45 protein-coding genes and 1 other RNA gene (2 of these 46 only partly in view) are annotated in these 57,671 nt (G+C 59.5%); 29 read left to right on the forward strand and 17 right to left on the reverse strand.

Annotated features, from left to right (window positions below; translation table 11 throughout):
* Positions 1 to 342, reverse strand: the 5' portion of a protein-coding gene (locus GWQ29_RS09440) for an ABC transporter permease (RefSeq protein WP_271771096.1). Its footprint begins 459 nt before the window's first position; 342 of the gene's 801 nt are visible here — the first part of the coding sequence; the start codon lies at positions 340 to 342; its stop codon lies off the left edge, out of view.
* Positions 343 to 1,172: 830 nt separating this feature from the next.
* Here GWQ29_RS09440 and GWQ29_RS09445 point away from each other — a divergent pair.
* Complete coding sequence (locus GWQ29_RS09445; RefSeq protein WP_265421566.1) at positions 1,173 to 1,697, forward strand: acyloxyacyl hydrolase; 525 nt, start codon at positions 1,173 to 1,175, stop codon at positions 1,695 to 1,697.
* A 93-nt stretch (positions 1,698 to 1,790) separates the two neighbouring features.
* Here the strand turns inward: GWQ29_RS09445 and GWQ29_RS09450 are convergent, their stop codons facing one another.
* The 3 genes from GWQ29_RS09450 to GWQ29_RS09460 form a co-directional block, all read right to left on the reverse strand.
* On the reverse strand, positions 1,791 to 2,432 hold the full coding sequence (locus tag GWQ29_RS09450) for an energy-coupling factor ABC transporter permease (protein WP_275919290.1): 642 nt from the start codon (positions 2,430 to 2,432) through the stop codon (positions 1,791 to 1,793).
* A 95-nt stretch (positions 2,433 to 2,527) separates the two neighbouring features.
* Positions 2,528 to 3,313: a pyruvate formate lyase 1-activating protein gene (gene pflA / locus GWQ29_RS09455; protein ID WP_219598727.1), complete on the reverse strand. Its 786-nt coding sequence runs from the start codon at positions 3,311 to 3,313 to the stop codon at positions 2,528 to 2,530.
* Between the two features lie 65 nt (positions 3,314 to 3,378).
* A complete protein-coding gene (locus tag GWQ29_RS09460; RefSeq protein ID WP_275919291.1) occupies positions 3,379 to 6,318 on the reverse strand; it encodes an EAL domain-containing protein in 2,940 nt (979 codons plus the stop codon).
* A gap of 134 nt (positions 6,319 to 6,452) precedes the next feature.
* On the opposite strand from GWQ29_RS09460, the gene GWQ29_RS09465 reads away from it, so the two are divergent.
* The 3 genes from GWQ29_RS09465 (at position 6,453) to pbpC (ending at position 15,583) form a co-directional block, all read left to right on the forward strand.
* Positions 6,453 to 8,141, forward strand: coding sequence for an FAD-dependent oxidoreductase (locus GWQ29_RS09465; RefSeq protein WP_275919292.1), 1,689 nt, complete (start codon positions 6,453 to 6,455; stop codon positions 8,139 to 8,141).
* Positions 8,142 to 8,310: 169 nt separating this feature from the next.
* A complete protein-coding gene (locus GWQ29_RS09470) occupies positions 8,311 to 13,197 on the forward strand; it encodes an alpha-2-macroglobulin (protein WP_275919293.1) in 4,887 nt (1,628 codons plus the stop codon).
* A gap of 58 nt (positions 13,198 to 13,255) precedes the next feature.
* Positions 13,256 to 15,583: a penicillin-binding protein 1C gene (gene pbpC / locus GWQ29_RS09475; RefSeq protein WP_345893297.1), complete on the forward strand. Its 2,328-nt coding sequence runs from the start codon at positions 13,256 to 13,258 to the stop codon at positions 15,581 to 15,583.
* 404 nt (positions 15,584 to 15,987) lie between these two features.
* On the opposite strand, the gene GWQ29_RS09480 is transcribed toward pbpC, so the two are convergent.
* Entirely contained in the window at positions 15,988 to 16,953 is a 966-nt protein-coding gene (locus tag GWQ29_RS09480) for a hypothetical protein (RefSeq protein ID WP_275919295.1), read from the reverse strand.
* Between the two features lie 177 nt (positions 16,954 to 17,130).
* Here GWQ29_RS09480 and thiI point away from each other — a divergent pair, with 177 nt between their 5' ends.
* Complete coding sequence (thiI, locus tag GWQ29_RS09485; protein ID WP_275919296.1) at positions 17,131 to 18,579, forward strand: tRNA uracil 4-sulfurtransferase ThiI; 1,449 nt, start codon at positions 17,131 to 17,133, stop codon at positions 18,577 to 18,579.
* Positions 18,580 to 18,678: 99 nt separating this feature from the next.
* Here thiI and GWQ29_RS09490 read toward each other — a convergent pair whose 3' ends face one another.
* Positions 18,679 to 19,071, reverse strand: a complete 393-nt coding sequence (locus tag GWQ29_RS09490) for a hypothetical protein (RefSeq protein WP_021138553.1) — start codon at positions 19,069 to 19,071, stop codon at positions 18,679 to 18,681.
* Between the two features lie 101 nt (positions 19,072 to 19,172).
* A complete protein-coding gene (locus tag GWQ29_RS09495; protein ID WP_005310300.1) occupies positions 19,173 to 19,805 on the reverse strand; it encodes a trimeric intracellular cation channel family protein in 633 nt (210 codons plus the stop codon).
* A 401-nt stretch (positions 19,806 to 20,206) separates the two neighbouring features.
* On the opposite strand from GWQ29_RS09495, the gene flaA reads away from it, so the two are divergent.
* The 7 genes from flaA to GWQ29_RS09530 all read left to right on the forward strand — a co-directional run bounded on the left by flaA (position 20,207) and on the right by GWQ29_RS09530 (position 27,331).
* The gene (gene flaA, locus GWQ29_RS09500) at positions 20,207 to 21,118 is read left to right on the forward strand and encodes a flagellin A (RefSeq protein WP_275909372.1); all 912 of its coding nucleotides are present in this window, start codon (positions 20,207 to 20,209) and stop codon (positions 21,116 to 21,118) included.
* A gap of 582 nt (positions 21,119 to 21,700) precedes the next feature.
* A complete protein-coding gene (gene flaB, locus GWQ29_RS09505) occupies positions 21,701 to 22,606 on the forward strand; it encodes a flagellin B (protein WP_111589720.1) in 906 nt (301 codons plus the stop codon).
* A gap of 34 nt (positions 22,607 to 22,640) precedes the next feature.
* Positions 22,641 to 23,081 carry a flagellar protein FlaG gene (locus GWQ29_RS09510; protein WP_034523542.1) on the forward strand — a complete coding sequence of 147 codons (441 nt, stop codon included), beginning with the start codon at positions 22,641 to 22,643 and terminating at the stop codon, positions 23,079 to 23,081.
* A 27-nt stretch (positions 23,082 to 23,108) separates the two neighbouring features.
* Positions 23,109 to 24,500: a flagellar filament capping protein FliD gene (gene fliD / locus GWQ29_RS09515; RefSeq protein ID WP_265461316.1), complete on the forward strand. Its 1,392-nt coding sequence runs from the start codon at positions 23,109 to 23,111 to the stop codon at positions 24,498 to 24,500.
* A gap of 17 nt (positions 24,501 to 24,517) precedes the next feature.
* Positions 24,518 to 24,940, forward strand: coding sequence for a flagellar export chaperone FliS (gene fliS, locus GWQ29_RS09520; RefSeq protein ID WP_125607838.1), 423 nt, complete (start codon positions 24,518 to 24,520; stop codon positions 24,938 to 24,940).
* Positions 24,937 to 25,236: a hypothetical protein gene (locus GWQ29_RS09525; protein WP_275919297.1), complete on the forward strand. Its 300-nt coding sequence runs from the start codon at positions 24,937 to 24,939 to the stop codon at positions 25,234 to 25,236. The genes fliS and GWQ29_RS09525 overlap by 4 nt, the downstream gene beginning before the upstream one ends.
* A gap of 7 nt (positions 25,237 to 25,243) precedes the next feature.
* Positions 25,244 to 27,331: a 6-hydroxymethylpterin diphosphokinase MptE-like protein gene (locus GWQ29_RS09530; protein WP_275919298.1), complete on the forward strand. Its 2,088-nt coding sequence runs from the start codon at positions 25,244 to 25,246 to the stop codon at positions 27,329 to 27,331.
* Positions 27,332 to 27,441: 110 nt separating this feature from the next.
* Here the strand turns inward: GWQ29_RS09530 and GWQ29_RS09535 are convergent, their stop codons facing one another.
* The 5 genes from GWQ29_RS09535 to GWQ29_RS09555 form a co-directional block, all read right to left on the reverse strand.
* Positions 27,442 to 28,257: a cobalamin-binding protein gene (locus GWQ29_RS09535; protein ID WP_111589716.1), complete on the reverse strand. Its 816-nt coding sequence runs from the start codon at positions 28,255 to 28,257 to the stop codon at positions 27,442 to 27,444.
* Positions 28,250 to 29,200: a cobalamin biosynthesis protein gene (locus GWQ29_RS09540; protein ID WP_275919299.1), complete on the reverse strand. Its 951-nt coding sequence runs from the start codon at positions 29,198 to 29,200 to the stop codon at positions 28,250 to 28,252. The genes GWQ29_RS09535 and GWQ29_RS09540 overlap by 8 nt, the downstream gene beginning before the upstream one ends.
* A complete protein-coding gene (mtnN, locus tag GWQ29_RS09545; RefSeq protein ID WP_042467693.1) occupies positions 29,197 to 29,889 on the reverse strand; it encodes a 5'-methylthioadenosine/S-adenosylhomocysteine nucleosidase in 693 nt (230 codons plus the stop codon). Before mtnN ends, GWQ29_RS09540 begins: the two co-directional genes overlap by 4 nt.
* A 103-nt stretch (positions 29,890 to 29,992) precedes the next feature.
* Positions 29,993 to 30,751: a transporter substrate-binding domain-containing protein gene (locus GWQ29_RS09550; RefSeq protein WP_159166075.1), complete on the reverse strand. Its 759-nt coding sequence runs from the start codon at positions 30,749 to 30,751 to the stop codon at positions 29,993 to 29,995.
* 97 nt (positions 30,752 to 30,848) lie between these two features.
* A complete protein-coding gene (locus GWQ29_RS09555) occupies positions 30,849 to 31,781 on the reverse strand; it encodes a ZIP family metal transporter (protein WP_275919300.1) in 933 nt (310 codons plus the stop codon).
* Positions 31,782 to 32,148: 367 nt separating this feature from the next.
* On the opposite strand from GWQ29_RS09555, the gene GWQ29_RS09560 reads away from it, so the two are divergent.
* Positions 32,149 to 33,780, forward strand: a complete 1,632-nt coding sequence (locus GWQ29_RS09560; RefSeq protein ID WP_021138566.1) for a methyl-accepting chemotaxis protein — start codon at positions 32,149 to 32,151, stop codon at positions 33,778 to 33,780.
* 364 nt (positions 33,781 to 34,144) lie between these two features.
* Here GWQ29_RS09560 and suhB read toward each other — a convergent pair whose 3' ends face one another.
* Positions 34,145 to 34,948, reverse strand: a complete 804-nt coding sequence (gene suhB, locus GWQ29_RS09565; protein ID WP_005310327.1) for an inositol-1-monophosphatase — start codon at positions 34,946 to 34,948, stop codon at positions 34,145 to 34,147.
* A gap of 199 nt (positions 34,949 to 35,147) precedes the next feature.
* On the opposite strand from suhB, the gene GWQ29_RS09570 reads away from it, so the two are divergent.
* From GWQ29_RS09570 to emrD, 7 genes are all read left to right on the forward strand, one after another.
* On the forward strand, positions 35,148 to 35,603 hold the full coding sequence (locus tag GWQ29_RS09570; RefSeq protein ID WP_011898874.1) for a hypothetical protein: 456 nt from the start codon (positions 35,148 to 35,150) through the stop codon (positions 35,601 to 35,603).
* Between the two features lie 195 nt (positions 35,604 to 35,798).
* A complete protein-coding gene (locus GWQ29_RS09575) occupies positions 35,799 to 36,461 on the forward strand; it encodes a glutathione S-transferase N-terminal domain-containing protein (protein ID WP_021139807.1) in 663 nt (220 codons plus the stop codon).
* Between the two features lie 228 nt (positions 36,462 to 36,689).
* Positions 36,690 to 38,219: an ABC transporter substrate-binding protein gene (locus GWQ29_RS09580; RefSeq protein ID WP_275919301.1), complete on the forward strand. Its 1,530-nt coding sequence runs from the start codon at positions 36,690 to 36,692 to the stop codon at positions 38,217 to 38,219.
* Positions 38,216 to 39,178: an ABC transporter permease gene (locus GWQ29_RS09585; protein WP_275919302.1), complete on the forward strand. Its 963-nt coding sequence runs from the start codon at positions 38,216 to 38,218 to the stop codon at positions 39,176 to 39,178. The genes GWQ29_RS09580 and GWQ29_RS09585 overlap by 4 nt, the downstream gene beginning before the upstream one ends.
* A gap of 2 nt (positions 39,179 to 39,180) precedes the next feature.
* Positions 39,181 to 39,987, forward strand: a complete 807-nt coding sequence (locus GWQ29_RS09590) for an ABC transporter permease (protein WP_275919303.1) — start codon at positions 39,181 to 39,183, stop codon at positions 39,985 to 39,987.
* Positions 39,984 to 41,417: an ATP-binding cassette domain-containing protein gene (locus GWQ29_RS09595; protein ID WP_275919304.1), complete on the forward strand. Its 1,434-nt coding sequence runs from the start codon at positions 39,984 to 39,986 to the stop codon at positions 41,415 to 41,417. The genes GWQ29_RS09590 and GWQ29_RS09595 overlap by 4 nt, the downstream gene beginning before the upstream one ends.
* Before the next feature lie 290 nt (positions 41,418 to 41,707).
* On the forward strand, positions 41,708 to 42,907 hold the full coding sequence (gene emrD, locus GWQ29_RS09600; protein WP_275909361.1) for a multidrug efflux MFS transporter EmrD: 1,200 nt from the start codon (positions 41,708 to 41,710) through the stop codon (positions 42,905 to 42,907).
* 54 nt (positions 42,908 to 42,961) lie between these two features.
* Here emrD and GWQ29_RS09605 read toward each other — a convergent pair whose 3' ends face one another.
* Complete coding sequence (locus GWQ29_RS09605) at positions 42,962 to 43,870, reverse strand: LysR family transcriptional regulator (protein ID WP_275919305.1); 909 nt, start codon at positions 43,868 to 43,870, stop codon at positions 42,962 to 42,964.
* A 180-nt stretch (positions 43,871 to 44,050) separates the two neighbouring features.
* Here GWQ29_RS09605 and fdhD point away from each other — a divergent pair, with 180 nt between their 5' ends.
* Both fdhD and GWQ29_RS09615 read left to right on the forward strand, forming a co-directional pair.
* On the forward strand, positions 44,051 to 44,839 hold the full coding sequence (gene fdhD, locus GWQ29_RS09610; RefSeq protein ID WP_275909359.1) for a formate dehydrogenase accessory sulfurtransferase FdhD: 789 nt from the start codon (positions 44,051 to 44,053) through the stop codon (positions 44,837 to 44,839).
* Positions 44,826 to 47,117 (forward strand): FdhF/YdeP family oxidoreductase, encoded by a 2,292-nt coding sequence (locus GWQ29_RS09615; protein WP_275919306.1) that lies wholly within the window; start codon positions 44,826 to 44,828, stop codon positions 47,115 to 47,117. The genes fdhD and GWQ29_RS09615 overlap by 14 nt, the downstream gene beginning before the upstream one ends.
* An 80-nt stretch (positions 47,118 to 47,197) precedes the next feature.
* On the opposite strand, the gene ssrS is transcribed toward GWQ29_RS09615, so the two are convergent.
* A non-coding RNA gene (gene ssrS / locus GWQ29_RS09620) (6S RNA) lies at positions 47,198 to 47,380 on the reverse strand.
* Between the two features lie 16 nt (positions 47,381 to 47,396).
* Entirely contained in the window at positions 47,397 to 47,729 is a 333-nt protein-coding gene (zapA, locus tag GWQ29_RS09625; protein WP_005310350.1) for a cell division protein ZapA, read from the reverse strand.
* A gap of 173 nt (positions 47,730 to 47,902) precedes the next feature.
* Between zapA and GWQ29_RS09630 the strand changes: the two genes are divergently transcribed.
* From GWQ29_RS09630 to gcvP, 6 genes are all read left to right on the forward strand, one after another.
* Entirely contained in the window at positions 47,903 to 48,472 is a 570-nt protein-coding gene (locus tag GWQ29_RS09630) for a UPF0149 family protein (RefSeq protein WP_017411397.1), read from the forward strand.
* 228 nt (positions 48,473 to 48,700) lie between these two features.
* The gene (ubiH, locus tag GWQ29_RS09635; protein WP_265461334.1) at positions 48,701 to 49,924 is read left to right on the forward strand and encodes a 2-octaprenyl-6-methoxyphenyl hydroxylase; all 1,224 of its coding nucleotides are present in this window, start codon (positions 48,701 to 48,703) and stop codon (positions 49,922 to 49,924) included.
* 102 nt (positions 49,925 to 50,026) lie between these two features.
* Positions 50,027 to 51,271 carry an FAD-dependent 2-octaprenylphenol hydroxylase gene (locus tag GWQ29_RS09640; RefSeq protein WP_275919307.1) on the forward strand — a complete coding sequence of 415 codons (1,245 nt, stop codon included), beginning with the start codon at positions 50,027 to 50,029 and terminating at the stop codon, positions 51,269 to 51,271.
* Positions 51,272 to 51,686: 415 nt separating this feature from the next.
* Positions 51,687 to 52,784: a glycine cleavage system aminomethyltransferase GcvT gene (gcvT, locus tag GWQ29_RS09645; RefSeq protein ID WP_111589704.1), complete on the forward strand. Its 1,098-nt coding sequence runs from the start codon at positions 51,687 to 51,689 to the stop codon at positions 52,782 to 52,784.
* Between the two features lie 90 nt (positions 52,785 to 52,874).
* On the forward strand, positions 52,875 to 53,264 hold the full coding sequence (gene gcvH, locus GWQ29_RS09650; protein WP_005310365.1) for a glycine cleavage system protein GcvH: 390 nt from the start codon (positions 52,875 to 52,877) through the stop codon (positions 53,262 to 53,264).
* Between the two features lie 303 nt (positions 53,265 to 53,567).
* Positions 53,568 to 56,444, forward strand: a complete 2,877-nt coding sequence (gene gcvP, locus GWQ29_RS09655) for an aminomethyl-transferring glycine dehydrogenase (protein ID WP_275919308.1) — start codon at positions 53,568 to 53,570, stop codon at positions 56,442 to 56,444.
* A gap of 127 nt (positions 56,445 to 56,571) precedes the next feature.
* Here gcvP and GWQ29_RS09660 read toward each other — a convergent pair whose 3' ends face one another.
* Positions 56,572 to 56,817, reverse strand: coding sequence for a hypothetical protein (locus GWQ29_RS09660; protein WP_265432924.1), 246 nt, complete (start codon positions 56,815 to 56,817; stop codon positions 56,572 to 56,574).
* Between the two features lie 130 nt (positions 56,818 to 56,947).
* Here GWQ29_RS09660 and GWQ29_RS09665 point away from each other — a divergent pair, with 130 nt between their 5' ends.
* Positions 56,948 to 57,671 carry the 5' portion of an MFS transporter gene (locus GWQ29_RS09665; protein WP_169046339.1) on the forward strand. The gene runs 560 nt beyond the window's last position, so 724 of the gene's 1,284 nt are visible here — the first part of the coding sequence; its start codon is at positions 56,948 to 56,950; its stop codon lies off the right edge, out of view.

The raw sequence follows: 57,671 nt of genomic DNA on the forward strand, positions 1-57,671 counted from the left end.
CAAGGTGGAGAAAGGGGTCACCTGTCGATAACAGAACAGCCCCTTGTTGGCACTGACCGCCGATTGTAGTTGGCTAGCCATATTCTGAAACATGAGAAAAGGCAGGTAACCCGCCGCGACAAAGACAGGGGCTTCAACCCCGCCGAACCCGTTACGTTGGCGCATCCCAAAGATGAAGCAGAACAGCGCGATAGTAAGCAAGGGATCAAGTACAGCCCACGTGTAGCCCATACGGTAATTGCCGAAACGTGTCTTGAGCTCACGCATCAGCAGACCGAAGGTGACATCCTTCAGCACTGTCATGGGGGAGCGATGCTGGCTGGATAGAATTGGCTTGTTCAATGGTTGGTCTTTTCTTACAAAATGGAGTGGCGTTGTCTTGCTGACATCAAAAGAGGCGCGAGTCTACCATGTGTGTTCGATATGAACGTAATGGACCATTTCCCCATCCGGAATGACACAGGAACGATTGTTATCGCCTTGTTGGCGAGCGGTGTCTTTTTTGGTGTGTTAAAGGGGGGTTTTACCATGGCTACCGCACGGAAATGACATAGTCCCGTTCTAAAAACAATCAGCTTGTGGGCTTTAATAAAATTAATGGAAATAGGAGGGCGCTGAACAACAATGTTGTTCAGAAAATGATCCTGCTGTGCAGGTTGATTACCCCGTGCCCTCTGCGCGTCAATCTGTGACGAGCATCATGCTTTATTTTATTTGAGGCGCATCTTACTTATCAGGTGCGATTGAGTCAACACTCAATAATCAATCTGAGGAATTACGATTAATTTTTAAGTTGTTGTATTATAAGGGTTATTTAATTTGTTATTTAGGTTTAATACTTGTCGGATGAGTATCTATGGCTAAAAAGCGACTAATTCAGAATGCTCTTACATGGAGCCGTTTTTTGTGTGGTTGTTATTTGACCGACAAAACTGACCCATAGAGTAAATACGTCATCTGGTTATTTTGTGAGCTCAATAAATAGACTGTTGTGGACATTCATACTGTGCTTCAACTGAAACACCTTTCCGCGCTAGACTAATTTCCTGTAAAAATCTTGTTTTTTAGTTTTACCTGTTTTGTTGACAACTCTGCTCCCCACTGACTATTCCTGAGATGTGCCCATTTGAGTTTGAGGGGGCGCACCGGATAACAAGGACGTAGGAGGGGACATGCGCGCTAACACACTCTTGCTCTCGGGACTGCTGGCTTCGTTGATCGCCAGCACCGGAGCCATCGCCAATGACAACATTGTTGCCTTGCAACTGGGCACACCATCCGAAAACGAGAAACTCAGCATCTTCACGGCAGACGCCAAATATCACCACATGTTCTGGCGCTGGGGGGATTCCGGCTGCCAGTTTGGTCTGGGCGTGCGTGGCGGCATGCTGAAGGTGGGGGATGAGCGTACTGCCAGATTGGGCACTGGGGCGCGTGCCGAATGTCTGTGGGGGAACTGGGTGGTATGGCTCCCGGCCGAGGTGCTCTGGCTGGCGGAACATGAGTTCGGCCATCGTGGCAATGGCTTCAAGGATTACGGCGGCCCATTCCAGTTTTCCACTGGTATTGGCCTGGGGTACGCGATCACCAAGAACTGGCTGATTGGCTATCAGTATGAGCACATGTCCAACGCCAAGATGTATGAGCAAAACCCCGGCCTGGATACCCATACTTTGCATATCGAATATCGCTTCTAAGCTCTCTTCCTCTTGTTGCCCGGCCCCTGCTCGTCAGGGGCTTTTGCTGTCTATGGGCGAGTGTTGTGTCGCAGGCAAGCATGGCGCACGCGCTTAGCGCCCCAGGTATTCCCGATCGAAGAAGGTGTTGACCCAGTGGGGGCGGTAGACGGCAAGCAAAGTCATGGTCATGCCGTTGAGCAGGGCTTCGGGGAAGAGCAGCAGCGGCCAGATGGAGAGGTAGTCGGCGCTGATGGTATGCCACGGATAGGCGCCGCTCATCCCCATCAGCAGGGCGCTGGCGCTCATCTTGACCGAGATGCTCAGCGCGCCGCCAAAAAAGGCGACCACGAACAGATAGACGAACAGATGGCGGGGCATCCAGGCCCAGCTCGCCAGGAACAGCAGCCAGCTGGTAGCGACCGGCAGGGCGATGCCAATCAGTGCCTGCCAGCCGAAATCGGCGAGGGAGACAACCCCGAAGTAACCCAGAACAAGCAGTGTCAGGCAGGGAGCAAGCAGGGCCAGACGCCACCCGAGCAGCAGGGTCAGGCTGGTAAGGCCGAGAAAGTGCACTTCCAGCCCTTCATGCAGGCCGGCGCGCAAGGTCCAGAGCGGGACCAGTACGATGGCGCCGCCAAGGCAGAGGTGCTGATAGAGGGGTTGATCGAGCAGGGTACGCAGCAGGGTGCCACGCAGGCTGAATATCAGCAGCAATACCCAGAGCAGGAGGGCGGCCGCTTGTCCTTCACTCATGGCATCTCCTTGTCATGTGATGGCGTGCAGTGATGCAGTGATGCAGTGTCAATATCATCAGGGCTGGCGTATTCCTTGCCAGCCCTGATGAGGCATCAGTATTTGACGTTGTTGTGGTACTTGGCGAGTATGCCCTGAACTCTGTCCATGGTCTCCTTGCTGGGGGGCTTGATCCCGGTCAGATCATAGTTTTCACCCAGAACGTCCCACTTGTGCTTGCCCAGCTCGTGATAGGGCAGCAGTTCCACCTTCTCGACACTCTCCCCCAGCTCGGCGATGAACTGGCCCAGTCCCTCTGCGCTCTCGTCATCGTCTGACCAGGTCGGCACCACCACGTAGCGGATCCACATGGTCTTGCCTTTGGCGGCGAGATAACGGGCGAACTCCAGGGTGTACTTGTTGCTGACGTGGGTCAGGGGAATGTGTTTTTCGTCATTGATCTGTTTGATGTCGAGCAACACAAGGTCCGTGTTGTCGAGCACCTTGTCGAGCTGTTCGTCGTAGTGACGCACAAAGCCGTTGGTATCGAGGCAGGTGTGAACACCCTTCTCCTTGCAGGCGGCAAACAGTTCGGCGATGAAATTTTGTTGCAACATGGCTTCGCCACCGGAAGCGGTGACACCGCCACCCGAGGCATTCATGAAGTGGCGATAGCTGGTGATGTCGCTCATCAACTCCGGCACTGTCACTTCGCGGCCACCCTGGGTATCCCAGGTATCCCGATTGTGGCAGTACTTGCAGCGCATCAGACAGCCTTGCATGAATACGATAAACCGTATTCCGGGGCCATCAACGGTGCCGCAGGTTTCAACGGAATGGATCCGGCCAATGACACCGGATGCACTGGTTTCAACGGCAGGGATCTGATTACTGACAGACATAGACGACTCCAACGATTCGAGCAGGCCGTGATTTTATTACATAAATCCCTATAAATCCTACCTGTTTAGCCCGACTGGGCCGCGCCGAGCAGGCTCTCCAGGGCTTTTACCGTCAGCGGTCGACTGGTCAGGAAGCCTTGATAATGCTGGCATCCCAAGGTTTTGAGGATGGCGAGCTGCTCCTCATCTTCCACCCCTTCGGCGGTGACGGTAAAGCGGAAAACCTTGGCCAGATCCAGGATGGCCTTGACGATGGCCTTGTCCTGTTCGCTGTGAACCAGGGTTTGAATGAAGCTTCGGTCGAGCTTCACTTCGTCCGCCGGCAGATCCCGCAGATAGGCCAGCGACGAGTAGCCGGTGCCGAAATCATCGATGGAGAGCAGTATGCCGAGATCCTTGAGTTGCCGCATGCGGGCTATGCTCTCCAGCCGGTTTTCCAGCACCACGGATTCGGTCACTTCCAGCAGCAGGCGGGAAGGGGGCACGCCTGTGTCGCGCAGTATGTATTCCACCTGCTGCACAAAGCCTGCGGTGTGGAACTGACGGGCGCTGACGTTGACCGACAGGTGGGGAATGGCAAAGCCGCGATTGAGCCAGAAGCTGTACTGGGCACAGGCGGTCTTCATCACCCAGTAGCCTATGTCCTGGATGAGACTGGTCTCTTCGGCGATGGGAATGAACTCGGCCGGTGGCACCATGGTGCCGTCGCTGCGCTGCCAGCGCAGCAGTGCCTCTATGCCGGACAAGCTGCCATTGTCGACCCTGTATTGCGGCTGATAGTGCAGTTGCAGCTCATGGTGGCGCAGAGCATCGCGTAGCTGGTTGTTGATGGTGAGCTTGCTCTTCTCTTTCTCGGCCATGGCCTCGCTGAAGAAAACATAGTTGCCCTGACCGGCCCGCTTGGCCATGTGGGTGGCGGTGTCGGCCTGCTGCATCAGCACCAGATGATCCTGGTCTTCGCTGGAAAACAGGCTGATCCCCACAGATGCGCTGCAATGGAGTTTGTGATCCTCGATGTCGAACGGGGTGCGAAACAGCCCCATCAGCTCGCGGGCGAAGTGCTCGGCCAGGATCTTGGCAGTGACATAACCCTGACCCAGGGCGGTGAACAGCAGGGCAAATTCATCCCCCGAGATGCGGGCCAGCACTAGGTTGTCCTGAGGCAGTCCCTTGAGCCGCTCGACCACGGCTTGCAGCAGCTGATCGCCACAGGCATGGCCGAGGGAGTCGTTGATCGACTTGAAGTTGTCCAGATCCACCAGCAGCAAGGCGCCCCATTGACCGTTCGGTGCCTGCAGGGTGCACTGCATTATGTTGTTGAGGCTGCGCCTGTTGTAGAGGCCGCACAGATCGTCGTAATAGGCGAGCTGCTCTATGTGGCGGGCGGCGTCTTTTTCCTTGGTGATGTCGTAGAAGCTGCAGACGTAGTGACTGAATTCGCCGAGCTCATCCTTGACCCCGCTCACCATGAGACGCACCGGGAACAGATGCCCATCCTTGTGCAGGCAGCGCTCCTCGCCCATCCAGAACTCCTGCTCATCGATGGCCCGTCTGACATCCTCTTTCAGGTGATCGCCATAATAGGTCGGTCTAAGCCTGACAATATGCTGGCCGATCATCTCATCGTTGCCAAACCCCGTGATGCGGCCAAAGGAGTGATTGACCTTGAGAATGATCCCTTGGTGATCCATGACCAGCAGGCCGTCGTGGGTGTTGAAGGCCACTTCTGCCAGGCGCAGGGCATCGTCGGCGGCGAGCCGCTGCAACTCGATGGCGGCCCGTTCGTGTTGACTGCTGAGGGCATCGAGCAAGGGCATGGGATCGGTCAGCGGTGTGTCGAGCAGCAAGGTGAGCTGTCCCATGGGGGCGCCGCTCGGCCCGTGCAACGGCACGCCGACATAGGCTTTGGCATTGAGGGCCAGCAGTTGGGTGGCCTGTGGATAACGCAGGGGCAGGTCTTCCACATAGAGGGCCTGACCGTGCTGGAACAACTCCTGGGCGGGGCCGGGATCCAGCTGTATGGGTTTGAGGATGGAGAAGGTTTCTCCTTCTAGCACGCAGCGCGGAATGATCCAGAGCTCCTGGCCTCGCGGCTGGTATTCGCCGACCCAGCCGATGCGGGCACCACTCATGGTGACGGCCCAGTTTACCAGTGCACGGCAATAGGCGATGCCGGTCAACAGAGTCAGCTCGCCGGGCAAGGCCAGCACAGGATTGATGAGGGGTTCAGGCTCTGGCTGCCAGTGACCGAGCAATTGGGCGCTGTGGCGCACCAGTTGCAGCATCTCTTCGCTCAGCACTGTGGCGCTGAGGTACTCAAGGCTCAGCACGCCGATGAGTTTTTCCTGCTCCAGCAGGGCGCCATCGAGGCGCGAGCTCACCCCTGCATTGGCCAGATAGTAGTGCTGGCTCAACATGGGCTGGTGGGCCGCCTCGGAAAAACTCAAGGATTTGCGGGTGCGCAAGGCACGAATGTAACGACTGTCACCGCGAATGGCCGAAAGCCCCTCGGCGCCGAGGGCAAAGACAGGGGTCAGCTGTTCGCTGCCGAGGGAGCCATTGGCCTGATAGTGCCAGAGGATCAGGCGATCGGCCCCCAGGCTCTCCTTGAGGGCTTCCAGCATGGCGACGAACTGTTGCTGACTGGCCATCTGGCTCAGGCGTGGCAGCTGCAAGGCGAGATCGGCGATGGGCTCCTGGCGCTGGGTCTGCAGGCAGATGAGCCAGAAGGCATCCTGTTCATGGGAGAGGGCGATATGCCACTGCTGTCCGGCGAAGCGCAGCATCAGCTTGCCCCCCTGACCCTTGGCAAGGGCTTGCTCTATGGGCAGTCGCAGGGCATCCGGCAGTTGGGCCGGCCAGGCACTTCTCGGTTCATCCAGCCAATGAAGCGGGGTTTGCATCACATCGGTCAGGGCGACCAGCCGTTGGCTGCGCACATCCAGACGAAAGAACAGCGGTGTCTGGCTGGCAGGGGGAAGGTGACTGAGCGCGGTAGACGACATGAACTGATAACATCCTGTTGAACAACTGTCGGGTGGCAAGAATACTGCAAAATCGGTGCAAACAAAATTTCATTGAAATCTAAATTAGAAATCGCTAATTTAATGGCGATTTGTTGTTCACCGGAGTCTTGCTGATGAAACGGATCCTGATTGTAGGCGGTGTGGCTGGCGGCGCCTCTGCGGCGGCCAGAGCTCGCCGTCTGAGCGAAGAGGCCGAGATAGTGGTATTCGAGCGTGGCGAGTTTGTCAGCTTCGCCAACTGCGGTCTGCCTTACCACATAGGGGGGGACATACAGGATAGGGATGCCCTGCTGTTGCAGACGCCCCAGAGCTTCAAGCGCCGTTTCAATGTGGATGTGCGAGTCTTTCACGATGTGATCGAGATAGACAAGGCTGGCAAGACCCTGCTGGTGCGTCATCTGCAAACCGGTGAAGAGCGGCGAGAGCCTTACGATCAACTGCTGCTGAGCCCGGGGGCCGCGCCAATCCGTCCTCCGTTCCCCGGTATCGACAGCCCGCATGTTTATACCCTGCGCAATATCCCTGACATGGATCGCATCCTTGCTGCTCTGCAGCATGATCATCCGCGCCATGTCACTGTGGTCGGTGGCGGCTTTATCGGGCTGGAGATGATGGAGGCACTGCATCAGCGCAAGCTGGAGGTCACCCTGCTGGAGCTCTCCGATCAGGTGATGGCGCCGGTGGATAAAGAGATGGCCAATATGCTCCACGCCCGTATCCGGGAAGAGGGCATAGATCTGCGGCTGCGCACCGGTCTTGCTGCCATCGAAAGTCTGGATGTGCTGGCTGAGAAAACCGCCGCCGTGGCGAGCGCCACGCACAGTGGCTTGCGTCTGACCCTGAGTGATGGTTCACATCTTGAAACCGGCCTGTTGATCCTGGCCATCGGCGTCAAGCCAGAAACACTGCTCGCCGCAAAAGCAGGGCTGGAGTTGGGCCCGCGCGGCGGCATCAAGGTAGATGCCGGCATGCGCACCTCGGATCCCTTCATCCATGCGGTGGGGGATGCGGTGGAAGAGACAGATTTTGTGACCGGCGAATCCGTGCTGATCCCCCTGGCGGGGCCTGCCAACCGGCAAGGCCGCATCGCCGCCGACAACATGCTGGGGCGGGCCGAAACCTACAAGAAGACCCAGGGCACCGCCATCTGCAAGCTGTTCGATCTGGCGGTGGCCAGCACAGGCCTCAACGAGAAGCGCCTGGTGCAACTGGGCCTGCCGTTCGAGAAGGCTTATGTGCATCCGGGCAGCCACGCCGGTTACTACCCCGGGGCTCATCCGGTCAGCCTCAAGCTGCTGTTCGCCCCCGATGGCAAGATCTACGGTGCCCAGGCCATCGGCAAGGACGGGGTCGACAAGCGCATCGACGTATTGGCGGTGGCCCAGCGCGCCGGGCTGACGGTGTTTGACTTGCAGGATCTGGAGCTTACCTATGCACCGCCGTTCGGGTCGGCCAAGGATGTGATCAACATGGCGGGCTTTGTGGCGAGCAACCACTTGAAGGGGGATACCATCCTCTGCCACGCTGCCGAGGTGCAGGCTCGTCACCCCCATCAACAGGTGCTGGATGTGCGCAATGGCCCCGAACTCGACAAGCTGGGTCGCATCCCGGGTGCCCTGCACATTCCCCTCGATGAGCTGCGCGCTCGTCTGAATGAATTGCCCAGGGATAAAGAGCTGCTCATCAGTTGCCAGGTGGGCTTGCGTGGCCACGTGGCTTGCCGCCTGCTCAGCCAGCACGGCTTCAAGGTGAAGAACCTCTCCGGTGGTTTTAAAACCTGGCAGATGGCGGTGATGGACTAACCGACTCACCGCTGCCGTGAAACGCCGACCTCAGGGTCGGCTTTTTGTTATCTGTCTGGTAGCAATCGTGCTCGACATTTTGCAATGAGTTTTGTGTCAAGCGAGTCGGATGTCTTATCCTGTTGCCTATCGCGCTGCTATGGCAGCGATCCAATCCGGGATGGAACCTATGCGCCCTTTCGACCCTCGCCCTGCTGCTCACCAATGTGCTCATGCTTTCGTCTCACCACTTAGGCGCCGTTGGTCAGCCCTGTTGCTCACAGGGCTGACCGGTCTGCTCTTGGCCGGTTGCGGCCCGGACAAGCCGGCAACCGCCGATCAGGCGCCCGCTGCCCGGCAAGTTGCGGGGGCGCCAGACACTGTAGTGCAGGCCAATGCCCGCCAGTATCGGGATGCACCGGCGCTGGCGCTGGTCTTTTCCGGCCCGCTGGCGCCCAAGTCCAATTGGCAAACCTGGCTCAGTGTGAGCGAGGGGGGCAAGCAGTTGCAGGGGGAGTGGGTCCTGGCCGAGGATGGCCGCACCCTCTACTTCCCGCAGGTAGCGCCCGACAAGCGTTACAAGGTGACCCTCAAAGCAGGGCTGGGGCCCGAGGCGCAGAGCTGGACCCTCAAGACCCGGCCACTGGAGGCGGGAGCCTCCTTTGCAGCGAGCGGCATGGTGCTGCCGCTTCGTCAGGAGCTGCGCCTGCCCATCAGCGCGGTCAACGTGGATGAGGTCAATATTGATTTCTTCCGGGTCGATGCCGAGTATCTGCCACGCTTTCTGGCCGAATACAGACCCGGCGCCGGCATGGGTAACTGGGAGCTGGAGCAGATCACCAGCCGCGCCAAGCGGGTGTTCAGCGGCCGTTACGCCCTTGAGCTGGATCCCAATCGCCGCGAGACCCGCCTCATCAACGTCAAGGAACCGCAGCTGGCCGAGGCCGGCGTCTACTTTGCGGTCATGTCGCCCTTGGGCAACTACGACTGGCGCAAGGAGACCACCTATTTCGCGGTGAGCGACATGGGGCTCAGTGCCCGTCGCTATCGGGACCAGCTGGAGGTGTTTGTCAGCGCGCTCTCGAGCGCGGATCCCCTCAAGGAGGTACAACTCTCTTTGCTCGACGAGAAGGGCAATCGGCTGCAGGTGCAACAGACCGATCTGCGGGGGCATCGCCGCTTCGATCAGGTGCAGGGTGCGCGCCTGCTGCTGGCCGAGCAGGGCAAGCATCTGGCTGTGCTGCGCCTCGATGGCGCCGCGCTGGATCTCTCCGCCTTTGAATTGGGCACCCAGCCCTGGCAGGCCCAGCAGCTTTATCTGTTCAGCGGGCGGGATCTCTACCGCCCCGGCGAGCGGCTTGACAGCGAAATTTTGCTAAAAGGGCAGGATGGCCAGCTGCTGCCGGGCATGGCGGTGGAGCTGGATGTGAAACAGCCGGATGGCCAGCTGCTGGAGCAAAAACGTCTGCTGCCGGACAGCCTGGGCGCCGCCCATTATGGCCTGCGCCTGCCGGATGATGCGCCGCTCGGCCGCTGGAACATCACCCTGAAAACCGCCGCCGGCAGCCGCTTCGAGTGGCCCTTCCTGGTGGAAGAGTTCCTGCCGGAGCGGCTCAAGCTGCAACTCGGCAAGGGGCCGGATGGTGAATTGCTGAACCCGCAGGAGGCACTCACCTTGCCGTTGCAGGGGGATTATCTCTATGGCGCCCCGGCGAGTGCCACCAAGGCCAAGGCAGAGGTGAAGATAAGCCGCGCCACCATGCCCTTCACCCAGTGGCAGGAGTTTACGCTGGGGGATGTGCTGCTGACCGAGCAGGCCAGGGATCTGGAGCCTGTCACGCTCACCCTGGACCAGCAGGGGCATGGCGCATTTTCGCTGGTGGATCAACTTGCCAGCGTGGGGACCCTAGGGCCGCTGGAGGTGGCTTATCGTGTCTCTTTATCCGAGCCCGGTGGCAGGGCGGTCAATCGCAGCCGTACCCAGTACGGCTGGCCCACCGGTAGCCAGTGGCCTGCGCTCAAGGCCGATTTTGTGGCAGACAGAGTGGAGGGGGGCAAGACGCTGCCTTTCCAGATCCTCAACCTCGATGAGCAGGGCCAGCCGGTGGCGGGCGAGGTGAAGGTGCGTCTGGTCAATGAATACCGTGACTACTACTGGCACTACGCCGATGGCGAAGGGTGGAAGTACGAGTTCAACAGTCAGCCCTATCTGGAGCAGGAGCAGACACTGCAACTGGATGGCAAGGGGCCGACCACCCTCAGCTTGCCCTTGGCGGCGGGCTGGTATCGGTTGGAGGTGGAGAACAGCCAGGGCCATCAGTCCAGTCTGCGGGTCGAGATCGGCAGTTACGCCTGGGGTGGCGGTGGTGAGCAGGCGCGGCCTGACAAGATTGCCATCACCCTCGATAAACGCGCCTATCAGGCGGGTGACAAGGCGAAAGTGACGCTGGTTGCTCCCCGTGCGGGCAAGGGGCTCTTGCTGGTGGAGGATGGTGACGGCCTGCGCTGGTGGCAGCGTATCGAGCTGCGAGCCGAAGGTGGTGGATTGGCAGAGGCGCGTGGCGAGTTCGAGATCCCCGTCAGCCCTGAGTGGCAGCGTCACGATCTGCATATCTCTGCCCAGATTGCCGCCCCTGACAGCGAGTCAAAGCCGGTGAGCCAAAAGAGTGTGCAGAGCCTGCGCTCGGTCGGTTTGGTGCCGCTCGCGCTCGACCGGGAGGCACGCCGCCTGCCGCTCACCTTGAGTGCGCCGGACAAGGCGGTGCCGCTCACTCGCCTCGAGGTGGCGGTGACCTCGACACCAAACAGCCAGGGCCGGGTGGTACTGGCTGCGGTGGATCGGGGAGTGCTCAATATCAGCGACTACCAACCCCTCGATCCGTTCGAGATCTTCTTTGGCCGCAAGCGCTTCGCGCAAGACTTGTTCGACAACTACGGTCAGGTGATACCGCCGCAGGATGGCAAGCTGGCTCGCCTCAACTACGGCGGTGATGCGCCAGCCCTGAAGAAGGGAGGGGCGCTGGAGAGCCGGGTCGAGATCGCCGCGCTCTGGAGCGGTGAGGTGAGTTTTGACGAGAGTGGCAAGGCGGTGATCCCGCTTGATCTGCCCAACTTCAACGGCGAGCTGGCGCTGATGGCGCTGGCCTGGAACGAGCAGCAGGTGGGTCAGGCCGAGCGTGCCGTCAAAGTCGTGGCGCCCTTGGTGGCCGAGATAGGCTGGCCGCGTTTTGGCGCCAGAGGGGATGAGACCCGTGCCCTGGTGCAACTGCGCAACATGAGTGGCGAGGATCAAACCCTGTCGCTGACCTGGACCCTGACCGGTGGCTTGCAAGCGGGCGGCGAACTGCCCGAGACGCTGGCGCTGAAAAACGGCGAGGAGCAGTGGCTGACCCTGCCGCTCACAGTGACCGGGGCGAGCGGTGTGGCTCGCCTGCAACTGGCCGCCAGCGGCAAGGATTTTGCGGTAAACCGCGAATGGTCGCTGCCGCTGCGATCCCCCTGGCCAGCCCAGACGCGTCAGCGCTATCAGATGCTGGCACCCAACCAGCAGATGAGCTTTGCCCAGAGCGAGCTGGCCGGGCTGGATCCCGCCAATCTGCAAGGGCTGCTCAGCCTCTCCGGCACTCCTCCCTGGGATCCGGCCGGCCAGTGGCAAGCGCTTGCCCAGTACCCCTACGCCTGTCTGGAGCAGACCCTGTCTCGCGCCTGGCCTTACTTGCTGACTACGGCGGATGAGCGTGCTGCCTGGTCAAACAATCTGCCAAACGTGGACAAGCCGGTGAGCGAGGCGGACCTGCAGCGCGCCCTGCTGCAACGGTTGCAACGACTGCAATTGCCCAGCGGTGGCTTTGGTCTGTGGGATGGCCGCTCCGATGAGGAGCAGTGGCTCACCGCCTATGCGGCCGACTACCTGCTGACAAGAAAAGAGGCCGGTGATGCCGTGCCCGAGGCGATGCTCAATCAGGCCATCAACCGTTTGCAGAGCTATCTCGGCGACAGCCAGTATGGGGAGCGCTGGAGCAGTGCCCCCGAACACAGCCGGCTGGCTTATCAGGCTTACAGTGCCTTCGTGCTGGCGCGAGTAGGCAAGGCGCCGCTTTCCACCTTGCGCCTCATCTGGGAGCAGCAGGCGGATCATGCCCGCTCCGGTTTGCCGCTCTTGCACCTCTCGCTGGCGCTTTCCGCCATGGGGGATGAGCAGACGGCTGCCAAGGCTTTGACTCGGGCGCTGGCAACCCCGCGCGGCGATGACTATCTGGCCGATTACGGTTCGCCCCTGCGCGATGGGGCGTTGGAGCTAGCCCTGCTGCGCCAGCACAAGCTGGCCGAGGATCGCTGGCCCGAGCTCAGCGCCAAGGTGGCCGACACCCTGGCCCATCGCCAGTGGCTAAGCACTCAGGAGCGGCTGGCCCTGTTGCGGTTGGCACAGGTCGATCCTGCTGCTGACTGGCAGGCCAGGGTAGCGTCAATCAGTGGCGACCAGGCCGTTGCCGGTAAAAACAGTGCGCAGATCGGTGCCCCCGAGGCCCTGGCGGCCACTGGCGTCACCAACGAGGGCAAGGGATCCCTCTATGTGCAGCGCACCCTGGTAGGCTATCCCGAGCAGGCCCCCGTACGCATCAGCCAGGGCATGAGCGTGACCCGCAGCTGGTTCAATGCCGATGGTAAGCGCTTTGATCCTGCCAAGGTGAAGGTGGGCGATTTGGTGGTGGTGCGGCTCAATGTGAGCAGCGAGCAGACCGTGCCCGATGCCTTGCTGGTGGAGATGCTGCCGGCGGGATTTGAGCTGGAAAACCCGGCCCTTGGCACCAGCATCAAGCTCGAGGAGCTCAGTATCGAGGGCAAACCTGCGTGGCAGAGCGAGTGGAACGACTACCTCAAACATCAGGAGTTTAGAGACGACCGTTACACGGCCGCGCTGGATCTGAGCGAGGGGGGCAATCAGCAACTTGTCTATCTGATGCGGGCAGTGACCCCGGGCCGCTATCAGGTGCCGCCGACTCAGGTGGAAGACATGTATCGACCCGAACTGCGGGCGGTGGGCCAGGATATCCATGAGGTGACCATTTCTGAGTAATTCGCCTTTGCAGGACGAGGCGCGTCCAGCCGGTTTTTGGTCGCGCGCTCGCCAGTGGTTGCATCAGGGTTGGCTTGCTTTGCCAGGTTTACCTCGCTGGCTGCGGCTGACGGGGTTGGGAATGGGGGCTCTCATCCTGGTGTTGCTGGTGTTGGATCGCGCCTTCCCGCCGCCACCGCTGGATCCCGCCTATGCGCGGGTGGTGCTCGATATGAAGGGGCGTCCCCTGCGCGCCTTTGCCGATACCAGCGGGGTGTGGCGCTATCCGGTGACCCTGGCGCAGGTCTCTCCCCGTTACATAGAGGCATTGCTCGGCTACGAGGACCGCCATTTCTGGCGCCATCCCGGGGTCAACCCTGTGGCCATGGTGCGCGGGGTCTGGCAGTGGCTGCGTTACGGGCGGGCGGTATCGGGGGGCTCTACCCTTACCATGCAGGTGGCCCGCTTGATCGAGCCCTATCACAGGAGCGTACCCGGCAAGCTGCGCCAGATGGCGCGGGCGCTGCAACTGGAGTGGCACTACGACAAGCGCACCCTGCTCACCGTTTATCTCAACCGTGCCCCCTTTGGTGGCAATCTGGAGGGGGTACAGGCGGCCAGCTTTGCCTATCTGGGCAAGAGTGCGGCCAAGCTCACTCATGCCGAGGCCGCCCTGCTGGCGGTGCTGCCGCAGGCCCCCAGCCGTTACCGACCCGATCGCCATCCGGATCGCGCCCGCGCCGCCCGTGACAAGGTGATGCAGCGGCTGGTCAAACAGGGAGCCTGGCCAGACGCCGTGTGGCGTGAAGGGCGAATAGAACCCGTGCTGGCACGCGGTCACTTCACTCCCATGGAGGCGCCGCTGTTTGCCCGTCTCGCCGCAGACAGCCAGCCGGGCGCCCTGGTGCATACCACCATAGACGGCGATCTGCAGCGCTGGCTGGAGGCGCGAGTGGCGACTTATATCCGTCGTTTCCCGGAACAGACCTCCGCCGCCCTGCTGCTGGTGGATAACCAGACCATGGCGGTGCGCGCCTACGTGGGCAGCGCCGAGTATGGCAATCTGCGCCGTCATGGCTACCTCGACATGGTGCAGGCGATCCGCTCACCCGGCTCCACCCTCAAGCCGTTTATCTATGGTCTGGCCCTCGATGCTGGCCTGGTTCATTCGGCCTCCCTGCTCTCCGATGCCCCCAGACTGGGGTCGGACTATCGCCCCGCCAATTTTACCGGCGCCTTTCAGGGGCCTGTCACCCTGACCCGGGCGTTGCAGCAATCCCTCAACGTTCCCGCCGTGCAGGTGCTGGAAGCCCTGGGGCCCGATACTCTGGTCAATCGACTGGATAACGCCGGGGTCAGGCTGGCCCTCTCCGACAAGCCCAATCCGGCCATTGCGCTGGGGGCTGCCGGCGTCAGGCTTGAACAGCTTGTGGCGCTCTATAGCTCCCTCACCCGGCAGGGACAGGTGGCGATGCCGGTCTGGCTGGCGGGACAACAGTCGGTATCGCGCCCCTTGCTGAGCCCCGGGGCCGCCTGGATCACCTGGCAAATTTTAAGCTCGCAGGGGAGGGCTGATCAGCCCTTTGCCAGCGAGGCGACCGGCCGGGTCAACCGGCTGGCCTGGAAGACGGGCACCAGCTATGGCTATCGGGACAGCTGGGCGCTGGGAGTCTCCGGCCGCTGGACCCTGGGGGTCTGGCTGGGGCGGCCCGATGGCACCCCCTTGCCCGGTTTTTATGGCCAGAGCGCGGCTGTGCCGCTGCTGCTCTCCGTCTATTCGCGACTGGGGGACAACAGCCCCCTGCCAGCGCAACCCAATACGGTGAGCGAGGCCGAGATCTGTTGGCCACTGGGGCGGCGGGTGAGTGCCACCCTGCCTGAGGCCTGCTTGCAGCATCAGAGCGCCTGGCTGCTGGATGAGCAGGATCCCCCTACCTTGCCAGACCCCATGGATTGGCCTTCCCCCCTGCGCCAGGTTGCACTGACCAGTCAGGGCAAGCCGACCCTGACCCGTTGTGACGACGCCAGCCAATCTGTCTGGCGGGCGCTGTGGCCCTTGTCGCTGGAGCCCTGGCGCGCGCCAGGCGAGCGGCGCAAGGCGCTGCTCGCCAGCGGTTGTGAGGGAGCGGGACAGGGGGCGGATCTGCAGGCGCCGATTCGCATCGTCGCCCTGGGGGAGGGCAACCTTATCCGTAGCCAGCGCTATCGCCTGCAACCCAGGGTGCTGGGTGGTGTGGGCAAGCCATTCTGGTTTCTCAATGGCCAGCGCCTGCGCTGGGATGGGGATCAGGTATTGAGCAAGGCAGGCCGCTACCAGCTGGTGGTGGTCGATGAGGCGGGCAACAGCGACAGGGTGGAGTTTCGTGTGGTCCATCCCGATCATGATGCCAGTTTGCTTGCCCGTTGAGCCATATCGCCACCTCTATGGCGCAGGGTTATTACCATTTGAAACATATTCATGTTTGAGAAGTGAAACCTGCCAACGCATAGTGTTGGGCTCTTTCAAATCCAATCAGGAGTTCCCATTGCTACGTTCATTTTTTCCCCTGCTGGTGTTGATGCTCTCGGGCTGTGCCACGACAAATCATGGTGAGACCTCTGTTACCCCGGAGCGCACTCGTTTCTATTCGCCTTTTGAACCGGGCTCGGAGAGTTTTAGAGGCTGTCGTGATAATCCTTTTATTTGTCACCCGATGACGCAGATGCGCACTGCTGACCAATGATGGTAGTGGTGACGGGGAATATGTCGGTTGTGATGGAGGAGGCTGGGTTGGTAAGTACCACCCCGGCCTTCATTGATTGCGGGGCTTGTCAGCCAGGCTGGCGCAGATGACCGAGGCGAGTAAAAAAATGCTGACTTTTGCGCTGGTGAAAATGGCTCTTCTTGATGGGATGGAAGATGAGGTTGCTAGCCGGGTGGCTTGCCTTGAGCTGATGGATCATCGCCATGGCTGGCAATGAACAGCTGATCAGGGTGGTGAGCGGCAGGCTGTGGGTCGCGGGCCCCAGCAGCTGATTGAGCCCTTGCTGCGCCAACTCGAAACGGGTCAGGGCTGCTGGCTCGGCATAGCCGCTGCCCAGCATGGTGAGCATGGCATCGAGGGCCTGATGGAACTCGGCCAGTTGCTGGCGAAAGCCGCTGCGGGCGCGCAGTGCAATCAATTCATCGAAGGAGATTTCGCTCAGGTGAGTGGGCACTTGCAATGGTATCTCGAGGTGGAAGCAATCCTGGCCGCCCCGATTGTGGTAGCGGGATTCGAGCAGGTGCAGCAGCCTGTCCAGATAGTCGTGATCCGTGATGAGCGCCCCCTCATTGGCGAGTGCCCACTCACGGGCGAGGCGCATGGAGAGCAGATTGGCAAAGCGCCGCGCCATCTTGATCCCCCCCTCATCCTGGCTGGCAAAGCCGTGGGCGAGGCAAAAGCCGTGCAGCCGCTCAAGACCGGCCTGGGTCGGGCAGAAGCAGTCGTGATTGGCGCTTTGACGCCAGCGAGTGATGAGTTCCCTGTTGCCAAATACTTTGTGGCGGGCAAAGTCGGGCGCAACAAGACCGCCGAGCTGACTCTCCAGCTGAGGGGTGATATCTGCAAAGAAAGCTGGCTCGGGCCGCTCTGCCAGCAGGTCGGTTCGCTGCTCCAGCGCACTTAGCAAAGTGGTGAGGCCGCTTTTCTCACTGATGGTGAAGACGAAGGCGAGCCGCTCCAGATAGAGCAGGGCAAACTTGAGCCAGAGCTCGTCACGTACCTCCATGCCGGGGTAGTAGATATAAGTCTTCATCGGATCTTCTGTGTTGAAGCATCTTGCCAGGGCGCAGGTTCGGGAATATACGCAAGATTGCCGCCGGGCCGCAAACATTGAGTGGGAGAATATGGGTGAACGCTCAGCCTGTAGGCGCTGGCAACAAAGTTCTGATATAATCCGCGCCCTTAAATCAAGGCCACCCGAGTTGAAACCATGAAGTTCATTATCAAGCTGTTCCCGGAAATCACCATCAAGAGCAAGTCAGTGCGCCAGCGCTTCACCAAGATGTTGCAGGGCAACATTCGCAACGTGTTGCGCCGCTTCGACGAAGATGCCCGCGTACGGATGGATTGGGACAAGCTGGTAGTGAGCTCCCGCAATGATCAGTTTCACGCCCAGTATCTGGAGACCCTGGCCTGCATCCCGGGCATCCAGTACTTCCTCGAAGTGAAACTGAGCAACTTCACCGACCTGCATGACATCTTCGAGCAGACCCGCGCCGTCTGGGGCGATCGGCTGAAAGGCAAGACCTTCTGCGTGCGTGCTCGCCGTGTCGGCAAGCACGATTTCAGCTCGCTGGAGCTGGAACGCTATGTGGGTGGTGGCCTCAACCAGCATTGCGAAACGGCCGGTGTACGTCTGAAAAAGCCTGACATCCAGGTCAACCTGGAAGTGGAAAACGACGAGCTTTACATCATCAGCGCCGTTCACCATGGCATGGGTGGTTTCCCCATGGCGACTCAGGAAGACGTGCTGAGCCTGCTCTCCGGCGGCTTTGACTCGGGCGTGGCCTCCTACCAGTTCATCAAGCGCGGTTGCCGGGTGCACTATTGCTTCTTCAATCTCGGTGGTGCCGCCCACGAGATCGGGGTCAAGCAGGTGGCCTACTACCTGTGGAGCAAGTTTGGTGCTTCCCATAAGGTACGTTTCACCGCCATCGATTTTGAACCCGTGGTCGCCGAGATCCTGGAGAAGGTGGATAACGGCCAGATGGGGGTAGTGCTCAAGCGCATGATGATGCGTGCCGCAGGCCAGGTGGCTGACTACTTCCAGATCCCGGCCCTGGTGACAGGGGAGTGCGTGGGTCAGGTCTCCAGCCAGACCCTCACTAACCTCAACGTCATCGATCGGGTGACCGACAAGGTGATCCTGCGCCCGCTCATCACCTGGGACAAGCCGGACATCATCAGCGAAGCCCGTCGTATCGGCACCCTGGAGTTTGCCGAGACAATGCCTGAGTATTGCGGCGTCATCTCCAAGAAGCCGACCATCAAGGCTGTGCTGTCCAACATCGAGGCGGAAGAGGCCAACTTCGACTTCGCCATCCTGGACAAGGTGGTGACAGAGGCCCGTTACCTCGACATTCGCCGCATCGGTGAAGAGACCGCCGCCGAGGTTCAAGAGATAGAGACCACAGAAGTGCTGGCCGCTGACGAGGTGATCCTGGACATTCGTTCTGCCGACGAGCGCGACGAGAAACCCTTGGTGGTGGAAGGCCGTGACGTGCTGCATATCCCCTTCTTCAAGCTGGCCACCGCCTTTGGTGATCTGCCCAAAGAGCAGACTTATCTGCTCTACTGCGATCGCGGCGTGATGAGCAAGCTGCAGGCGCTCTACCTGAAAGAGAAGGGTTTTGACAACGTCAAGGTGTACCGCCCGTAATCAGAGGGTGACGTTTCGAATAAGAAATCCGGCCAATGAGCCGGATTTTTTATTTCACTGCGCATCACGCTCAGATGGTGTGTCAAGACAACGTGGGGATCAGGGGCAGGGGACAGGGGTAAAGGTTGACTCGCCCTGGCAACGCCAGCCCATCTCGGCCTGCTTCATCTGCCACAGGTTATTGCTGCGAAACAGGGTCAGGATGTAAAGCATGTCACTCTTGTTGCCATCGAGGGCAACCGACAGCACCAGATCATTATCCAGTTGTTGTGCCTGGATGCGACTGGGTATGTCGCTATGGCCGACAAAACGCAGTGCCACTTCACGATAATCATTGACCCAGGTTTGCCGGGTCGTGCTTGCCTGACGGATCTGCTGGTTGAACTGCTGCACCGGAGTAGAAGCCAGTCGTCCAAACAGTACCTGTGTATCGGCGTGCGCCGTTGCCACATTCATCAGTAGCAGGGAAGTAATGAGCCCAAGTTTTTGCATGAGGGATTCCGGCTTACAACGACTGGATCCTATGACAACAGAAAAGCCCGCTTGGTTCAACGTAACGAGGCCGGGAGTGCGACATGCCCCCAGCCCGAACATCAATGGCGTTGCAGCGAAAAGGTGGGCAGTGACAGGTGCCAGTAAATGGCAGCGACCCGCAGACCAAATACCCCCAGCATGCTGATCAGCATGGCGGTCACCCTGTCCACGTTGACCTCCAGTGCCAGGGTATAGAGGATGCCCCCCAGAATGCAGGCAGTGGCATAGATCTCCTTTTGCAGCACCATGGGCACCTCCCGTGCCAGCACATCGCGGATCATGCCGCCAGCCACACCCGTCATGGTCCCCATGATCACCGCAATCAGACCTGGGGTACCGAAGTTGAGTGCCTTCTGGGCACCGATCACGGTAAAGAGAGCCAGCCCGAAGGCATCCGCTACCGGCAACACATACCAGGGCATACGCTTGGGTAGCTTGACCATCCACATCCCCACCAGCGCCGTGGCAATTACCACCCAGATATAGAGAGGGTCACGCACCCAGAATACGGGGGTGGCACCCAATATCATGTCGCGGATGGTGCCACCGCCAATGGCGGTTACTGCCGCCAGTACCATGACGCCGAAGGCATCCATCCTGAGCCGCCCTGCTACCAGGACGCCCGAAAACGCGAATACCGCAGTACCAAACATGTCGCTGATGTAAACAATCTGCTCAACCAATGTCTGCATGGAGAACAACTCACGTCCAATTGTTGATGGGGTCGCGATTCTAGGGGGTGGACAGGCTTCTGACCAATGATGACCTGCAAAAATGAGAGCCAGACCCAGTTTTTGCAAGCGGGATGCGGGAGCGCGGAAGAGCGCTGACACCTTGCAGGTCAGGGCACTTGCTTTGCCATGGCCTTTGGCTTGTGCGGCATCCTTCTGATAAGGGGAACTTTTTGGATTTTTTCTCTTAAGTAAAACGGGAATGTGCCGATAAATAGGGTAAGCGGCGTTAATGCGATGAAGCGTTAAAAATAATGCTAAAGACATCGAAAAAGAGGCCGTTAAATAAGACGCATCGGACAGGAAAGACAATAAAGTCCGAGCAAATTAGATAGTAAATTTAATAGCTTAGGAGAATGGTTATGGCACTTTATATCAATACGAACGTTTCATCGCTTAACGCCCAGCGTAACCTGATGAACACCAACAAATCTCTGGATACTTCTTACACCCGTCTGGCATCTGGTCTGCGCATCAACAGCGCAAAAGACGATGCGGCAGGTCTGCAAATATCCAACCGTTTGACCTCCCAGATCAATGGACTGGACCAGGGTAACCGTAACGCCAACGATGGCATTTCCGTTGCCCAGACCGCAGAAGGTGCCATGGATGAAGTGACCTCCATGCTGCAACGGATGCGCACCCTTGCTCAGCAATCTGCCAACGGTTCCAACAACACCGATGACCGTACCGCTTTGCAGCAAGAGTACACTCAACTGATGACTGAAATCGACCGGGTGGCCAAAGACACCACCTTTGGTGGACAGAACTTGCTCAGTGGTGGCTATGTAGGCTCCTTCCAGGTTGGCGCTGATGCAGGTCAGACCATCACCTTCCGGATGACCACTGCCTTCACCATCTCGGGCATGGCATCAGCCACCAGTGGCAGTGCGGCGGTAACCACCACCACATCGGGTGAGCCTTACCTCATCACCAAGACAGCAGGTACGCCAGTCAGCTCCACTAGCATGTCGTCCATCCAGGCGGCCAGTTCAGCCCAGTCAGCCATGGCTAATCTGGACTACATGATCAAGGTGGTGGACAGCAAGCGTGCGGAATTGGGTGCGGTACAGAACCGGTTTGACTCGACCATCCGCAACCAGGCGAACATCTCGGAGAACGTCAGTGCAGCTCGCTCACGTATTCGTGATGCAGACTTTGCGACCGAAACGGCCAACCTGACCAAGCAAAATATTTTGCAACAGGCGGCATCCACCATACTGTCGCAGGCAAACCAGCGTCCCCAGTCTGCACTCTCGCTGCTGCAGGGCTAACAAAAGAAAACAGGGCGGTTGTTCAGGCCGCCCTGGTCAAGAGATGGAACAAAGGGGTGTTCGGTTTGCACTCTGTTCTATCGGGAGAGAATCAATTCTCTATATTAGTAATGCCAAGTGTTGTACAGCTGTTCAGTTCTGTCATCCTTGGTCATATTCTCCTGAGCGTATGCTCATTTTAGGCCGGTTTTCCGGCCTCTTTTTATTGTGCCGTCAAATTGACGCCACTCGCCCATATCAAAGCACAAACCGTGCCAAAAGCAATCAACGCCTCTATCCGGCTCCTCGGCCAACTCTAGACCCCCTGGCTACTCTCCTGTCCTCTTCCCCTTTGCCGCCTGCCGGATAAAACTTGCCGCCTTCGGCAATTATTTTCCTAAAGCTTGTGTCCCTGCGGCCGTTAAATAAAGTGAAGCAATCGAGGGGTGTTCGGAATCCAACGCTTGCACTACTGCGGGTGGCCTGTTCGTTCAAACAGACACCCGCCAGAAGACACAGGATTGTTCAACCTGTTCTTCTAACGGTGGGACGTCGCTTTGTCGGCGCAACCCGCAGTCGCATGTTCTTCGGGAGAATATTTTTATGGCCATGTACATCAACACGAATACTTCATCACTGAACGCCCAGCGTAACCTGATGAACACCAACAAGTCCCTGGATACGTCCTATACCAGACTGGCCTCCGGTCTGCGTATCAACACTGCCAAGGACGATGCCGCCGGTCTGCAGATCTCCAACCGTTTGACCTCACAAGTCAATGGTCTGGATCAGGGTAACCGCAACGCCAACGATGGTATCTCGGTTGCACAAACCGCTGAAGGCGCCATGGATGAAGTCACTTCCATGTTGCAGCGTATGCGTACCCTGGCCCAGCAATCCGCCAACGGTTCCAACAACACTGACGACCGTACTGCACTGCAGCAAGAGTTCGATCAGCTGACCACCGAAATTGACCGCATCTCCAGCGATACCACCTTTGGTGGCCAGAAGCTGCTGGATGGCTCTTACAAAGGGTCCTTCCAGGTGGGTGCCGATGCCGGTCAGACCATCACCTTCAAGATGACATCCGCGTTCACCATCAGCGGTATTGCGTCATCGACCAAGGGGAGTGCTACCGTTGCCACGAGTGCTACCGGCGAGCCCTACACTGTGACCAAGGGCACCACGGCAGTGACCTCCACCAGTGTGAGCAGCATCACCACTGCCAGTGCCGCCCAACTGGCCATGGCCAACCTTGATTTCATGATCAAGGCCGTTGATAGCAAACGGGCAGAGCTGGGTGCGGTGCAAAACCGGTTTGACTCGACCATTCGCAACCAGTCCAACGTCTCAGAGAACCTGAGTGCAGCACGTTCTCGTATTCGCGATGCGGACTTTGCGACTGAAACAGCCAACCTGACCAAGCAGAACATTCTGCAACAGGCGGCCTCCAGCATCCTGGCGCAAGCCAACCAAAGACCGCAGTCTGCCCTGTCCCTGCTGGGTTAACAGGCAGTGATGAGATAGAAAGAGGAGCGACGATATGGCCAATGACATTGGAATACCCTCATCGGTCACTCCTTCTTCTCTTCAGTCAAGTAGCAAGAGCGGCCAATCGGCCGCTCAAGTGCTATCTGGCACGACGGAAGAGCAGCGGGTGATGGCACAGGATGTGAAGAAGCAGCAAGAGGAGAAGGCGCAAGAGAAAGTCAGAAAACAGGATATTTCTGAGGTTGATATTGAAAAGGAGGTCCAAAACTTGCAAGAGTTCAGTAAGTTGCAAGGATGGACTGTCAATTTCAGTGTCGAAAAGGATCTCGAGCAGGTTGTCATCAAGGTGATGGATGCCCACACCAAGTCGATGATCCGTCAGATCCCGAGCGAAGAGTTGCTGGCCATCAGCAAACGGATCAAGGATCTGCGCGAAGGCGATGCGACCGGCGGAGGTTCCCGTGTCGGGCTGCTGCTCGATAACGAGATCTAATACGCAAGCATAACGAGGAGAGTGAGTATGACCACAGTAACTTCTGCCGGTGCCGGCTCGGGACTCGATCTTGAGTCTGTGATTGCTGCCAGTGTGGATGCCAAAAAGGCACAACTGCTGCAGCCAATTACCACCAAGAAGACCAATGCTCAAATCACTCTCTCAGGTGTTGGGCAACTGAAATCAGCCATCGCTTCCTTTGTGACCACGCTCAAGGCGATGTCCAAGGACGATGCATTCAACAAACGTGCCATCAACATTACTCAGGACAAGGACAATCCCGTACTCAAGGTGGAGAGTAAAACGGGGGCCTCCAACGGGCAGTACGACATCACAGTCAACAAATTGGCGAAGACCAGCAAGTTTGAAGGTGAATTTGACAAATCCACCGACCCTATGATCACCCAGGATGGGAAACTGACCTTCAAGGCGGGTGACAAAACCTTTGATGTGGATGTCAAGGCGGGGGATACGCTGCAATCCATTCGCAAGCGTATCAATAATGATGGCGATAACTTTGGCCTCAGCGTCAACATCATGAACACGGCCAATGGCAAGTCCAAACTTGTTATCGACTCCGGTGTCAGTGGTACTGGCAAGGACTTGCAGATTACTGGCAACACCACAGAGTTGACCGACAACTTTGTCTCCAAGTTGACACAAAGCCAAACTGCTCAGGATGCCGAGATCACGGTGGACGGAAGCACACTGACCAGTGCAACCAATACCTTTGATGGTACGATTCTCGGACTCAAGGTCACAGTGTTGAGAGAGTCCGACAAAAATGCGGACAATTCGCTCAAATCCAACAAGGTGGATGTGAGCACCGACAAGGCTGGCATCAAGGACATGGTCAAGAGCTTCATCGATGGCTACAACGCCCTGGTGAAGAAGAGCGGTGATCTTGGCAAGCGCAGTTCGATTGTGGCCGGGGTCAGTCAAAATGATGGGGGTGCCTTGGCTGGCGATGCCACTACCCGCGCCGTGACAAATATGATGACCGGGGCCATCACAGAGCCTTCCAAGAACTCTTCCACGTTTTCGACCATCTTTCAGCTGGGTGTCAAGATGGACAACAAGGGGGTGCTCTCCCTTGATAGTGAGAAATTCGATGAGGCGGTTGACAAGAACTTCGACCAGGTTGTGGCCCTGTTTGGTGGCAAGGATGGCGTGGCCGGCAAGATGGCCGGGCAACTGGAAAGTTACTCCAAAACCGGTGGCTTGCTTGCCAAGCGGGAAGATAGCCTGAATTCGGATCTGCGTGATGTCAATCGCAAGCAATCGGATGTTTCGGCCCAGCTGACCAAGTATGAAGAGACACTGCGTGCCCGTTACGGGAGCCTGGACAGCATGCTGGCCAAGATGAACAAGTCAGCCTCATATTTGAACCTGCTCAACACCAAGAACAGTAATTCATAGTCAGGATCGGTGTTTCTATGTATCGGAAAAATATCAAAGCCTATACCACCCAGAGTCTGCAATCCGAGCTGGCAGTGGCCGACCCTTATCGCGTCATTCAGCTACTGATGCAGGGATGTCTCGAGCGTCTTGCCCAGGCGCGTGGCGCGATTGAGCGTCGCGACTTTGAGCACAAGTCCCAGTCCATTTCCAAAACGATGGCCATCATCAACGGCCTGCAGGACTCGCTGGATCTCTCTTATGGCAAAGTACCCGAGGACTTGTTCGCGCTTTATGATTACATGAAGGCCCGGATGATGGATGCCAGCCGGGATATGGATATCAGTGCGGTTGACGAGGTGATTAACCTGATGCTGACCGTAAAAAGCGGGTGGGATGCGATTCCCGTCGAAGAGCGCGACAAGGCGCTGGCACAGCAAAAAGTAGGCAGGGCGGAATGAACCGCCCCCCTCTGATTGTATTGATGGAAACTGGCAACCAGCTGTTGGCGCTGCTCGAGCAGCGCCAGCTGCAGGAGGCTGACAAGCTGGTAGAGCCTTATCTCGGTGCGCTTGATGGTGCGTTTCAACACATTCCATCGGGTGCTGTGCTTGATGCTGAGCAGCGTCAGGCATTGCAGCAGTTTCAAGCCATCCATGAGTGGGTGGGAAAAGAGAAACATCTTGCAGAGGAGGAGTTGCTGCAGTTTTCCAAAGCGGGTCGCGCCTCTGATCTTTACAAGCTGAATGCAGGTTAGGCATATCATGGATTTTAATAAAAACATTGCCGATGTAGAAAATGAACTCTCTCGCCTAGAGCGGCAAAAAAAACAGGAAGCCGCCATGCTGGACGTGCTTCCTGTTCGTCATCAGCTCAATATGGCTGCTTTCGCAAAACACATGCCCGGCATTCATGATTATTTCAAAGATTATCAGCCCGTCCGGCCATTTCGTTTTTTCTGCAATGACAATGGTATTCCCAATATCTTGTGGCTTGATGATGGGGTGTCTCTTTATGGTGAGGATCCATTTGCCGAGGTACAGGCACAGATAGCAGAAGTGATCGAGCAGAGTGTGTTGCAGTGCATCGATTTTATTCCTCAGTGGCATATCGATGGCCAGATCCACATAAAATTTAATAATGAAATATCCAAATTAAAAGAAAAATCAGCCTTGGAAGGCTTGCGGTTGAACAGTGCCCTGCACTCAGATATTCCGTTGTCACTGATGTACGGGATCGGCTTGGGATACCAGCTGGGTTATCTCTATGAGCAGTGCAAGATCAGGAACCTGTTTGCCTTCGAGCCCGATCTCGATATGTTCTATGCCTCACTCTATTGTTTCGATTGGCATGAATTGTTCGAATATATGGAGCGTGAGTCACTTAGCTTGCATCTGTTCATCGGTGTTGACGAACAACTGCTTGCAGCGGATATGATGGAAGCCCTTCATCGCAAGGGGGCATTCTGGTCGGCTAGCTACTTCTCTTTTTGCCATTATCATTCTCCCAAGCTGCACGCGCTGATAAATCAGGTAGAGAGCGAGTTTTACCTGCTCAAAACGGGCTGGGGCTTCTTTGACGACAATATCTACGCGCTGGCTCACAGCCACAATCATTTGCAAGAGGGAACTCCGTTCCTGAAGCGGCAGCGTGATACATCGGCATTCAGCCAGGTGCCAGTGTTTGTTGTGGGTAATGGTCCTTCTCTGGATCAGAGCATTGACTTTATAAAGCAGCATCAGCAACAGGCTGTCATCATCGCCTGTGGTACAGCTGTCAGTGCGCTTCACAAGGCGGGTGTCAAGCCAGATATCTATGTGGCCGTAGAGCGTACCAAGAGTTCGGCAGATTTCCTGCGCATTCTTGATGCCGATGACTTTATCAAGGATACCGTCTTCCTGAGCGTTGATGTTATTCACCCCGAGTGCAAAGGATTCTTCCGCAAGACGGGATTGACGTTCAAACCCAATGAACCCATGTTTTCCATGCTGATCAGTGCCTTTGGTCAGGCATTTGAATATGACACCATTGAGTTTTCCAACCCGTTTGTGGGGAATACCGGACTCAACTATGCCGCTTTGCTGGGCTTCAAACAGGTGTATCTATTCGGCATCGATAATGGCTACAAGTCGGCAGGCAAACACCACTCCAGTTTGAGCTTGTATTACAACGACAAGAAAGAAGCCAAATATAACGAGAATCTGAAAGATACCTTCCCGGCACCGGGCAATTTTGGTGGGGAGGTGCGCATCAATCATTTGTTTGGGCTCGCCATCCATAATATGGAGCGTGTGCTGAATAATTATCCTGATTTGCGCTGCATCAACAGCAGTGATGGGGCCTATATCGAGGGCGCCATACCTCAAGGTGTCGAATCCTTGCAGCCATCTTGGCCCGAACTGGATAAAGTACGATTGGTGGATGAGGTGATGGATCGCTGCTTCCAGCCTTTCGACATGACCAGCATTGACTTCAATGCCGCGCTCAATGTGTCGCTTTTCGATGAGCTGATAGATAAATTTCAAGCGGATTGGCAACAGGTGCCGCGTGAGCACAATGCCGTGTTGGCACTTATGCAACGACACCATGACTATCTTCTCTACTTGCTCATGAGCCGTGAATGCCATCTCTATCGTGTGATGATAGGCTCGATAAACTATTTCTATGCCAATATCATCAGCCTGATGATGGCCTTGGTAAATGCAGACTCTGACGAGTTTGAAATAAAGCTGAAAGAAGCTGAATCAATACTCGGGCGCTTCTTTGAGGAGAGCAAGGTCATGTATGCAGATGCATTCCAGCGGCAGGACTCCACCTACTTTGCTGGGCTCAATGTGTTCAAACATACCTGACCAGCAGGTAATGCCTTTCAGTGAAGAGATAGTTTTCAGACACAACAAGACGCCGGCAGATGCCGGCGTCTCTGTTTTCAATACCGTTATGTAATTGCCAGTGTCAGTGGCTATTTTGCTTGCACGCGAGCGATGGCATTGCATACCTGCTCCACGGCATTGAGCGCCCTCGGGGTGAAGCGGTGCAGTTCATCCGAGTTGATGAGTTGCAATCGTTGATGTTTGACCGCATCGACCATGGGCCATTGTTGCCAGTGACGTAAAGCGTCAGGATCCTGGCTGCCAGCCAGAATGAGCGCAGGGTCAGACTTGATCACCTGCTCCAAATTGACCTGAGGGTAAGGGGTTCTGGCGCCAGCCATCAGGTTCTCCGCACCGCACAGTTCGATGGCCTGGGCTGGCCACGCCGAGCCGCTGACGCTGGTCAGGGGCGGATACCAGAGCTGATAAAACACCTTAATATGGTTGGGCTGACCATAACGTTGCTTGAGCGCCGCCAATCTGGCGAGGTAGGCATCGGCCTGAGTGTTCGCTGTCTGCTCCAGGTCCAGCAGTGCTCCCAGCGCCCGAATTTCGGTGGCCAGGGAAGCAAAATCCGTGGGCTCAGAGTAGAACACAGGGATCCCCAGCTGTTCGACAGGTGCAAGCATGCGGGATTGGGCAGAGCGCCAGGCCACCACCAGATCCGGTTTCTGGGCCAGCAGAGCTTCAAGGTTGATGCTGCGGTAGTTGGCCACGTGCGGGCGATCGTTCACTTCTGGCGGAAAATCCGATGCATCATCGGTGGCGACGATGCGATCGCCTGCCCCGACGAGGAACAACAGCTCGGTCAGATGGGGGGTCAGACTGACGATGCGCATCGGTGTTGCAGCCTGCAGCGTTAGCGAACAGCAGAGCAGGCAAAGCAGGGCGAAATAGTTAGCCATGGAGTTGCTCCAGCACTGTGAGCAATGCGGCCAGTGCGAGCCAACCCCAGCCAATCAGTTGCAACCGGTTGAGTACGCGTAGCGCAGTGGCGGCGGCCGGGTCGCTTGGTGCATCAAATACCGGGAAGCGAAACAGGGTGTCCTGATAATAGCGGGGGCCACCCAGCCGGATGCCAAGCGAGCTGGATAGCTGGGTGAGCAAAATGCCCATGGCGGGGTAGGGCCACTGAATGGCAGTGCGCATCCTGGCGCCCAGCTGGCGCACTTGGGTCAGGCACAGGGGCAGTGCCAGCAGCAGAATGGCAGGGGTGCATAGGGCCTGATAAAGCACGGCGGCGGTGCGGCCGAAATGGCTGAATGTCGCTTGCTTGGGGCTCCAGCCCTGATCCATCAACTGGGCGAGTCTCCACAGCAAGGCGCCCTGAACGCCTGCCAGTGCAAACCCGAGCAAGGGACCCGCCCATTGTCCTGCCAGGCGCAGTGCACAGGTCTCGCTGACGGCCTTGGCAATCCCCATCACGGAGAGCTTGCCGGTATCGCGCCTGAGCCAGGGCGCTGCCTGCAGGCGGGCAACGACCAGCGTCTCCTGGCTTGCCAGGGAACGGGTGGCCTTGGCCAGCTCACGCAATGGACGGGACTCTATCATCAGCAACAGAAACAACAGGTCAAACAGCGGCTCGGAGAGGGAGAGGTTGCGCACAGCCCAGAGTCCGGCGGCGCATGGCAGCCAGACGACCAGCAGGGCCAGCAGACCGGCCCGAAATTGTTGCTGAGGGGAGCCATCGGGGCGGTGAACCTTGTGGCCCAGGCGGGTCAGCAGGGGTACCAGGGCAGAGAGTCTGAACTGGGCAGGCCAGGGCAGTATGGCTTCCAGCAGCACGGCCCCGAGCAAAATGGCCGCCGGAGTGGCGGCCATTTGTTCCAGTGTGGCGAGGTCGATCACAGCTTGCCGAGCATCTTGATGATCATCTCGGCGGAATGCTGGCCCGCCACTTCGATGAAGGCATCGAAGGATTCAACCTGTTCCTTGCCGGCGATGTCCGACATGGCGCGCACCACCAGATAGGGCACCTTGAACATGTGGCACACCTGGCCGATGGCGGCCCCTTCCATCTCGACTGCCAGCATCTGCGGGAAATCGGCACGGGCCTTGGCGATGGCGTCTGGTTTGCACATGAACTGATCACCGGTGCAGATGAGACCAACTTTGGTCTGATGCTTGCCTTGCTCGGCGATGCAATCCTGCGCCACCGCGATCAGTTTCCCATCGCAGGGGAAGGCGGCGGGTTGCTGTGCCATCTGGCCCATCTCATAACCAAAGGCGGTCACGTCCACATCGTGAAAGCGCATCTCATCGGCGATGACCACATCACCGATGTGCAGATCCTGGGCGAAGCCGCCAGCGGAGCCTGTGTTGATGACACAATCCGGGGCAAATTTTTCCAGCAGCAGGCTGGTGGCGACACTGGCGGCGACCTTACCGATGCCGGAGCGAGTCAGGATCACCTCTTTGCCTGCCAGCTTGCCTTGATAGAATTCGCAGCCGCCCAGTTGCAGTGTGGTTGGCTCGTTCATCTGGCTGCGCAGCAGGGCCACTTCCTGTTCCATGGCGCCGATAATACCTACTTTCATCACTCACCTCGTCTTGATGGCCGCACGGCCGAATAAGTTGTTGTGGATCATAACAAAAGTTGGTGATGGCGCCGAGCATTCAGATGACGCGGGGAAAGATACGCTAGCGGTAATGCTCGACCAGGCTGGCCAGCTCTCCGCTGTTGGCGACTTGCTGCAGCGTGTTGGCAAACAGGCCAAGCCGCTCGGGCGACGTCTGCTGGTAAAACAGGATATAAAAGGGCGTTTCCTCCATGACGGTCGGGAGTATGCGGATCTGGCTGGCGAGGTTGTGCTGGCGGATATCGAATTCAAAACCCGGTGAGCGGTAATAGACGAAACGTCCCCGTTTCATCAGCAGCTTGTGGTAATTGGCTGAACTACTGATCCCGCCGCTATCTATGATGAGACCGCCTATGGTTTGCAGCCGCGCTATGGCGCCGCTGCCATGATTGATAAGGATGGTGCCCTCCTTGCCGAGTGCCCTGACATCATCCCAGCCTTTGACCTCGACAGTGTCGTCGCTGCGCACCGCCAGGTGGTAGCGCACGGTAAACACAGGTGGTTGCAGATAGATGAACTGATGCCGACGCGCCGGGTTGTCGCCGACACCACAGATAAAATCGAGCTGGCCATGCCGCACGCTCTTCTCCAACCGCCTTAGCGGCAGGAAGGCTTGATCGCCCTGGATGCGCAGGGCGGGTTCTCGCTGCTCCATGAGGCGAAACAGGTCGACGCAAATGCCGCCGATCCGGCCATCCGGGTTTCCAATGTACTTGGGAGCCGATTCCGGTTGCGCCGCCGTGTGATAAACCTCGGGGGAACTGGCTGCCCAGAGTACAGGGGCAAGCAGGCAAAGCAGTGAGGCCACCCAGGATCTCATGTCATGCAGGCCCTCGATAAAGGCTCGGGGAGATCCCGATGCCAGCTATGTCAGTATCGTCAACGAATGAGATATCAGGCTACTTATCAGCATGTTATCAACCCAAGGCGGTGTCGAGGGTCATCATCAGGGCAAAGCCGGCCATCAGGCCCAGAGTGGCGTGGGTCTGGTGACCATTGCGGTGCGTTTCCGGGATCACCTCGTGGGAGACCACAAACAGCATGGCGCCCGCCGCCAGCCCCAGTCCTATGGGATAGGCGATGGCCATGCCGCTGGAGAGGCCGACCCCAAGCAGGGCGCCGAGGGGTTCGAGCAAGCCGCTTGCTATGGCAACCAATACCGCAACCCAGGGTCTGAATCCGGCGGCGCACATGGCCAGCGCCACCGCCAGCCCTTCCGGAATGTCTTGCAGGGCGATGGCCGTGGTCAGCGGCAGCCCCACCGACATGTCCCCCTGAGAGAAGCTGACCCCGATGGCCATCCCCTCCGGCAGGTTGTGCAGGGCAATGGCAAACACGAACAGCCAGACCCGGGAGCACTGCTGGTGACCTGGGCCGCAGGGGCCTGTCTTGTCGTGCTCATGGGGGGTGAACTGATCCAGCCCCAGCATCAGCAGCACCCCCAGGGTCATGCCGGCCACCACAACGGCCGCGGCGAGAAAGCCATCCCCTGTGATCCCATCTGCTGCTTCGAGTCCCGGCAGCAGCAGGGAGAAGGCGCTGGCGGCCAGCATCATGCCGGCGGCAAAGCCCAGCATGGCGTCTTCCACTCGTTGTGGCACGGAACGCAAGAAGAGTGCCGGCAGGGCGCCGAGGGCGGTGGCGGCAAAGCCCGCTACCCCGCCGATGAGACCATAACGGACGCCTGTGCTCATATCGTCAGTCGCCAGCATGATGAGGCTCTGCAATAGCAGCAGCAAGACGGCGGCCAGCGCGATGAGCAGACCGAGGGCGGTCAGTGGGCGAGCCTGCACCTGCTCGCGCAGTTGGACTGACCAGGAGGAAACCGGCAGGACCGACACGTTATCCATAAACTTGACCTCTCTACAGCAGATGAGGATGGCTTGTAACCATCCTGTGCATTACACCCAGCCTGACCAGCTTTGTCCATGCCCGCCCGTCGATTGTCTCCATCGGCTAACTATTTGAAATGATTTGGTCGCTATAAAAAGTGCGTGATGAAAGTCTGGTTATGGGGAAAAACAACTTGCTTTCTCGCCGATAAATCCGGTGAAGGAGTGAGCGGTTTTATGGTAAAGTGCCGCCCTCGCGAAACCCGCCCTTCCCTTGGTCTTTCGCAACGCCCCACTTCCCGGCAGGAATGCCCGGGTATCAGCTCATACGGATGTGATCGCCACAGTGCACCTGCTTGTCAGCAGTTGAGGATCACCAGCCACCATGTTTTATAAAAATCTGTCTATCGGCAAAAAGATTGCCGTGGTTTTTGCGGTCATTGCCGCCGTCAATGTGATATTCGGTATTTTCCTTTCCAGCGAGTTGCGCGGCGTGCGCGACCGCGTGCTGAATTTTACCGACTCCACCCTGCCTAGCGTGCTCTCGGTAGAAAAATTGCTCTACGACGTCTCCTATGTGCGTCGTGCCCAGTTTGCCCTGTTGATGGTTGACGATGCCGCTGATCTGCAGGCCCGTCGTGGCCGCATCCAGGACAATGTCCAGAAGGTCGAGCGTGCTTTTCGTGCCTACGAGGCAACGGTCGGCGCCGATCATGAGCGTCAGGTATTCAATCGTGCCAAGCAGGACTGGCAACAGTACCTGAACTCGGTCAATGCCGTTGATCAGATGCTGGTGCAAGGTCAGCCTGCCGAGGCCAAGGCGTTGCTATTCCAGTCAAACGCCGCCTATGGCGCCCTGGAGCAGTCGGTCAACAACCTGGTGGAGGTGAACCTCGGCTTCGTGAAGGAGAACCGTGGCAGCCTGCTCGACAGCGTCAACATGGTGACCAGTTTTGCCATGGTGAGCATCGGCGGCCTGCTGCTGTTCATGATGGCCATGACCTGGTTCCTGACACGCCAGATCTGTTTGCCGCTGTACGCAGTCGTGGCACAGGCCAACGCCATCGCCTCCGGTGACCTGACCCATCAGCTGGATCGTCAGCACATAGGTCGCGATGAGCTGGGCATGCTGGCCAAGGCATCCCTCAAGATGCAGGATAATCTGCGTGGTCTGATTGAAGAGGTGGTTGCCGCGGTGACCCAGCTTGGCGCCGCCATCGAAGAGGTGAGTGCCGTTTCCGAACAATCGGCGCAAGGGATCCAGAGCCAGCAGCAGGAGATCTCCCTGGTTGCGACCGCCATGACCCAGATGAAGGCGACCGTGGCCGACGTGGCAGGCAATACAGAGACAGCCTCCGAATCTGCCAGCTCCGCCAACGCCCTTGCCCGTCGCGGCAATCAGGATGTGCAGAGCTCGCTGGTGGCCATTACCCGGGTTGCCGAGGAGATTGAACAGGCGGGGACCCTGGTCGCCGAGCTGGAGCGTGAATCTGCCCAGATCAATCTGGTGGTGGACGTGATCCGCGGCATCGCCGATCAGACCAACCTGCTGGCGCTCAACGCCGCCATCGAGGCGGCTCGTGCCGGTGAGCAGGGTCGTGGCTTTGCCGTGGTGGCCGATGAGGTACGAACCTTGGCGGGTCGCACCCAGGCATCCACCGGCGAGATCGTTGCCATCATAGAAACCCTGCAGGCGCGCGCCAACCAGGCGAAAGAGGTGACAGGTCAAAGCTGTGACATGATCCGCCAGTGCGTAGTGCAGAGCGAGCAGACCAGCAACGGCATTCAGCAAATTGAAGAAGCGGTTGCCCAGATTGCCGACATGGCCATTCAGATTGCCAGTGCCTGTGGCGAGCAGGATGCTGTCTCCGATGAACTGGGTCGCAACGTGGAGCGGATCAATGAATCCTCCAACGAGGTTGCCATCGGCGCCGATCACACCGCCCGTGCCTGTCTGGAGCTGAGCCAGCTGGCCGCCGGTCTGAAGCAGACCATGGGTCGCTTCCGCCTGGCTTGATGACAGGAGGGCAGTGCCGGGTCGGCTCACGCTGAGCTGGCACTGTCCCGTTGGATTGATAACAAAACCCGGCTCAGGCCGGGTTTTGTTATTTGGCAAAGATGACAGTACTCAAAAGGCCGGCACCCAGTGGATAAACCCTTTTTTGCGGCTGATTGAGCCAAGGCGGGCAGGCTGCAAAGGGGGAGGGGCTTGATATCGGTTGCAAGACACTTGCTGAGTGTATCTGTATAGCAAGCTCCCGGCTGAGGGTATGGTAGGTGCTGGGCAGGATTGTTTTGCGGCTTTGCAGATAGCTGGCTTTGCAATAGACATAAAAAACCCGGCCTGGGCCGGGTTCAATGTGTGCGCTGCGGGTAACGGCTTACTTGGCCAGAGATTCCGGCAGGTTCTCACGGATCTTGCCGAGCATCTCTTTCAGGACGCGCGGGTTGGCAACCACTATGTTGCCGGAGTTTTCGTAGTTGTGACCACCGACGAAGTCGGTGACGATGGCACCGGACTCTTTGGCCAGCAGTTCACCGGCTGCGGTATCCCAGGGCTTGAGGCCGATCTCCCAGAAACCGTCGACGCGACCGGCGGCCACATAGGCCAGATCCAGCGCGGCAGAGCCGGAGCGACGGATGTCGGCACATTCGATGAACATGCTCTGGAACATCTTCAGGTAGGGCTCGATATGATGCTTCTGCTTGAATGGGAAACCGGTAGCCAGAACGGTGCCAGCCAGCTCTTTGGCCTTGCCGACACGGATGCGGTAGCCGTTCAGCTGGGCGCCGTTACCACGGGTCGCGGTAAACAGCTCGTCACGGATGGGATCGTAGACGACGGCTTGTTCTGTCTTGCCCTTGACGCGCAGGGCGATGGAGACGGCAAAGTGCGGAATGCCCTTGACGAGGTTGGTCGTGCCATCCAGTGGGTCAATGATCCATTGGTAGTCCGGATTGGTACCGGCAATCTCACCAGACTCTTCAGCAATGATGCTGTGTTCCGGGTAAGATTTTTTGATGGTGTGAATGATGGCCGCTTCGGCGTCACGGTCAACGTTGGTCACGAAGTCATTGCTGCCTTTCTGGATGGCCTCGATGTTTTCGGGCTGGGAAAAGGCTTTTACTACTACTTGACCGGCGTTGCGCGCAGCGCGCACGGCGATATTCAGCATCGGATGCATAGGTTCACCACTGGATGTTAAAGAACGGGGGATAAAAGGACGCGGTATGATACCAGTCTTTTCGATAATGACAACCGTTATACGCCTTCTCCCCGACCTTGGCGACTGCCAGATCTGACGGCTCCAATACAGACTCTTTTTGGTCTAGTCTTATGGCAGTAGCCGAATAACAGGCTGCATGAGCATAGGGATGTGGATCATGAATTTGTCATTAGTCAGTCAAAAACCGTCGGCAGCAACTACCCAGGGACTGCTAGCGGCGTTGAGAGCATCAACCGGATATGGCGCCTACTTCGACGAGGTGAATATTACCCAGCCATCGCAATGGCAGCCGGGTAAAGAGGAGGCGGCCATTCTGCTGCTCGATGGCGATACTGTCTGGCCCGAGTTCGGTTGGCAGCGAAGTGGCGATAGCTTCGGCTTGCCGGTATTGCCGCTGCTGATGCACAGGGGGGATGACTCCCTCACCATTCAGGGGCCGGATGTACGGGATCCCCGTTTTTATTTTGTCTCCAATGGCATAGCGCTGGCCGAGTCTGAACTGGCTGATCCAGCCTGCAGCCGGGTGCTATTAAACAAGCTTGAGTCCTACTTTCCGCTGCTGTCCCGCCTCATTCTGCTGCGCCAGCGCCAACCCATGGGGTTGTGCAGCTAACCTGGCATCCTCTTTTATCGGGCTGTTCAAGCGGCGCAATATTTGTCATAACTGGCCGATATTGTGCCGCTGCTGCGAGATGCGCAGCCCACATCCAATTGTCTTGTTGCATGTGCACATAGCACCAACCCGGATCCGGCACAAATGGGCCGAGGTTAGCCTCTGCGCCCGGGCCTGAATCACAAGGAGTCCATGATGATCGATTTTTATACCGCAGCCACCCCCAATGGTTTCAAGGTGGCGATTGCCCTCGAAGAGCTGGGATTGCCCTATCGGGTGATCCCGCTCGATTTGTCGGCGCTGGATCAGAAAAAGCCCGAGTTTCTGGCCATCAACCCCAATGGTCGCATCCCTGCCATCGTCGATCGGGATAACGGCGATTTCGCGGTGTTCGAGTCCGGCGCCATCCTGCTCTATCTGGCAGAGAAGGCGGGCAAGCTGTTGCCGCAGGATCCCAAGCGTCGCTCCCAGGCCATCCAGTGGTTGATGTTCCAGATGGGCGGCGTCGGTCCCATGATGGGGCAGGCCAACGTCTTCTATCGCTATTTCCCGGAGAAGATCCCGGCCGCCATCGAGCGCTATCAGAAAGAGGGGCGACGCCTGTTCGAGGTGCTCGACACCCATCTGGCGGAGCACGAGTATCTGGCCGATGAGTACAGCATCGCCGATATAGCCACCTGGCCCTGGGTGCGCATCTATGACTGGAGCGGTATCTCCATCGACGGGTTGACCCATCTGCAAGCCTGGATGGCACGTATGGCGGCTCGCCCCGCCTGCCAGAAAGGGATTGCCATACCGCCGCGCAACGAGGATCCGGCCGATCTGGTCAAGCAAGCCCAGCAGATGGTGACTCGCTAAGCTGACAAGATGGCCCCGTGACGGGGCCATCTTTTTCTCGCTTCTCCGCCTTGTTTTTACATCACCCCGCCACATCATCCATGCCCTTTGAGAAGGGGCGTCTGGCCCCACTATTTACTCCCCACAAACGAGTGACTCATCAAGAGTGGAAAGTCATTCTGCCTGATTAGTTGTTATGTTATAACGATCGACTTTCGGTTTATGACAATGATTATTCGGATGGAGACGATGACAAAAAAATACGCCTATTCAGGATGGTGTGCCCTGGCGTTGCTGGCAGGCATGAGTGCTGGTGTCCATGGCAAGCCGCTGACCATGGTGGGGCCATGGGAAATCCACAGCATCGACCCGGCCAGCAACGGTGTCTTTTTTACCCGTTTGCAGGTAGCAGAGACCCTGGTCGAAGTTGACAGTCAGGGAGGCTTGCAGCCGGGGCTGGCCAGTGATTGGTCCCGCTCAGAGGATGGCTTGCAGTGGCGATTCACGCTGCGCCCCCACGCCCATTTTCACGATGGCAGCAAGGTGAATGCCGAGCAGGCTGCGTTTGCGTTGCAACAGGCTTGGCGCAAACCAGGGGTACTGACCAGCGCACCGATTACCGCCATTGAGGCCAAAGAGGGGGCGCTGCTTGTCACCCTTGCCCACCCCTTCGCCTCGCTGGCGGCTGTGCTGGCCCATCCCAGTACCCAGATCCTGGCCAGGGGGGCATATGACGACAAGGGGGAGGTGACGCAGGTGATTGGATCCGGCCCCTATCGCATTACCCGTTTGCAGCAGCCTCAGCGGATCGAAACAGCGCGTTTTGACCGCTGGGATGGCCCCCAGGCCGCCATCGAGCAGGTCAGCTACCTGACGGTCGGGCGCGCCGAGAGCCGTACCCTGATGGCAGAGAGTGGTCAGGCTGACATCGCATGGGGACTTGATCCGGTCAGTATACGCCGTTTGCAACAAGCGCCCAGGGTGGGCATCGCCTCTGTGACCTTGCCACGCACCATACAGCTCAAACTCAATGGGGCCGATCCACGTCTGAGCGATCCGGCCGTGCGGCGTGCGCTCAGTCTGGCCATCAACCGCAGCGGCATGGCGGCAGCCCTGCTGCGGGATCCCGAGATGGCGGCGACCCAGCTCTTTCCTCCCAGTCTGAAGGAATGGCATCAGCCCGGCTTGACACCGCTTGCCTATGACGTGGAGGCGGCGCAAGTGGCCTTTGCCGCGGCAGGCTGGCAGAAGGGGGCCGATGGCGTGCTGCACAAGGGGAAGGAGCGCTTCACTCTGACTCTGCGCACCTTCCCGGATCGCCCCGAGTTGCCTCAGCTGGCGACGGCGTTGCAGGCTCAGTGGAAGGAAGTGGGTGTCGAGCTCAAGGTGGCGGTGGGCAACTCGAGCGAGATCCCGGCAGGTCATCAGGATGGCTCGCTCCAGCTCGGCCTTTATGCCCGCAACTATGCGCTGGTGCCGGATCCGTTGGTGACCCTGCTGGGCGACCTTGCCCCTGCCGGAGCCGACTGGGGGGTAATGAACTGGCAATCCCCTGTACTGACAGCTCAACTGGCGCGGCTTGGTCGTGAAGCCTTGCCCACGCAAGAGGCCGCCATGCTGAGGCGTGACATCGCCGCTACCTTGCAACAGGAGTTGCCGCTGCTGCCCATTGCCTGGTATCGCCAGAGTGCAGCCGTCAGCCGCCAGCTCAAGGGTTTTGAACTGGATCCCCAAGAGCGCAGTTATTACCTGACCAGGCTGACTTGGGGTGCGCAATGACAGGCTTGCCCTTATCTGCTGTCGTGGGCGTCCTGAGTCAGCGTCTGGTACAGGCACTGATGGTGGCGCTGCTGGTGGCCGGGCTCTGTTTTCTGATGGTGCAATCCTTGCCCGGGGATATCGCCTTTCGCATCGCCGCCGGTCGCTACGGCTATGACTATGTCACCGCAGAGGCGGCGAACGCTGTGCGCCATGAACTGGGGCTGGCCGAGTCGGCCCTGTCCCGCTTCGGCGACTGGCTGGCCGCCTTGCTCCAGGGGGATCTGGGCAGCTCGCTGGTCACCGGGGCTCCGGTCGTCGGTGAGATTGGTCATCATCTGGGGGCGACTTTGTCGCTGGCACTGGCCGCCGTTGTGCTGGCCCTGTTGCTGGCGCTGCCCCTTGGCAGCCTGAGCGCCTTGCGTCCGGGGGGGCTCTGCGATCGGCTGACTCTGGCCTGGAGCGTACTGATGCGGGCACTGCCGCCCTTTCTGCTTGGTCTGGTGCTGATGGTGCTGCTCTCGGTGGAGCTGGGTTGGTTCAGTGCCGCGGGGCACGGGGAGGGGCACAACCTCTGGCTGCCCGCCTTTACCCTGGGGCTTGGCCTATCCGGCGTGCTGGCCCGGGTCGTGCGAGAAAGCGTGCTCACTGTCGTGCAGTCCGATTATTACCGCTTTGCCCTCACCAAGGGGCTGTCGCCAGTGCGGGTATTTCTGCGCCACGGGTTGCGCAATACCGGGGTCAGCGTCATTGCCTACACCAGCGTACAGCTGGTGCTCCTGATTGAAGGTGTGGTGGTGGTCGAGAGTCTGTTTGCCTGGCCCGGTATAGGCCATGCGCTGGTGCATGCCATCTTCTGGCGCGACGTGCCCATGGTGCAGGGCACAGTGCTGGTGCTGGCTGCGCTGTTTGTGCTGCTCAACACCCTGACCGATCTGCTCTGCCTCGCCATTGATCCTCGCGGTCCCAAGGAGTCTTGATCATGTCTCTCTCATTGAAAGCCGGCGCGAGCCTGCTCCTGCTGGTGGTGCTGTTTGCCTTGCTGGCACCGCTCATCTGGCCCGATCCTGCCGCTCAGGATCTGGTCAACTTTCTGGCCGACCCTTCCTGGCAGGAGCCCCTCGGGCGGGATCAGCTGGGACGCAGCCTGATGGCGCGGCTGGCCGCGGCTACCCGCTTGTCGCTGCTGCTGGGGATCCTGTGCGTCATGACGGCCGCCCTGCTCGGTTCTCTGCTGGGGTGGCTCTCGGCCTGGCGCGGTGGCTGGGCAGATGGGCTGCTGCGCAGCCTGGCCGACGGTGTGCTGGCCCTGCCCAGCCTGCTGCTGGTGCTGTTGTTCTCCGCCATGGCTCAGGGCGGCTTTGCCATCCTCTATCTCGGTCTGGCCATGGCGCAGTGGGTGGAATACTACCGGGTGGTGCGGGCCCGCGGTCGCACCTTGCTCGCATCACCCCAGGTGGAGGCGTCCCGTCTGCTCGGTTTTGGCAACGGCTACATAGTGCGCCGCCACCTCTGGCCCGAGCTGGCACCCCAGTTGCTGACCATGATGGCGTTCGGTCTGGCGGGGACCATTCTGACCCTCTCCACCCTGGGCTTTGTCGGGGTGGGCATTCAGCCCCCCACCCCTGAGTTGGGGCTGATGATGACGGAGGCGTTGCCGCACTATCAGGAGGCACCCCGTCTGCTGCTGGCCCCCATCATTGTGATGGGCTTGATGCTGCTGGCACTGGTGCTGCTCAACCAGAAGGCAGTGCCCCATCCCCGTTCTTCACAAGGAGCCAGGTCATGACTGCTATTCACATCAAGGGCGTGCAGGTTGGCGATGGCAAGCAGACCCTGCTGCAAGCGCTGGACTTGACCCTGACTCCCGGCAGTGCCCTGACCCTGGTGGGGGAGAGTGGCTCGGGCAAATCCCTGCTGGCCCATGCCCTGATGGGCACGCTGCCTGCACCGCTACTTGGGCAAGGCCAGCTTGAGGTGGCCGGTCATCACTACGATCTGGCCGAGCCCCATCAACTGCGTGCCCTGTGGGGGCGGGAGCTGGCGATATTGCCGCAAGAGCCTGTGATGGCACTCGACCCTACCATGGGGCTGCTGCACCAAGTGGAGGAGGGCTGGCTTGCGGGAGGTCAACAGGCCCGCTCGCGGGCGAGAGCCTCCCTCGAGCACCTGGGGCTTGCAGGGCGTGAGCGTCATTTCGCGCACCAGCTTTCCGGCGGCATGGCCCAGCGAGCCGCCTTTGCGGCCGCCACCCTGGGGCAGGCCCGACTGCTCATCGCCGACGAGCCCACCAAGGGGCTGGACAGTCTGGCCCGCGCCAGGCTGCAAGCGCTGCTGCTGGGCTATCTGGCGCAGGCTCGTCAGTTGTTGACCATAACCCACGACCTGACTCTGGCCCGGGCGCTGGGTGGCTGGGTGTTGGTGGTCAAGGGGGGCGAGATAGTGGAGCAAGGCCCTGCCGAGCGGGTGTTGCATCACCCGGCCCACACCTACACCCGGGCCCTGCTGGCGGCAGAGCCGGCGGCCTGGCCCAAGAAAAGTGCACCGGCCACAGGCGACTGGTTGCTCAGGGGCGAGGGGCTGACCATGGGGTATGGCGAACAGACCCTGTTCCAGGGGCTCGATGTACAACTGGCAGAAGGGGAGCGGCTTGCCATCATGGCGCCGAGCGGTGCGGGCAAGAGCACCCTCGGCAATGTGCTGCTCGGTCTGCAGCGTCCCTTGAAGGGGGATGTGGTGCGCCGGGAAGGGGTCGCTCACCATCGCTGGCAGAAACTCTATCAGGATCCTGTGCAGGCGTTTGCCAGCCGGGGGCGCCTCGGGACCCTGTTTGACGATCTGCTGCGCCGCCATCGGTTGCCCCGTCAGCGTCTCACCGATTATCTGGCGAGGCTGGGGCTCGATGAGAGCTTGCTGAGGCGTCTGCCGGGTCAGGTATCTGGGGGCGAGTTGCAGCGGCTGTCGCTGATCCAGGCCCTGTTGCTGCGCCCCGTAATGCTGTTTGCCGATGAGCCCACCTCCCGGCTCGATCCCCTCAGTCAGCAGCAGACCATGACCTGCCTGCTGGAGGAGCTGGGAGAGATCGGCTGTGCCCTGCTGCTGGTGACCCATGACGAAGCCCTGGCCGACAAGGTGGGGGAACGCTGTCTGCGGCTGGGGATGACGGCAGGCACCCAAGATGAGGGGCTGGATGTTGCCCGCGTGCGGCGGACAGTATGATGACGAGGTCTGAAGGCATCTTGTCGATGATAACCCCTTGATTTGTGTCGCTGACGGGGTGAATAACCCCGTCACATTAGAAAAACTAGGGAAAGCTGATTATAAAGATTCGTTCGTTTTTCGTGATCTGAATCACTAAGATCACCCCAAGCCAAGGGAGTGTCCTGCTCCCGGCCGGTGCGGGTTCTCCGCCTTGTATTTTCACCTTTGATTGACTCTGTTTTTTGGATCCCCTCTGCAGATTATCTGCCAGGGGAGCGGCAGCTTTTGATGATTTGCGGGACTGAGATATGTATCGGCACAGTTTTTACCCTCTGTTTTTTCTGACCATTCTCATGGTCGCTGTGGGCCAGATGACCCAGACCCTGTATGTGCCCTCCATTCCCATGATGGCGGGGGACTTCAACGTGGCCTCCGGCCAGTTGCAGGCGGTGATGGCCTGTTACCTGATCCCGTACGGGCTCTCCCAGTTTGTCTATGGTCCGCTGTCGGATCGCATCGGCCGTCGCCCCGTGCTGCTTGTCGGCATGATGGTGTTTCTGGTGGGGACACTGACCATTCAGCTGATCCCGAGCTTCACGGCCCTGCTGATCGGCAGCCTGATCCAGGGGCTGGGTACCGGTGCCGGTGGTGCCATGAGCCGGACCGTGATGCGCGACCGCTACAGCGGCGCCGAGCTCAATCGGGCCAACAGTCTGGTGAGCATGGGGGTGATCTTCTCCCCGCTGCTGGCCCCCGTGTTGGGCGGCTGGTTGACCGAGCTGTTCAACTGGCGTGCCGGCTACTGGTTCCTGTTTGGTTTTGGTGCCGTGACTACCCTGGCCCTGCTGGCCTGGTTTGGTGAAACCCTGCCGGTGGCGGCGCGTCAAGAGCGGCTGCGGGTCGGTGCCGCCTACCGCCACGTGCTGGGCAATCCACGCTTTCAGGGCAACCTGCTCTGCCTGATGGCGACCTTTGCAGGACTTGCCGTGTTTGAAGCGGCGGCTGGCGTGCTGCTGGGCGATGTGCTCAAGCTGAGCGCCCGCACCGTGAGCGTGCTGTTCGTGTTGCCGCTGCCCGGTTATCTGTTCGGTGCCTGGCTCTCTGCCAAGCTCAGTTTTCGCCTGAGCCAGGGCAAACTGATGCGCCTTGGCATCGCCTTCCTGGCGCTGGGGTCGCTCATCATACTGCTGCCAGGCCTGTTCGGGGTGGTGAGTGCCGCCTCTTTGGTGGGGGGCGCCGCTGTTTACTTCATCGGTAGCGGCATCCTCTATCCGACCGCGACTTCCTGCGCCATCGAACCCTTCCCGGGTCAGGCAGGGACGGCTGGCGCCATTCTTGGCGGGATGCAGAACCTGGGGGCGGGGATAGTCACTCTGCTGGCGGCTTGCTTCCCGATGGAGGGCCAGGTGACCCTGGGGGCCATCATGACGATCATGGTCCTGCTGGTAGCCCTGAGCTTTGCCTGGCTGCGCCACCATGGATCGCCCCACGAGCAGATGGCGACCTGATCCTGTCTGTGCTCCTTGCATAACGAAGAAGCCCGCCATTGGCGGGCTTCTTCGTTATTGCGCCCAGCCTATGGTGGCGTCTTCTGCCACCAGATCCAGAAAGGCCCTCATGGCGGGGGTGATGCTGTGCTGGCGAGTGAGGAAGACGGTGCTGCCGGCTTCGATCGGTTCTAGGGGATGACAGACCAGATCAGAGAGCTGGCTGGCGGAGTGGGCGAGGCCAGCGCTGACGATGGCCCAGCCCAGCTGGTGGCGCACCGCACTTACCAGATGGAACAGGGAGTCTGTCTCCAGCACCACATTCAGGTTTATCCGTGCGCGCTCGGCGGCGAGATCCAGGTATCGGCGAAACTGCATGGCGCGGCTTGGCAGCACCAGTGGCCGGGTTTGCAGACTGGCCAGGGTCATGGGCGCAGAGGAGGGGAGGGGCTCCGCCGCGCCGCGGTTTTTCAATACCGCCATCCGGTTGTGACCTTGAGGGTAAAGGTTGAAGGCGTGCCTGCCGGGTTCACCGGGGGGCTCGTCAAACCCCAAACCTATGTCGCACTGGTGCAGCGCCAGTTGTGACAGCAGGGCTTCGTTGCTCAGCACCGACAGGCGAATGACGATATCTGGGTAGCGCTGCTTGCACCTGGCAATGAGCGGCATGATGTCGACATTGGATTGGGGCACTATGCCGATGCGCAAGGTGCCCGACAGTTCGCCGTGAAACAGCGCCAGCTCCTGCTTGAGCGCCTCCTGTTCGAGCAGCATCCGCTCGGCGTACTGGCGCACCAGCTCGCCCGCCTCGGTGAGGGCGACGAACTGGCTGGTGCGCACCACCAGATCCGTGCCCAGGTTTTTTTCCAGTGCCGTGATGCTGGCCGACAGGGTCGGCTGGGTGATGTGGCAGGCTTTGGCGGCCTTGGCAAAATGCCGATGCCTGGCCAGTTCGTGGAAATAGTGCAGTTGCTTGATGTTCATGGCGGTGTTGCGAGGCGTCTGGCGGGGTGATACTTAAAATTAATCAATTGAAAATTCATCGTCAATAGAGTGATTCTATCGGGAGATAGATTTAATTCATTGGTTTTGCCGGTGCTGCCTCTCTAAACTTGAATGCAGTTTGCATTTTTAGGCCAACCTTTCATGCCTGCAGCCAACCCCATGGTTCAACCTGCCGTCCACCATGCCTTGCCTTCGCTGGATCATCTGGTGGAAGAGGTGGCGGTATCCATCAATATCAATGGCATCAACCATGCGGTGATGATGGCGACACCGGACGATCTCGACGATTTTGCCATAGGATTTCTGTTCTGCGAGTCGATCATCCGGCACAACCACGATGTGCACGATATCCGGGTATTCCCCGCTGAACATGGCTTTGTGCTGGATGTGACCATCGCCAATCGTTGTCTGGCGCAGCTACAGCAGCGTCGGCGCAGGCTGACTGGCGCCACCGGCTGCGGCATCTGCGGGGTGGAGGCGGTCGAGCAGGCATTTCCCCCATTGCAGCCATTGCCGCTCACCCCACCCCTTGATGTCGCCTTGCTGGCCGAACTGCGCCCGCAGATCGCCAGCTGGCAGCTCAAAGGGCAACACTCTGGCGCCCTCCATGCGGCGCTGGCGCTGGATGAGCAGGGGCGGATCCTCCACTGCCGCGAAGATATAGGGCGCCACAATGCCCTCGACAAGCTGATCGGCTTCCTGTTGCGCCAACCACAGGCCTGCGACACCCTGCTGGTGACCAGTCGCTGCGGCAGCGAGCTGGTGCAAAAGGCGGCGCTGTTCGGCGCTCGCCACCTCGTTTGTCTGGCGTCCCCCAGCCAGCTGGCGGTCAGGTTGGCCCTCAAATACAACCTCAACGTCGTCCATATTCCCAAGCTTGATGCCCCGGTCAGCTACTCCAGCTATCGCCCGGCGGATCCCATCGGAGAGTGCCATGAGTCATATTGAAAAGCCTGCCAAAGCAGGCGGTTTTTCGTCCCTGCAGTCCACCATGAAGCAGGTGTTGCGTAGCCAGAAGACCCGCCAGAACATCAAGAATCTGCTGCGGGTCAACCAGACAGACGGCTTCGACTGTCCGGGCTGCGCCTGGGGCGACAACGATCACGGCGCCTTCCAGTTCTGCGAAAATGGCGCCAAGGCGGTGGCCTGGGAATCCACCGGCAAGACGGTGGGGGCCGCGTTTTTTGCGGCCCACTCGGTGCGCCAGCTGGCCACCCAGAGCGACTACTGGCTGGAGTATCAGGGGCGGCTGACCGAGCCCCTGCGCTATAACCCCGCTACCGATCACTATGAACCGATAAGCTGGGATGAGGCCTTTGCGCTGATCGCCGATACCCTCAGGGGGCTCGACAGCCCGGATGAGGTAGAGTTCTACACCTCGGGCCGTGCCAGTAACGAGGCTTCTTACCTTTATCAGCTGTTTGGTCGCCTGTTTGGCACCAACAACTTCCCCGATTGCTCCAACATGTGCCACGAGGCGAGCGGGGTGGCGCTGACTCAGTCGGTCGGCGTCGGCAAGGGCACTGTGGTGCTGGATGATTTTGACCGTGCCGAGGCGGTGTTCGTCTATGGCCAGAATCCGGGCACCAACCATCCGCGCATGATGAATGCCCTGCGCAAGGCGGCGCGAAATGGCTGCAAGATTGTCAGCTTCAACAACCTCAAAGAGGTGGCCCTCGAGCGCTTTGCCAGTCCGCAGAGCCCCCTCGAGCTGCTGACCCCGGCGGCCACCACCATCAGCCATCAATACCTTACGCCCAAACTGGGCGGCGACATGGCCGCCATCCGCGGCATGGCCAAATACATGCTGGAAGAGGCGCCCGAGGTGGTGGATCGCGACTTTATCGCCCGCCACACCCGCCATTTTGACGAGTACGAGGCGCAGGTGCGCGCCACCGGCTGGGTCGAGATCGAGCAGCAATCCGGCCTGACTCGCGCCGATATCGTGCAGGCGGCCCGCGTGTTTGCCGCCAGCCGCAGCGTCATCAGCTGCTGGGCCATGGGGCTGACCCAGCATCTGCACTCGGTCGACACCATCCGCGAGATAGTCAACCTGCACCTGATGCGCGGCCAGATGGGCAAGCCGGGGGCAGGGCTCTGTCCGGTGCGGGGCCACAGCAACGTGCAGGGCAACCGCACCATGGGGATCAACGAGAAGCCCACCGCCGCCTTTATCGACCGGTTCGAGCGTCACTTGCAGGTGAGCCTGCCGCGGGCGCGCGGTCACAACGTTTATGAGGCGCTCAAGGCGCTGCATGAGGGCAAGAGCAAGGTGCTCATCTGCCTGGGCGGCAACCTGGCTGCGGCAGCGCCCGATACCGACTTCACCTACGGGGCGATGAAGCAGGCCGAGCTCAATGTGCAGATCAGCACCAAGCTCAACCGCAGTCATCTGCAGGTGGGCAAGGCGGCGCTGATCCTGCCCTGCCTCGGCCGAACCGAGCTCGATATCCAGCGCACCGGCAACCAGAAGATCACGGTGGAGGATACCTTCAGCATGGTGCACGCTTCGACCGGTACGGCCGAGCCGGTGTCGCCGCTCTGCTTGTCAGAGACCGACATAGTGGCGCGGATGGCCCATGCCACCGTGGGCAGCGAGCGGGTCGATTGGCTGGGCCTGCGCGATGACTATGGCCGCATTCGCGATCTCATCGAGCAGACCATCGCAGGTTTCACCGATTTCAATGCCCGCATCCAGCAGCCGTGTGGCTTTCATCTGGACAACGCCGCGGCGCAACTGACGTGGAATACCACCAGCGGCAGCGCCGAGTTTCGTACCAGCACCCTGCCGCGCTCTGTGCTGCCGGAGTGTACCCGCCATGCTGAACAGATGAGCGATCAGCCGGTCTTGCTGCTGCAGAGCCTGCGTTCCCACGATCAGTACAACACGACTATCTACGGCATGGACGATCGCTATCGCGGCATCAAGGGCCAGCGCAATGTGGTGTTTATGAACGGGACGGATGCCCGCCGCCTCGGTTTTGCCGAAGGGGACAGGGTCGATATGGCGGCCATCTGCAACGATGGGCGCGAGCGGGTCGTGACCGGATTCAACGTGGTGATCTACGAGATCCCGCAGGGCAATATCGCGGCCTACTATCCCGAAACCAACCCGCTGGTGCCCATCGACAGTATCGGGGAGGGCTCGTTTACCCCCACCTCCAAGTCGATACCCGTGCTGGTAACCGCCTCTCGTCAGCAGGAAAATCTGCTGCTGAGCAAATGAGATAACGCTGCCGTGCCGGTTGCTGAGTGATCTTCAAGCAAAGAAAAAGCCCGTCATCGTGATGACGGGCTTTTTGCTGTTGGTACCCCGGAGATGCCGTTGCCGGTTTGGGCCCTTGAACCGTAGGTTCAAGGCGGGAATCGAATCTGACCGCAGGCTTCTCGGTCGTGCCGAGCATGCGCAATAGCCAGAAGGCCGATCCCCTGTTGGGTATGATTATCGGCTCGGGGACTTGAACCGGCTGACGCACATCCCAGGGAATTTTAAAACGTTGCGCGATTAGGGCTGCTGGCCCTGTTCGCTGGATTCGCCATACTGTCCGTGTTCGATCAGCGCCGCTTCTATGGTGCGTTGCAGCATCTTGATCCGCTTGTCCATGGTCTCAGAGTATTGGTGATTCTTCTCTTTTTCAAGGCAGAGCTCATGGCAAAAATTGAGTGCTGCCATCACCGCCAGCTGTTCGTTGCTGGAGACCTTGGAGCGCTGACGCAGCTCTATGAGTTTGTCAGTCAGCTGGTCGGCGGCCTGGCGCAGGGCGTCCTGCTGTCCCAAGGGACAGGATACCTTGTAGGGACGTCCCAAAATGACGATTTCTACGGCCTCTGTGCTCATGCCTTCCTCAATACGGCGGTGCTGATTTCCGCCTTTATCCACGTGGACAACTGGGCGGGACTATATAGCGCAGATGCAGAAGTTTCAAGGCCTTGCTGGCTCTGGAAGGGGGAGAATGCTAGGATCCTGACCATTAATTCTGCATATTTGCCTGAACTTTGAGCGGATCTTCGATGAGCAAAACGAACCCCCTGAAATACACGGCCGTGGCCGACCTGATGGAACAGCATGAGCTGATGGCAACGGCGGTGGAGGCCCATGGCGTGATCTGCGGTCTCGTCTGCGGTGGCGTGGCACTGGATGACAAGAGCTGGTTGCCGCCTTTCAACGATCTGGTCAACGACGGTTTCGGCCTGCCGGCCCCGGTGCGCCAGGTGATGACAGATCTCTATCACGAGATAGTCGAGAGCCTGATGGCCCAGAAGGGTGTCGAGCTGCTGCTGCCAAGCGACGAGGCGCCGCTCGACGAGCGCATCGATTCGCTGGTGGACTGGTCCCAGGCATTCCTGGCCGGTTTTGGTGTGGCGCAGCAGGAGCTGTCCAAAGCGTCTGAAGAGTTGCAGGAGATGATCCAGGACATCGCCAGCATCACCCAGGTTTCTGCCGAGTTCGATCAGGAAGATGATGAAAACGAAGCCTCCTTCCTGGTGCTCTACGAGCATGTGCGCCTGGGGGTCATGATGACCTTCGAAGAGTTTGGCAAACGCCCGGATACCCCGATCGCACCGCCGACCTTGCATTGATTGGCCCTTGCGATCGTCACTGCGACAGAAACAGCATAAAACAACGCAGAGCGCCCAGGTGGCGCTCTGCTTTTATCCGGCCGGGTTGCAGGTGTCGGCTTGCTGGTATAGTCCGGCAGGTTTTCGATTGCGTCATGGCCGCCCCCCGATTTTTGCCCGTGGCTTCGCATCCTGGCCCACTGCTTTGTGATAGCATGAGGCCACGTTTTAGCTTCCCCCTCTCATCTCATGTCTCAATCTGATCTGGTTCACGTCGATGTGGCTATCGTCGGCGGTGGAATGAGTGGCGCCGTGCTGGCGCTCTCCCTCGCAGCGCTACGAGGTGCTGATGGCAAGCCCCTGCAGATCCTGCTGCTGGAGGCGAGTGCCCCCGAGCTCACGCTTCACCCTGGCTTCGATGCCCGTGCCATAGCGCTCTCTGCAGGCACCTGCGAGGCGCTTGCCCGCCACGGACTCTGGCCTCGCTTCGCCCCTCACTGCTCCCCCATCACCCAGGTTCATGTCTCGGATCGGGGCCATTGTGGTCAGGCCAGACTGTCGGCGACGGAATATGGTTTGCCCGCGCTCGGTCAGGTGATTGAGCTATCGGCGGCAGGGATTGAGTTGCAACAGGCGATCGCAGCCTGCCCGCAGATCCGGATGCAGTGCCCGGCCATGCTGGCCAGGGTCGAGCCGCTGGAAGAGGGGGTGGATTTACTGCTGGCCAGCGGTGAGCGTTATCAGACCCGACTGCTGGTGGCGGCCGATGGCGGCAACTCCTTCGTGCGCCAGCACTTCAAGATGGTGGTGACCCGCCACGATTTTGAGCAGAGCGCCATCATAGCTACCGTCAAGACGGCGCAGGATCCTGCCGGTCGGGCGTTCGAGCGCTTCACCGAGGGGGGCCCGCTGGCCTTGTTGCCGATGCAGGAGGGGCTCTCCTCTCTGGTGTGGAGCGTCGGGCGGGATCAGGTGGATGAACTGATGGCGCTCGATGAAGCCGCGTTTCTCGCCCGGCTGCAACAGGCGTTTGGCTGGCGGCTGGGGCGCTTCGAGCGGGCCGGTCAGCGCCACGTTTATCCGTTGGTGCTAACGGCGGCTGACTATCCACTGGCCCAGCGCACCGTGCTGGTGGGCAATGCCGCTCACCTGCTGCACCCTATCGCAGGGCAGGGCTTCAACCTCGGCATGCGCGACCTTGACCTGCTCACCCAGGCGGTCGCTCGTGCGTTTGCAGTGGGGGAGGACATCGGCAGTTTCGGCGTGCTGAGCGGCTACTGGCAGCAACGCAAGGAGGATCAGGCCCAGACCATCTGGCTCACCTCCTCCCTGGCACAGCTCTTCTCCAATGGTCATGAGCCCCTGGTGGCGGGCCGCAACCTCTTGCTCTCCCTGATGGGGCGGCTGACTTGTCTCAAGGCGCCGCTGGCTTCCCGCACTCTGGGGTTTGTGGCCGACCTGTGCCGTAAATAAGGTGTGCCGCCCATAGGCGGCAGCAAACCGCGTATTGAACGGGGTCGATGCCAATGGGCGTCCCCTGCTGACCCTGTCGGTCAGCCACGAAAGGAACAGATGATGCAGATGCAAAACGTGGATGTGGTGATTGTGGGAGGTGGCATGGTGGGCCTGGGGCTCGCCGCCGCACTCAAGGAGAGCGGCCTCAAGATTGCCATCGTGGAGGGGCAGTTGCCCGAACCCCAGCTAGGCGAGGCACCGGACAACCGGGTCAGTGCCCTGAGTCTGGCCAGCCAGCGCATCTTGCAGCAGGTTGGCGCCTGGGCCGGTATCGAGGCGCGCCGCCTGCAGCCCTACGAGAAGATGCAGGTGTGGGAGCAAGACAGCTTCGGCCAGATTGGTTTTGATGCCGCCAGCCTGCGCCAGGCGGCGCTCGGCCACATAGTCGAGAATCGGGTCATCCAGCTGGCGCTGCTGGAGGCGATCCTCGGTGACAGTAACGGGGAGGCGAGCAACACGAGCAACATCAGCCTGCTGAGCCCCGCCCGGGCAGCCAGCCTGCAAAGTGGCGAGGCGGGGTCACTCCTGCTGCTGGATGATGGCCGCGCCCTGTCGGCCAAGCTGGTGGTGGCCGCCGATGGCGCCCACTCCTGGGTGCGCCGCCAGGCCGATATTCCGCTCACCAGCTGGGATTACGGCCACCATGCCTTGGTGGCGACGGTACGCTGTGCCGAGCCCCATGAGGCGGTGGCCCGCCAGATCTTCACCCCGGATGGCCCGCTCGCCTTCCTGCCCCTGTGGCAACCCGACCTCTGCTCCATCGTCTGGTCCGTGCCCGCCACCCGGGCCGAGGCGCTGTGCGCCTGCGATGATGAACAGTTCAACCGCCAACTCACCACCGCCTTCGATGGGCGGCTGGGATTGTGCAAGGTGGAAGGGGCGCGCAGCGCCATCCCGCTCACCGCCCGCTATGCCCGCGACTTCGCCCGCGAGCGGCTGGTACTGGTGGGGGATGCGGCCCATACCATACATCCGCTGGCGGGGCAGGGGGTCAACCTCGGCCTGCTGGATGCGGCTGCGCTGGCCGAGCAGATAATGCAGAGCCAGCGTGCTGGCATTGATATCGGTCTGCTGGCCAACCTGCGCGGCTACGAGCGCTGGCGCAAGAGCGAGGCGGCCCGCATGCTGGCGGCGATGGAAGGGCTCAAGCGACTGTTCAGCGGGGCCAACCCCCTCAAGAAGCTGGTACGCGGGGTGGGATTGTGCGCCTTCGATGCGCTGGCGCCACTCAAGCAGGGGGTGATCCGGGCGGCCATGGGGCTCGATGGCGAACTGCCCGCGCTGGCCAAAGGTGAAAAAATCTAATACTACTCAGGTTTTTTTACAAAAAAACTAATGTGATGAGGCTGATGACCCATTTTGGGCATCAGCCTTTAATCTGGGTGGTGGGCGAAACGTTTTTCTTCAAATTGTGACGAAACGGTAAAAATCAAAATTTAATCTCGTGTGAGTCGCTATTCGACTGTTTTTATCACTGTTTTTACCTTAGTGTCTGGGGTCTGTTTACTGGCGGTGGATTAGTTTTTTTTGAGCGGCGCGCTCGCCCTCTTGTCATATAATCCGCTGCGTTCAAGGAATCACTCTTGCCCCATGGGGCTGGAACGAGCACAGACTCCGACTGTCTCTTCTCTTTCTGTTGCACAGGCGATTGACCGTACTGTTGGCTGTCAGAGGAAGGCGGATTGCGAGTGTTGTCGCGAACGCTTAAGGAAACACAGCGATGATCCAGACTACAGTACTGCATCCCAAGCACCTGGAAGCCGGCGCCAAAATGGTGGACTTCCACGGTTGGGAAATGCCCATCAACTACGGCTCCCAGCTGGAAGAGCACCATGCGGTGCGCACCGATGCCGGCATGTTCGACGTCTCCCACATGACCATAGTCGACTTGACCGGTGAACGGGTCAAAGCCTTCCTGCAACACCTGCTGGCCAACGACGTGGCCAAACTCACAGTCCCGGGCAAGGCCCTCTACAGCGGCATGCTCAACCCCGATGGCGGCGTCATCGATGACCTCATTACCTATTATCTGACCGATACCTTCTACCGTCTGGTGGTGAACTCCGCCACTCGCGAGAAGGATCTGACCTGGATCCGCCACCACGCCATCGACTTTGCCGTGAACGTGACCGAACGCCCCGAGCTCGCCATGATCGCGGTGCAGGGCCCCAACGCCAAGGCCAAGGCGGCCAAGGTGTTCACCCCTGAGCAGAACGCGGCAGTGGAAGGCATGAAGCCCTTCTTCGGCGTGCAGGCAGGGGATCTCTTTATCGCCACCACCGGCTACACAGGTGAAGACGGTTATGAAATCGTGGTGCCGCAAGAGAAGGCGTGCGACCTGTGGCAGGCGCTGCTGGATAACGGCGTGGCCCCTTGCGGGCTGGGAGCGCGGGATACCCTGCGTCTCGAAGCCGGCATGAACCTCTACAGCCAGGATATGGACGAAAGCATCAGCCCGCTCGCCGCCAACATGGCCTGGACCCTGGCCTTCGAGCCGGCCTCCCGCCAGTTTATCGGTCGCGCCGCGCTGGAAGCACAAAAAGCGGCGGGTACCCAGCCCAAGCAGGTCGGTCTGGTGATGGAAGAAAAGGGCGTACTGCGTGCCGGCATGCCAGTCACCTTCACCACCGCCAGCGGCGAGAAACGGGAAGGTGTGATCACCTCCGGCTCTTTCTCGCCGACCCTGGGCTACAGTATTGCCCTGGCGCGGGTGCCCCGCGATATCGGCGAGCAGGCCGAGGTGGAGATCCGCAAGAAGCTGGTCACCGTCAAAGTCACCAAGCCCGCTTTCGTGCGCAACGGCCAGAAACTGGTGTAACAACCCCATTGCGGCGAAGGGGATCGCCTTCGCCAGTACCCCTTGTACCCCCTCCAGGTACAAGTGATCCAAGTGAATAAGGAAGCACAAATGAGCCATATCCCGAGCGAACTGAAATATGCCACCTCCCACGAGTGGATCCGTGTTGAAGCCAACGGCGAGGCCGTGGTCGGTATCACAGAGCACGCCCAGGATCTGCTGGGAGACATGGTATTTGTCGACCTGCCGGAAGTGGGCAAGCAAATTGGTGCCGGTGATGACTGCGCCGTGGCCGAGTCGGTCAAGGCCGCCTCTGACATCTACAGCCCGGTGAGTGGCGAGATTGTTGCCATCAACGAAGAGCTGGAAGGCAGCCCTGAGCTGGTCAACTCAGACCCCTACGGCGCTGGCTGGCTGTTCCGCATCAAGCTGGACGATGCGGGTGAGCTCGCCAACCTGCTGGATGCCGAAGGCTACCAGAACCTGGTGGACGAAGAGTAATGCCCCCGGGCCCTGCCAACACGGCAGGGCCCGTTTGTATGTCTGCCAGCCGGACCCGTACCGGCCGGCATCAGGGTGAAGTCGCCCACGCCCGCCGCTTGCAGGTATTGCCTGCCATCGGGCCAGTCTGTTTGTGCGCTAGGTTATGCGTAACAAGGTGACCCCCTGTCGATGCTGTCGCAGCATCCGGTACCGCACTGTGCACACTGCCTGCGGTATTCAGAACATGAGTGGAGTCGGTATCAGCCGGCTATCAGGAACATCAGGTCTTGGTTACCAGGACTTATTACCAGGAATAGGGAAATGACCCAGTCACTGTTTGAACTCGAACAAAAAACCGATTTCATCCGCCGCCACATAGGCCCGGGTGAGGAAGAGCTGCGTGTGCTGCTGGCCGAGGTGGGCGCCGAGAGTCTGGATGATCTGATTGAGCAGACGGTCCCCGCCGCCATTCGCCGTCCGGGCCCGCTTGGCATTGGTGCCTCCATGACCGAAGTGGAAGCCCTAGCCAAGCTCAAGGGCTACGCCGCCCAGAACAAGATCGCCAAGAGCTACATCGGCATGGGTTATCACGATACCCATGTGCCCCATGTCATCTTGCGCAACGTGCTGGAAAACCCGGGCTGGTATACCGCCTACACCCCGTATCAGCCGGAGTTGGCTCAGGGCCGCCTCGAAGCCCTGCTCAACTTCCAGCAACTCACGCTGGACTTGACCGGCATGGATCTCGCCAGCGCCTCCCTGCTGGATGAAGCCACTGCCGCTGCCGAAGCCATGGCGCTGGCCAAGCGGATGGCCAAGTCCAAGTCTCATCTCTTCTTCGTGGCCGATGACGTGCATCCCCAGGTGATCGACGTGGTCAAGGAGCGCGCCGTGCACTTTGGCTTCGACGTGGCCGTCGGCCCTGCCAGCGATGCAGTGAGCGAAGAGGTGTTCGGTGCCCTGTTCCAGTACCCCACCACCACAGGTGAGGTGAAAGATCTGCGTGCCCTGATTGCTGCGGTACAGGCCCAGAAAGGGCTGGCTTGCGTTAGCGCCGATCTGCTCTCCCTGCTGCTGCTCAAATCCCCGGGTGAGCTGGGCGCCGATGTGGTGTTGGGCTCCGCCCAGCGCTTTGGCGTGCCCATGGGGTACGGTGGCCCCCACGCCGCCTTCTTCGCCACCCGTGATGCCTACAAGCGTTCCATGCCGGGCCGCATTATCGGCGTTTCCAAGGACGCCCGCGGCAAGAGTGCCCTGCGCATGGCGATGCAGACCCGCGAGCAGCATATCCGCCGCGAGAAGGCCAACTCCAACATCTGTACCGCTCAGGTGCTGCTGGCCAACATGGCGAGCTTCTACGCCGTCTACCACGGCCCCGTGGGGCTGAAAACCATCGCCTCCCGCGTGCACCGTCTCACCAGCATCCTGGCGCTGGGGCTTACCACCAAGGGCGTGGCCCTCAAACACGCCAGCTGGTTCGATACGCTCACAGTGCTGACCGCCGACAAGGCGGCACTGATCGCCAAAGCCGAAGGGCTTGGTATCAACCTGCGCGCCGATCTGGATGGTGCCGTAGGCGTATCTCTCTCCGAGACCACCACCCGCGCCGATGTGGCCGAACTGTTCGATCTCTTCCTCGGCAAGAGCCACGGCCTGGACGTGGAGGCACTCGACAAAGCGGCCCAGACCCATCAGGGCATTCCGCAGGATCTGCTGCGCACCGACGCCGTGCTGACCCACGAGGTGTTCAACAAGTACCACTCAGAGACCGAGATGCTGCGTTACATCCACCGTCTCGAAGCAAAAGATCTGGCGCTCAACTACGCCATGATTTCCTTGGGTTCTTGCACCATGAAGCTCAACGCCACCGCCGAGATGATCCCGGTGACCTGGCCCGAGTTCGGCAAGCTGCACCCGTTCGCGCCGCTGGCCCAGGCCAAGGGTTACCAGCTGCTGCTGGCCGACCTCGAAGACTGGCTGGTGAAGGTGACAGGTTACGATGCGGTCTGCATGCAGCCCAACTCAGGTGCCCAGGGTGAGTACGCAGGCTTGCTCGCCATCAAGAAGTACCACGAGTCCCGTGGCGACGGTCATCGTGACATCTGCCTGATCCCTGCCTCTGCCCACGGCACCAACCCGGCCTCCGCCCAGATGGCGGGGCTGCGAGTCATAGTCACCGCCTGTGACAAGTCCGGCAACGTGGATCTCGACGACCTGCGCGCCAAGGCCGCCGAGGCGGGGGAGAAGCTTAGCTGTCTGATGGTGACCTACCCCTCCACCCACGGGGTTTACGAGGAGACCATCAAGGAGGTGTGCGACATCGTTCACCAGCACGGTGGTCAGGTCTACCTCGACGGTGCCAACATGAACGCCCAGGTGGGCCTCACTGCGCCGGGCTTTATCGGCGCGGACGTCTCCCACCTCAACCTGCACAAGACCTTCGCCATCCCTCACGGCGGTGGCGGTCCGGGCATGGGCCCCATCGGGGTGAAGAAACACCTGGCACCCTTCGTGGCCGGCCACGCCGTGGTCAAGACCGACAAGGAGAGCCGCAACAACGGTGCCGTGTCGGCTGCTCCGTTCGGCTCTGCCAGCATATTGCCCATCAGCTGGATGTATATCGCCATGCTGGGTGACGAGGGGCTGAAGAAATCCACTCAGGTGGCCATCCTCAACGCCAACTATCTGGCCAAGAAGCTGGGGGAATCCTTCCCCGTGCTCTATTCCGGGCGCAACGGCCGGGTGGCCCACGAGTGCATTCTGGATATCCGTCCGCTGAAAGAGGCGTCCGGCATCAGCGAGATGGACGTGGCCAAGCGGCTGATGGACTACGGCTTCCACGCGCCGACCATGAGCTTCCCGGTGGCGGGCACCCTGATGGTCGAGCCGACCGAATCCGAATCCAAGCGCGAGCTGGATCGCTTCGTCGAGGCGATGACCGCCATCCGTACCGAGATTGCCAAGGTGCAGGACGGTCACTGGAGCCTGACCGACAACCCGCTGGTCAACGCGCCCCACACCCAGGATGACGTGATGGACGAGCAGTGGGCTCGTGGCTACAGCCGCGCCGAGGCGGTCTTCCCGTCCGACGCCGTGCGCGCAGCCAAACTCTGGCCGTCAGTGAATCGCATCGACGATGTCTACGGCGATCGCAACCTGTTCTGCTCCTGCATCCCCACCGAGGATTACGCCAAGTAATCGTGGTGCAGAGTGAATGAGGGTTAGCTACCCGATAAAACCAAGGCCATCCCAGCGGGTGGCCTTGTTGTTTGTGGCGCATGTCTGACATGACATCACGCCGGAGTCTTCCCAGCCTCGGGCTGCGTCAGGACCTGGCCGGTGCGAGCAGCGCCAGGGCTTTGGCCAGGGTATCGACGGACGCCTGATGCTTGCCTGCCTTGTGCAGGGTTTCCCCTTCGGCGCGCAGCCTTTTCACCTCGGCCAGTTGCTCTGCACTGAGGGCTGGGCCTTTGGCGAGGGCGTCATCGATGCTCTTCATGTCTGCAGGGCAGTGAAAGGCGAGGGCGTTGCCGGCAAAGAGCAGGCCGATCATCAACAGTTTGGTTTTCATGTTTGTTACCTCAAGGAGGGGGCTCATCAAGGATAGCGCGCCCCTTGCAGGGCCGGTTGGGTTGATGTGGGCAGGAAGCAAGCGGTACCATGACTGTTTAGCTCATTAATGAGCCACACAGGGAGACCCAATGTCACTCACAAGGTTGCTGTCACCCTTGGCCAGTCTGGTGATTTTTATCCTGGGCCACGGCATGTTCAATACCCTGCTGACGGTGCGCCTCTCGGCCGAGCAGGTGTCGGTGCAAGCCATAGGCCTGGTGTCGGCTGCCTATTTTGGCGGTCTGGTGCTGGGCGCTTTCGTCAATGCGCGCCTCATTATCCGGGTGGGTCATATCCGGGCCTATGCGGCCTACGCCTCCCTGCTCTGTTTTCTGTTCCTGCTGCACGGCATGGTAGTGGAACCCGTCAGCTGGGCGGCGCTGCGGCTGGTGGGGGGCTTTGCCACCGGCGGTCTGTTCGTGGTGCTGGAGTCCTGGATGCTGGTCTCTAGTTCCCCGGCCAACCGGGGGCGGCTGATGTCGCTCTACATGATATTGCTCTACGGCTCACTGGCCATGGGCCAGTTGCTGCTCAAGTGGGTGGATCCCATGGTGCTGACACCGTTTGCCCTGTGTGCCATGGCGGCCACCCTGTCGGTGGTGCCGCTTGCGCTCTCCCGGGTGGCCACACCGGCCATGGTGGCGCCGCAACCGGTCGGGGTGATCGAGCTGGTGCGGCTCACCCCGGCGGGCATGGGTAGCAGTTTCACCTCAGGTCTTATCCTCGGTGCCATCTACGGTCTGTTGCCACTTTATTTTACCGACAGCGGGGCTTCGCTTTCGCGGGTGGCGGACATGATGGCGCTGGTGATCC

It is taken from the genome of Aeromonas sp. 2HA2 (genome assembly GCF_029237345.1).
Lineage (GTDB): Bacteria > Pseudomonadota > Gammaproteobacteria > Enterobacterales > Aeromonadaceae > Aeromonas > Aeromonas salmonicida.

Coding starts and splice junctions, on each gene's coding strand:
- GWQ29_RS09555 (WP_275919300.1), bottom strand. CDS start 31,781: ATGGATAACGTGTCGGTCCTGCCGGTTTCCTCCTGGTCAGTCCAACTG.
- GWQ29_RS09660 (WP_265432924.1), bottom strand. CDS start 56,817: ATGAAAACCAAACTGTTGATGATCGGCCTGCTCTTTGCCGGCAACGCC.
- zapA (WP_005310350.1), bottom strand. CDS start 47,729: ATGAGCACAGAGGCCGTAGAAATCGTCATTTTGGGACGTCCCTACAAG.
- GWQ29_RS09490 (WP_021138553.1), bottom strand. CDS start 19,071: ATGCAAAAACTTGGGCTCATTACTTCCCTGCTACTGATGAATGTGGCA.
- ubiH (WP_265461334.1), top strand. CDS start 48,701: ATGTCTCAATCTGATCTGGTTCACGTCGATGTGGCTATCGTCGGCGGT.
- GWQ29_RS09585 (WP_275919302.1), top strand. CDS start 38,216: ATGACAGGCTTGCCCTTATCTGCTGTCGTGGGCGTCCTGAGTCAGCGT.
- gcvT (WP_111589704.1), top strand. CDS start 51,687: ATGATCCAGACTACAGTACTGCATCCCAAGCACCTGGAAGCCGGCGCC.
- GWQ29_RS09575 (WP_021139807.1), top strand. CDS start 35,799: ATGATCGATTTTTATACCGCAGCCACCCCCAATGGTTTCAAGGTGGCG.
- GWQ29_RS09550 (WP_159166075.1), bottom strand. CDS start 30,751: ATGAGATCCTGGGTGGCCTCACTGCTTTGCCTGCTTGCCCCTGTACTC.
- GWQ29_RS09535 (WP_111589716.1), bottom strand. CDS start 28,257: ATGGCTAACTATTTCGCCCTGCTTTGCCTGCTCTGCTGTTCGCTAACG.
- GWQ29_RS09480 (WP_275919295.1), bottom strand. CDS start 16,953: ATGAAGACTTATATCTACTACCCCGGCATGGAGGTACGTGACGAGCTC.
- GWQ29_RS09595 (WP_275919304.1), top strand. CDS start 39,984: ATGACTGCTATTCACATCAAGGGCGTGCAGGTTGGCGATGGCAAGCAG.
- GWQ29_RS09525 (WP_275919297.1), top strand. CDS start 24,937: ATGAACCGCCCCCCTCTGATTGTATTGATGGAAACTGGCAACCAGCTG.
- GWQ29_RS09510 (WP_034523542.1), top strand. CDS start 22,641: ATGGCCAATGACATTGGAATACCCTCATCGGTCACTCCTTCTTCTCTT.
- pflA (WP_219598727.1), bottom strand. CDS start 3,313: ATGTCTGTCAGTAATCAGATCCCTGCCGTTGAAACCAGTGCATCCGGT.
- flaB (WP_111589720.1), top strand. CDS start 21,701: ATGGCCATGTACATCAACACGAATACTTCATCACTGAACGCCCAGCGT.
- GWQ29_RS09615 (WP_275919306.1), top strand. CDS start 44,826: ATGAGTCATATTGAAAAGCCTGCCAAAGCAGGCGGTTTTTCGTCCCTG.
- thiI (WP_275919296.1), top strand. CDS start 17,131: ATGAAGTTCATTATCAAGCTGTTCCCGGAAATCACCATCAAGAGCAAG.
- GWQ29_RS09445 (WP_265421566.1), top strand. CDS start 1,173: ATGCGCGCTAACACACTCTTGCTCTCGGGACTGCTGGCTTCGTTGATC.
- GWQ29_RS09530 (WP_275919298.1), top strand. CDS start 25,244: ATGGATTTTAATAAAAACATTGCCGATGTAGAAAATGAACTCTCTCGC.
- GWQ29_RS09450 (WP_275919290.1), bottom strand. CDS start 2,432: ATGAGTGAAGGACAAGCGGCCGCCCTCCTGCTCTGGGTATTGCTGCTG.
- GWQ29_RS09460 (WP_275919291.1), bottom strand. CDS start 6,318: ATGTCGTCTACCGCGCTCAGTCACCTTCCCCCTGCCAGCCAGACACCG.
- GWQ29_RS09590 (WP_275919303.1), top strand. CDS start 39,181: ATGTCTCTCTCATTGAAAGCCGGCGCGAGCCTGCTCCTGCTGGTGGTG.
- mtnN (WP_042467693.1), bottom strand. CDS start 29,889: ATGAAAGTAGGTATTATCGGCGCCATGGAACAGGAAGTGGCCCTGCTG.
- GWQ29_RS09640 (WP_275919307.1), top strand. CDS start 50,027: ATGCAGATGCAAAACGTGGATGTGGTGATTGTGGGAGGTGGCATGGTG.
- gcvP (WP_275919308.1), top strand. CDS start 53,568: ATGACCCAGTCACTGTTTGAACTCGAACAAAAAACCGATTTCATCCGC.
- flaA (WP_275909372.1), top strand. CDS start 20,207: ATGGCACTTTATATCAATACGAACGTTTCATCGCTTAACGCCCAGCGT.
- GWQ29_RS09470 (WP_275919293.1), top strand. CDS start 8,311: ATGCGCCCTTTCGACCCTCGCCCTGCTGCTCACCAATGTGCTCATGCT.
- gcvH (WP_005310365.1), top strand. CDS start 52,875: ATGAGCCATATCCCGAGCGAACTGAAATATGCCACCTCCCACGAGTGG.
- fliD (WP_265461316.1), top strand. CDS start 23,109: ATGACCACAGTAACTTCTGCCGGTGCCGGCTCGGGACTCGATCTTGAG.
- GWQ29_RS09630 (WP_017411397.1), top strand. CDS start 47,903: ATGAGCAAAACGAACCCCCTGAAATACACGGCCGTGGCCGACCTGATG.
- GWQ29_RS09495 (WP_005310300.1), bottom strand. CDS start 19,805: ATGCAGACATTGGTTGAGCAGATTGTTTACATCAGCGACATGTTTGGT.
- fdhD (WP_275909359.1), top strand. CDS start 44,051: ATGGTTCAACCTGCCGTCCACCATGCCTTGCCTTCGCTGGATCATCTG.
- GWQ29_RS09560 (WP_021138566.1), top strand. CDS start 32,149: ATGTTTTATAAAAATCTGTCTATCGGCAAAAAGATTGCCGTGGTTTTT.
- GWQ29_RS09580 (WP_275919301.1), top strand. CDS start 36,690: ATGACAAAAAAATACGCCTATTCAGGATGGTGTGCCCTGGCGTTGCTG.
- GWQ29_RS09605 (WP_275919305.1), bottom strand. CDS start 43,870: ATGAACATCAAGCAACTGCACTATTTCCACGAACTGGCCAGGCATCGG.
- GWQ29_RS09465 (WP_275919292.1), top strand. CDS start 6,453: ATGAAACGGATCCTGATTGTAGGCGGTGTGGCTGGCGGCGCCTCTGCG.
- emrD (WP_275909361.1), top strand. CDS start 41,708: ATGTATCGGCACAGTTTTTACCCTCTGTTTTTTCTGACCATTCTCATG.
- fliS (WP_125607838.1), top strand. CDS start 24,518: ATGTATCGGAAAAATATCAAAGCCTATACCACCCAGAGTCTGCAATCC.
- suhB (WP_005310327.1), bottom strand. CDS start 34,948: ATGCATCCGATGCTGAATATCGCCGTGCGCGCTGCGCGCAACGCCGGT.
- GWQ29_RS09570 (WP_011898874.1), top strand. CDS start 35,148: ATGAATTTGTCATTAGTCAGTCAAAAACCGTCGGCAGCAACTACCCAG.